At 61.2% G+C, this 49,226-nt stretch carries 50 protein-coding genes (1 of these 50 cut by a window edge); 34 read left to right on the top strand and 16 right to left on the bottom strand.

Features of this window, described 5'->3' with window-relative positions:
* The 3 genes from ACFVTG_RS13040 to ACFVTG_RS13050 all read left to right on the top strand — a co-directional run.
* Positions 1–881 carry the 3' portion of an EAL domain-containing protein gene (locus ACFVTG_RS13040; RefSeq protein ID WP_390280991.1) on the top strand. The gene continues 481 nt to the left of window position 1, outside the view, so only the last 881 of its 1,362 coding nucleotides appear in the window; the start codon falls outside the window, past its left edge; the stop codon is at positions 879–881.
* A gap of 437 nt (positions 882–1,318) precedes the next feature.
* Entirely contained in the window at positions 1,319–1,945 is a 627-nt protein-coding gene (locus ACFVTG_RS13045) for a hypothetical protein (RefSeq protein ID WP_390280993.1), read from the top strand.
* Positions 1,938–2,120 (top strand): hypothetical protein, encoded by a 183-nt coding sequence (locus ACFVTG_RS13050; protein WP_390280995.1) that lies wholly within the window; start codon positions 1,938–1,940, stop codon positions 2,118–2,120. The genes ACFVTG_RS13045 and ACFVTG_RS13050 overlap by 8 nt, the downstream gene beginning before the upstream one ends.
* Before the next feature lie 84 nt (positions 2,121–2,204).
* Here the strand turns inward: ACFVTG_RS13050 and ACFVTG_RS13055 are convergent, their stop codons facing one another.
* On the bottom strand, positions 2,205–3,110 hold the full coding sequence (locus ACFVTG_RS13055) for an MSMEG_6728 family protein (RefSeq protein ID WP_390280997.1): 906 nt from the start codon (positions 3,108–3,110) through the stop codon (positions 2,205–2,207).
* Positions 3,111–3,220: 110 nt separating this feature from the next.
* Between ACFVTG_RS13055 and ACFVTG_RS13060 the strand changes: the two genes are divergently transcribed.
* Together ACFVTG_RS13060 and ACFVTG_RS13065 are read left to right on the top strand one after the other, a co-directional pair.
* Positions 3,221–3,376 (top strand): hypothetical protein, encoded by a 156-nt coding sequence (locus tag ACFVTG_RS13060; RefSeq protein WP_390280999.1) that lies wholly within the window; start codon positions 3,221–3,223, stop codon positions 3,374–3,376.
* Between the two features lie 59 nt (positions 3,377–3,435).
* Positions 3,436–4,461 carry an adenosine deaminase gene (locus ACFVTG_RS13065; RefSeq protein WP_390281001.1) on the top strand — a complete coding sequence of 342 codons (1,026 nt, stop codon included), beginning with the start codon at positions 3,436–3,438 and terminating at the stop codon, positions 4,459–4,461.
* 46 nt (positions 4,462–4,507) lie between these two features.
* On the opposite strand, the gene ACFVTG_RS13070 is transcribed toward ACFVTG_RS13065, so the two are convergent.
* Entirely contained in the window at positions 4,508–4,930 is a 423-nt protein-coding gene (locus tag ACFVTG_RS13070) for a YybH family protein (RefSeq protein WP_390281003.1), read from the bottom strand.
* Positions 4,931–5,260: 330 nt separating this feature from the next.
* Between ACFVTG_RS13070 and ACFVTG_RS13075 the strand changes: the two genes are divergently transcribed.
* A complete protein-coding gene (locus ACFVTG_RS13075) occupies positions 5,261–6,085 on the top strand; it encodes a glycosidase (protein ID WP_390281005.1) in 825 nt (274 codons plus the stop codon).
* 139 nt (positions 6,086–6,224) lie between these two features.
* On the top strand, positions 6,225–6,578 hold the full coding sequence (locus ACFVTG_RS13080; RefSeq protein ID WP_390281007.1) for a GNAT family N-acetyltransferase: 354 nt from the start codon (positions 6,225–6,227) through the stop codon (positions 6,576–6,578).
* 28 nt (positions 6,579–6,606) lie between these two features.
* Here ACFVTG_RS13080 and ACFVTG_RS13085 read toward each other — a convergent pair whose 3' ends face one another.
* From ACFVTG_RS13085 to ACFVTG_RS13095, 3 genes are all read right to left on the bottom strand, one after another.
* Complete coding sequence (locus ACFVTG_RS13085; RefSeq protein ID WP_284751500.1) at positions 6,607–7,362, bottom strand: metalloregulator ArsR/SmtB family transcription factor; 756 nt, start codon at positions 7,360–7,362, stop codon at positions 6,607–6,609.
* Positions 7,363–7,428: 66 nt separating this feature from the next.
* Positions 7,429–9,066: a DUF222 domain-containing protein gene (locus tag ACFVTG_RS13090; protein WP_390281009.1), complete on the bottom strand. Its 1,638-nt coding sequence runs from the start codon at positions 9,064–9,066 to the stop codon at positions 7,429–7,431.
* Between the two features lie 92 nt (positions 9,067–9,158).
* On the bottom strand, positions 9,159–9,482 hold the full coding sequence (locus ACFVTG_RS13095) for a hypothetical protein (RefSeq protein ID WP_284756200.1): 324 nt from the start codon (positions 9,480–9,482) through the stop codon (positions 9,159–9,161).
* A gap of 134 nt (positions 9,483–9,616) precedes the next feature.
* Here ACFVTG_RS13095 and ACFVTG_RS13100 point away from each other — a divergent pair, with 134 nt between their 5' ends.
* Together ACFVTG_RS13100 and ACFVTG_RS13105 are read left to right on the top strand one after the other, a co-directional pair.
* Positions 9,617–9,955: a hypothetical protein gene (locus ACFVTG_RS13100; protein ID WP_390281011.1), complete on the top strand. Its 339-nt coding sequence runs from the start codon at positions 9,617–9,619 to the stop codon at positions 9,953–9,955.
* Positions 9,956–9,964: 9 nt separating this feature from the next.
* Complete coding sequence (locus tag ACFVTG_RS13105) at positions 9,965–10,468, top strand: DUF664 domain-containing protein (protein ID WP_390281013.1); 504 nt, start codon at positions 9,965–9,967, stop codon at positions 10,466–10,468.
* A 9-nt stretch (positions 10,469–10,477) separates the two neighbouring features.
* On the opposite strand, the gene ACFVTG_RS13110 is transcribed toward ACFVTG_RS13105, so the two are convergent.
* Positions 10,478–11,902 (bottom strand): MFS transporter, encoded by a 1,425-nt coding sequence (locus tag ACFVTG_RS13110; protein ID WP_390281015.1) that lies wholly within the window; start codon positions 11,900–11,902, stop codon positions 10,478–10,480.
* Between the two features lie 115 nt (positions 11,903–12,017).
* On the opposite strand from ACFVTG_RS13110, the gene ACFVTG_RS13115 reads away from it, so the two are divergent.
* The 12 genes from ACFVTG_RS13115 (at position 12,018) to ACFVTG_RS13170 (ending at position 24,744) form a co-directional block, all read left to right on the top strand.
* Positions 12,018–12,566 carry a TetR/AcrR family transcriptional regulator gene (locus ACFVTG_RS13115; protein ID WP_390281017.1) on the top strand — a complete coding sequence of 183 codons (549 nt, stop codon included), beginning with the start codon at positions 12,018–12,020 and terminating at the stop codon, positions 12,564–12,566.
* Between the two features lie 444 nt (positions 12,567–13,010).
* The gene (locus tag ACFVTG_RS13120) at positions 13,011–13,925 is read left to right on the top strand and encodes a hypothetical protein (RefSeq protein WP_390281019.1); all 915 of its coding nucleotides are present in this window, start codon (positions 13,011–13,013) and stop codon (positions 13,923–13,925) included.
* Positions 13,926–13,994: 69 nt separating this feature from the next.
* The gene (locus ACFVTG_RS13125) at positions 13,995–15,362 is read left to right on the top strand and encodes an MFS transporter (RefSeq protein ID WP_390281023.1); all 1,368 of its coding nucleotides are present in this window, start codon (positions 13,995–13,997) and stop codon (positions 15,360–15,362) included.
* A gap of 239 nt (positions 15,363–15,601) precedes the next feature.
* On the top strand, positions 15,602–18,163 hold the full coding sequence (locus ACFVTG_RS13130) for a LuxR C-terminal-related transcriptional regulator (RefSeq protein ID WP_390281025.1): 2,562 nt from the start codon (positions 15,602–15,604) through the stop codon (positions 18,161–18,163).
* A gap of 464 nt (positions 18,164–18,627) precedes the next feature.
* Positions 18,628–19,248, top strand: a complete 621-nt coding sequence (locus tag ACFVTG_RS13135) for a hypothetical protein (RefSeq protein WP_390281027.1) — start codon at positions 18,628–18,630, stop codon at positions 19,246–19,248.
* Between the two features lie 80 nt (positions 19,249–19,328).
* Positions 19,329–19,616 (top strand): hypothetical protein, encoded by a 288-nt coding sequence (locus tag ACFVTG_RS13140; RefSeq protein ID WP_390281029.1) that lies wholly within the window; start codon positions 19,329–19,331, stop codon positions 19,614–19,616.
* Positions 19,617–19,654: 38 nt separating this feature from the next.
* Positions 19,655–20,632, top strand: coding sequence for a glycosyltransferase family 87 protein (locus tag ACFVTG_RS13145; protein WP_390281031.1), 978 nt, complete (start codon positions 19,655–19,657; stop codon positions 20,630–20,632).
* Positions 20,633–20,860: 228 nt separating this feature from the next.
* Positions 20,861–21,301 (top strand): hypothetical protein, encoded by a 441-nt coding sequence (locus ACFVTG_RS13150; protein ID WP_390281033.1) that lies wholly within the window; start codon positions 20,861–20,863, stop codon positions 21,299–21,301.
* 48 nt (positions 21,302–21,349) lie between these two features.
* Positions 21,350–21,856: a hypothetical protein gene (locus ACFVTG_RS13155; RefSeq protein WP_390281035.1), complete on the top strand. Its 507-nt coding sequence runs from the start codon at positions 21,350–21,352 to the stop codon at positions 21,854–21,856.
* Positions 21,857–21,994: 138 nt separating this feature from the next.
* Positions 21,995–22,762: a DUF2182 domain-containing protein gene (locus ACFVTG_RS13160; RefSeq protein WP_390281037.1), complete on the top strand. Its 768-nt coding sequence runs from the start codon at positions 21,995–21,997 to the stop codon at positions 22,760–22,762.
* A gap of 59 nt (positions 22,763–22,821) precedes the next feature.
* Positions 22,822–23,235: an ester cyclase gene (locus ACFVTG_RS13165; RefSeq protein ID WP_284756219.1), complete on the top strand. Its 414-nt coding sequence runs from the start codon at positions 22,822–22,824 to the stop codon at positions 23,233–23,235.
* A 117-nt stretch (positions 23,236–23,352) separates the two neighbouring features.
* A complete protein-coding gene (locus ACFVTG_RS13170; RefSeq protein ID WP_390281039.1) occupies positions 23,353–24,744 on the top strand; it encodes a hypothetical protein in 1,392 nt (463 codons plus the stop codon).
* Between the two features lie 12 nt (positions 24,745–24,756).
* Here the strand turns inward: ACFVTG_RS13170 and ACFVTG_RS13175 are convergent, their stop codons facing one another.
* Positions 24,757–26,091, bottom strand: coding sequence for a DUF2254 domain-containing protein (locus ACFVTG_RS13175; RefSeq protein ID WP_390281041.1), 1,335 nt, complete (start codon positions 26,089–26,091; stop codon positions 24,757–24,759).
* A gap of 108 nt (positions 26,092–26,199) precedes the next feature.
* On the opposite strand from ACFVTG_RS13175, the gene ACFVTG_RS13180 reads away from it, so the two are divergent.
* Together ACFVTG_RS13180 and ACFVTG_RS13185 are read left to right on the top strand one after the other, a co-directional pair.
* On the top strand, positions 26,200–26,739 hold the full coding sequence (locus ACFVTG_RS13180; protein ID WP_390281043.1) for a flavodoxin domain-containing protein: 540 nt from the start codon (positions 26,200–26,202) through the stop codon (positions 26,737–26,739).
* Between the two features lie 103 nt (positions 26,740–26,842).
* Complete coding sequence (locus ACFVTG_RS13185) at positions 26,843–27,406, top strand: YceI family protein (RefSeq protein ID WP_390281045.1); 564 nt, start codon at positions 26,843–26,845, stop codon at positions 27,404–27,406.
* A gap of 37 nt (positions 27,407–27,443) precedes the next feature.
* Here the strand turns inward: ACFVTG_RS13185 and ACFVTG_RS13190 are convergent, their stop codons facing one another.
* Positions 27,444–28,112: a response regulator gene (locus tag ACFVTG_RS13190; RefSeq protein WP_390281047.1), complete on the bottom strand. Its 669-nt coding sequence runs from the start codon at positions 28,110–28,112 to the stop codon at positions 27,444–27,446.
* Between the two features lie 249 nt (positions 28,113–28,361).
* Between ACFVTG_RS13190 and ACFVTG_RS13195 the strand changes: the two genes are divergently transcribed.
* From ACFVTG_RS13195 to ACFVTG_RS13205, 3 genes are all read left to right on the top strand, one after another.
* Positions 28,362–29,219 carry an ABC transporter ATP-binding protein gene (locus ACFVTG_RS13195; RefSeq protein ID WP_390281049.1) on the top strand — a complete coding sequence of 286 codons (858 nt, stop codon included), beginning with the start codon at positions 28,362–28,364 and terminating at the stop codon, positions 29,217–29,219.
* A 26-nt stretch (positions 29,220–29,245) separates the two neighbouring features.
* The gene (locus ACFVTG_RS13200; RefSeq protein WP_284756230.1) at positions 29,246–30,100 is read left to right on the top strand and encodes an ABC transporter permease; all 855 of its coding nucleotides are present in this window, start codon (positions 29,246–29,248) and stop codon (positions 30,098–30,100) included.
* A 66-nt stretch (positions 30,101–30,166) separates the two neighbouring features.
* Complete coding sequence (locus ACFVTG_RS13205; protein ID WP_390281052.1) at positions 30,167–31,273, top strand: ABC transporter substrate-binding protein; 1,107 nt, start codon at positions 30,167–30,169, stop codon at positions 31,271–31,273.
* Between the two features lie 764 nt (positions 31,274–32,037).
* Here the strand turns inward: ACFVTG_RS13205 and ACFVTG_RS13210 are convergent.
* Together ACFVTG_RS13210 and ACFVTG_RS13215 are read right to left on the bottom strand one after the other, a co-directional pair.
* Positions 32,038–33,795, bottom strand: coding sequence for an AAA family ATPase (locus tag ACFVTG_RS13210; protein ID WP_390281054.1), 1,758 nt, complete (start codon positions 33,793–33,795; stop codon positions 32,038–32,040).
* Positions 33,796–34,056: 261 nt separating this feature from the next.
* The gene (locus ACFVTG_RS13215) at positions 34,057–35,031 is read right to left on the bottom strand and encodes an aldo/keto reductase (RefSeq protein ID WP_390281056.1); all 975 of its coding nucleotides are present in this window, start codon (positions 35,029–35,031) and stop codon (positions 34,057–34,059) included.
* 178 nt (positions 35,032–35,209) lie between these two features.
* On the opposite strand from ACFVTG_RS13215, the gene ACFVTG_RS13220 reads away from it, so the two are divergent.
* The 5 genes from ACFVTG_RS13220 to ACFVTG_RS13240 all read left to right on the top strand — a co-directional run bounded on the left by ACFVTG_RS13220 (position 35,210) and on the right by ACFVTG_RS13240 (position 39,845).
* Positions 35,210–35,779, top strand: a complete 570-nt coding sequence (locus ACFVTG_RS13220; RefSeq protein WP_390281058.1) for a hypothetical protein — start codon at positions 35,210–35,212, stop codon at positions 35,777–35,779.
* A 185-nt stretch (positions 35,780–35,964) separates the two neighbouring features.
* Positions 35,965–36,636, top strand: coding sequence for a DUF6308 family protein (locus ACFVTG_RS13225; RefSeq protein ID WP_390281060.1), 672 nt, complete (start codon positions 35,965–35,967; stop codon positions 36,634–36,636).
* Positions 36,637–36,638: 2 nt separating this feature from the next.
* A complete protein-coding gene (locus tag ACFVTG_RS13230) occupies positions 36,639–37,217 on the top strand; it encodes a hypothetical protein (protein ID WP_390281062.1) in 579 nt (192 codons plus the stop codon).
* A 315-nt stretch (positions 37,218–37,532) separates the two neighbouring features.
* The gene (locus tag ACFVTG_RS13235; protein WP_390281064.1) at positions 37,533–38,495 is read left to right on the top strand and encodes a 2-hydroxyacid dehydrogenase; all 963 of its coding nucleotides are present in this window, start codon (positions 37,533–37,535) and stop codon (positions 38,493–38,495) included.
* Between the two features lie 417 nt (positions 38,496–38,912).
* Positions 38,913–39,845 carry an HNH endonuclease gene (locus ACFVTG_RS13240; protein ID WP_390281066.1) on the top strand — a complete coding sequence of 311 codons (933 nt, stop codon included), beginning with the start codon at positions 38,913–38,915 and terminating at the stop codon, positions 39,843–39,845.
* Between the two features lie 214 nt (positions 39,846–40,059).
* Here ACFVTG_RS13240 and ACFVTG_RS13245 read toward each other — a convergent pair whose 3' ends face one another.
* Genes ACFVTG_RS13245 through ACFVTG_RS13255 form a run of 3 tightly spaced genes read right to left on the bottom strand, consistent with a single transcriptional unit; the run spans position 40,060 to position 42,253 of the window.
* Positions 40,060–40,581, bottom strand: a complete 522-nt coding sequence (locus ACFVTG_RS13245) for a HEPN domain-containing protein (RefSeq protein WP_390281090.1) — start codon at positions 40,579–40,581, stop codon at positions 40,060–40,062.
* A 16-nt stretch (positions 40,582–40,597) separates the two neighbouring features.
* Entirely contained in the window at positions 40,598–41,818 is a 1,221-nt protein-coding gene (locus ACFVTG_RS13250; protein ID WP_390281068.1) for a DUF262 domain-containing protein, read from the bottom strand.
* A 45-nt stretch (positions 41,819–41,863) separates the two neighbouring features.
* The gene (locus ACFVTG_RS13255) at positions 41,864–42,253 is read right to left on the bottom strand and encodes a hypothetical protein (protein WP_390281070.1); all 390 of its coding nucleotides are present in this window, start codon (positions 42,251–42,253) and stop codon (positions 41,864–41,866) included.
* 45 nt (positions 42,254–42,298) lie between these two features.
* Here ACFVTG_RS13255 and ACFVTG_RS13260 point away from each other — a divergent pair, with 45 nt between their 5' ends.
* Entirely contained in the window at positions 42,299–42,685 is a 387-nt protein-coding gene (locus tag ACFVTG_RS13260; RefSeq protein WP_390281072.1) for a hypothetical protein, read from the top strand.
* Between the two features lie 71 nt (positions 42,686–42,756).
* On the opposite strand, the gene ACFVTG_RS13265 is transcribed toward ACFVTG_RS13260, so the two are convergent.
* Positions 42,757–46,374, bottom strand: coding sequence for a galactose oxidase-like domain-containing protein (locus ACFVTG_RS13265; RefSeq protein ID WP_390281074.1), 3,618 nt, complete (start codon positions 46,372–46,374; stop codon positions 42,757–42,759).
* A 602-nt stretch (positions 46,375–46,976) separates the two neighbouring features.
* Here ACFVTG_RS13265 and ACFVTG_RS13270 point away from each other — a divergent pair.
* Both ACFVTG_RS13270 and ACFVTG_RS13275 read left to right on the top strand, forming a co-directional pair.
* Entirely contained in the window at positions 46,977–47,591 is a 615-nt protein-coding gene (locus ACFVTG_RS13270) for a hypothetical protein (protein ID WP_390281092.1), read from the top strand.
* On the top strand, positions 47,500–47,754 hold the full coding sequence (locus tag ACFVTG_RS13275; protein WP_390281076.1) for a DUF2599 domain-containing protein: 255 nt from the start codon (positions 47,500–47,502) through the stop codon (positions 47,752–47,754). Before ACFVTG_RS13270 ends, ACFVTG_RS13275 begins: the two co-directional genes overlap by 92 nt.
* A 597-nt stretch (positions 47,755–48,351) precedes the next feature.
* On the opposite strand, the gene ACFVTG_RS13280 is transcribed toward ACFVTG_RS13275, so the two are convergent.
* Both ACFVTG_RS13280 and ACFVTG_RS13285 read right to left on the bottom strand, forming a co-directional pair.
* A complete protein-coding gene (locus ACFVTG_RS13280) occupies positions 48,352–48,717 on the bottom strand; it encodes a hypothetical protein (protein WP_390281078.1) in 366 nt (121 codons plus the stop codon).
* A gap of 123 nt (positions 48,718–48,840) precedes the next feature.
* Positions 48,841–49,092: a hypothetical protein gene (locus ACFVTG_RS13285; RefSeq protein ID WP_390281080.1), complete on the bottom strand. Its 252-nt coding sequence runs from the start codon at positions 49,090–49,092 to the stop codon at positions 48,841–48,843.
* Positions 49,093–49,226 lie beyond the last annotated feature (134 nt).

Consider the following 49,226-nt stretch of genomic DNA (forward strand, 5'->3'; position numbering starts at 1 on the left):
GCGCCGTGTGCCGCCACAAGAACGGCAGCAGGGTCCTGGTCGAGGTGTCCGGAAGGTCACTTCTGGACGCCGCGGGCCGGCCTGCCGGCTTCGAAGGAACGAGCAGGGCCCTTGATCCCGGGACAGCGAACACGCTCGCTGCCGGAGAGATCAGGAGCCGGATCGAAGCGACGCTCGCTGGGCGTTCCTTGATGACGGCGTTCCAACCCATCCGCTCCCTGGAATCAGACTCGATCACTGGAGCCGAAGCCTTGACTCGGTTCCCGGGATCTCCGAGCATTTCCCCCGAGGTGATGTTCGCCGAGGCTACCGCCGTCGGACTGGATGTTGAGCTTGAGATTCTTGCCCTCGAGACCGCACTCGCGGCTGCGAAGGGGCTGCCACTCGCGCTGTCGGTTTCTGTGAATCTCTCACCACGGGCATGCCTTGACGCGAGGCTCTCCGATATTCTCGCGGACTCCGGAATATCGACGGGCCGGATCGTGCTCGAGGTGACAGAACGCCACCACGTTGTTGACTATGGCCCTCTCGCGGCGGCGCTTGCACCTTTGCGAAGCCGTGGATTGAGGATCGCCGTTGATGACGCAGGTGCTGGCTTTGCGTCCATGCGCCACGTCCTGCTCCTCAAGCCCGATGTGATCAAGCTGGACAGGGAGATCATCGCCGGCATCGACACGGACCCGGGCCAGCGGGCCTTGGGGGCGGCCATGGTCGGCTTCGCGAAGGAAATCGGCGCAACCCTGGTCGCCGAAGGGATCGAAACCGAAGCCGAGTTAACCGCAGTAGTCGAGCTCGGCATGACGGCCGGGCAGGGCTACCTTCTCGGGCGGCCCTCCGTGCGGCCGGAGGACTGGGCACACTGGGGTGGGGCGTTCAACTAGTCCCCACCGGCTCCCAGCCTTCGCAAGCTCAGGCAGGGTCCCTCGCCGGCGTGGGCCCTCGCGGTAGGTGTCGTTTTGAGGCCTGAGAACGACACCTACTGCGAGTTAGTTGCGTTAGGGATGGCCTGCGCTGGCACTCAATTTGCTGCCAACCAACACCTTGCCCGGGCGCTCGTCCGCCGAGGGACTAAGTAACCGGAACGACCAATGAACTATGGCAGCACTCCGGTCCCTCATATCAGGAACCACAGGCCGCCGTCTTCACCAAGGGCCTAACGGCCATCTTTGATGAAACTACTCATTCGTCCCAAGTAAGAACACTCATTTTGCCGCAGAACAACACTCAATTCGGCACTTTGAGTACCTAGTCGCAACTTTCCTCTAACAAATGCAAATTACGATGGTCACTCACTTGCTACAACTCAAAGGGGAGAGAAATGAGCATTGGGAAGAAAATTCGACGCGTCATTGCGGTTGTGGTGACAAGTGCCGCTCTGTTGCTCGGTGGAATGAATGGCGCAACGGCGGCAACTGTTCCAGCGCCACCGCAGCCAATAACAACGTCGCAGTTGCAAACACCTGAACAGATTCAAACCGCGATTTCTCAGGCGTTCGACGGTGATAGCAACGGTCTAGCTTTGCTCCTTGAAAGTCCTCAGGTCTCGGAGACGCAAGCAGCGCTAAAAATCCGGCTTGAAGCGCGAGACGGCTTTCCCCGTGGACACTTCCTGGCAAACAAAAAGGCACCCGGCGGCGCGGTTGCCCCTATGTCGACGGGACGGTATGACTATTACTGCACGGGCTATAACGGAGTCACCATAGGATGGAACGGCAAGCAGATCCTGGCCTGTCACGGATGGCTTGATACCTATATCTCGGGCCGCCACGTTGCACACTACAACCCGGATCTGATTCCCCGTGGCGGACCGGTGTCAATAGGATGTGCGTATGCAGGGTTTGGTGTAATCGTGTCTCTTATGGGACCGATAGGAGCAATCGGTTGGGCCGCCTACGGTGCGGGTGTCCTTTTCGCGGCGGGAGGGGTGGTCATTTCTTGTGGATAAGGTGAAAACGACGCCTTGGTCGGCCATCATCACGACCCAGTTGGTTGCAGCGCTTGGGCTGCTGGCGTTGCTCGTTCGATTCGACGCCCGCTGGTATGACTACATTTGGGTTGTCGCCTTGGTGGCCTACGAGATCTTGGTTATGCGGTCGCTCGTCCGTCGGCAGAACAAGTAGCCGCTACGACTTAAACGACGGCGGCGCCCTTGTTCCTTTACTCAGGAACTGGAGCGCCGCCGTCGTTCGCGACTAGCCGAGCCGCTACGGTGCCGGGATCGGGAAGAATGCCCGCGGATCCTGCAACAAGGCCGGGTTGTCGAAGTCCGTGCGGTCGATGATCTTGGTTACCTCGAAGTTGCGGCCGAAGCGGCCGTCTTCGAGGGTGATCGGCCGTCCGTGGATCTTGCCCAGGGCAAACTTGGCGCCGCCCTCGATGGGGACGAGGACAGGCGTGTTGCCGGGGAGCGTCCGGAAGGCCTCGTCCTGGCGCTGGCGGTTGCGTGTGGGCTTCTTCACCAGTTGCTTCGGGGCCTTGCGGGCGGTCTTGCCCGGCCGGCGGGACGTTTCCGAAGCGTAGACGAACTGGTAGCCGTCGCCGTCGCTGTTGGCCGCCTTGGCCTTGCCTGCTGCCGGCATCCCCACCTTGTCGATCTTTTCGGGTTCAACATCGCCCACCGGGGCGCGAAGAACCCAGATGAAGTCGTCGTAGGGGTCTTCGGGAATGAACTCGTGCCGAGGCTCGGGCCAAAGGTACTCAAGGTCCTTCGGGGTGTCCGGGAAGAGCTCGGCGTAGAAGCGGGGCTCCTTCTGGAGCAGCTTGGAGCGGTGGCTCAGGTGGAAATCGGCGTCGCCCAGCCAAGGCGGCATCGGAATCTTGGAGGCATAGTCCGGGTGGGCTGCCTGGGGTGCGAACTCGGTGATGCTGGCGCGGGTGTTGTCCGGATTGCCCCGGGCGACCCATTCGTCCACCATGGCCAGACCGTAGAGAGTGAGCGCGGGGACGTAGCCCATCCACATGCGGATAGCGGGGTGGGACGGCCGGCCGAACTCAGGGATCACCAGTGCGCGAAGGATCTGCAGTGCTTCGACACGCTGCTTGCCAAGCCTTGCGGTGTCCAAGACGGCAGCACTTTGCTTGAAATCGGGGAACGGGAGGAAGGTCTGCATCCTTTCAGTTTGGGGGCCGGACGGCGTAGATCCAAGTTGACGCGGTGTGGCCTTCCCCTCGCTCGTGTTAATGGCGCCCTCTGATTGACGTTGGCAGGGATACTTGTCCCATGGAAGCCCCCTCGGAAACCTATGCCGGGAATTGGCCGGCGCGTGCGGTTCTGGGGACAGTCGACCGCGCTCGCGGCGCGGTCATTGCCCGCCGCTGGCAGCACCATCCGGTATTCGGGTCCCTCCTGCGCAGAATCAACCGCTTTCTGCCCTGAACCCGCTTTGGCTGGGCGTTCAGATGGGGCGCGTTGAGTATTCGTCCTACTCTTGTCGGGTGGAAACTTTTGGCGAATCGACGACGACGGCGGCACCTCCAGTTGCCGAACTGCACCTACACATCGAGGGGACGCTTCAGCCCGAGCTGATTTTCGCGCTCGCGGAACGGAACGGGATTGAGCTTCCGTACGCGGATCTGGACGAGTTGCGTGCACGGTACGAGTTCACGGATCTGCAGTCGTTCCTGGATCTGTACTACGCCAACATGGCCGTGTTGCGCACCGAGCAGGATTTTGCGGACATGACCAGGGCTTATTTGGCGCGCGCGGCGGCCGGTGGCGTGCGGCACGTCGAGGTCATGATGGACCCGCAGGCGCACATCTCGCGTGGGGTGGCCCTGGAAACGTGCGTCAACGGTGTGGCGTCCGCACTCGCGACGTCGGTGGAGGAGTTCGGCGTCTCGACGCTCCTGATTGCCGCGTTCCTGAGGGACATGTCCGAGGAATCTGCGCTGGAGGTTTTGGATCAGCTTCTAGCCATGGGGGCGCCGATCGCCGGCATTGGCCTGGATTCGGCCGAGGTGGGCAATCCGCCGTCGAAGTTCGAACGACTGTACCGCCGCGCGGCCGAGGCCGGACTGCGGCGGATTGCGCACGCAGGCGAGGAAGGCCCTGCTTCCTATGTGTACGAGGCGCTCGATCTGCTTGGCGTCGAGAGGATCGATCACGGCATCCGCTGCATGGAAGATCCGGCCTTGGTGGAGCGGTTGGTGGCCGAGCAGGTTCCGCTGACAGTGTGCCCCCTGTCCAACGTCCGGCTGCGCGCGGTGGATACCCTGGCCGATCACCCTTTGCCTGCAATGCTGGCAGCCGGGCTGAACGTCAGCGTGAATTCTGACGATCCCGCGTACTTTGGCGGCTACGTGGACGACAACTTCGCGCAACTTGTCGCTGTGCACGGGTTGTCTGTTGGGGACCGGGCGCGCCTAGCCGCGAACTCGGTGCGTTCATCGTTCGCGGACGAGGCCCGGAAGGCTGAACTGTTGGCCGAGGTTTCGGAGTGGGAAAGGGCATCGGTCGGTTAGTCAGTCGCGGGCACGGCGTGGAAACGGGCGGCAGGAATCCCGGGTGTCATCTTGGTAGCACGGCGTCCGGAGGCTGAGGCGTGGTGATCGGGTCCGCGTGTCGATGCACGAGTGCCCAAGTGTCGCCTTCAGGGCGATAGATGCTCGTTACCCGCAGTTCAAAGGGCGATATTTCAGATCCCCCTCCGACCTTGGCCTGCCAGTGTTCCAAGTCCAGAAAGCAAGCAAGACCGGGAGTGACGTGCTTTGTGAGCGTATCAACGGCGGTGACGTGTCCATCTTCGAAGCGTGCTGCGGCTGAATCGAGGGCCACTGATACTTGATCCCAGCCAACTGCCGGAGGACCCCAAGGATTCGCAAGGGACACATCCTCGCTGTGGGAAAAAATGGCCTTGGCGGGTTCCGGATCGCCTTTGGCAAACTGATCTAGCGCTTGATGAAACTGGTCAATGACCTCGTCAAGCTGCATTTGTTCCACCTTCTGACTGATTGGCGCATCTGGAGTAGTAGGCGAATCTTAGCGGCTCCGCGCCCGGCCGTCACCGGTCCCTGAATCTTCCCAACGGGCGGAGCTCCAGCCGCACTGTCATCAGCGGGCACGTCATAACCCAGGGTTCAAGGGGCTATCGAGGGTACCCCAACAGCTAGTTACTGACCGGTAGCCGAGACCCTTCCATCACTTGTGGTTGTTTGGGCGTAATAGTGGGTCACGACACACGGTGTTTACCAAGAACAGTCGCCAGAATTTACAGAACATTGGCAGACTGCTGAAGGAATGTTCGCCGTTGAAGGAGACCCATTGGCCAAGTCCACCGTCGAAAAAAGCAGTGTCCGTCTCAAGACCGTCCTAGACGTCTTGGCAGAGGGAACGTGGTCCGAGCAGTCGTTGAATGCCGGCGAGATCCTGGCAGAGGCGATTGTCCGCGTCCCGCTGGATGCACGCGAGAGCGAACTGCTCAGCGGAGGCATTCCGCGCGGCCACAAGAACCTGACGACGGAGACCGCGAAACTGGTCAAGGCCGGCTGGCTGGTCAAGGGCCGTTCGGGCTGGACTATCACCGACGACGGCCTCCGTGCCACCGTCGCTTTCGCCAAGCCGGACGAGTTCGTCACCGCGCTGACTGAGGGCACCCCCGTCCCGGCAGACACTCCGCTTCCGACGGCCCCCGTCAAGAAGGCCGCAGCCAGGAAGCCCGCGGCCAAGAAGGCTCCCGCCGTGGAAAAGGCGCCTGTTGCCAAAGCTGCAGCAGCGAAGGCCCCGGCCGCCAAGGCAGCGCCTAAGAAAGCGGCCGCACCCAAAGCGACTGCCGCCGTCGAGAAGCTCGAGCAGCCGTCCGCCGTCGCGATCGCTGGTGACTTCAACACGATTCTCGGCGCGCCGGAGGACTGGGCTCCGCAGTACGACGAGGTGCAGATGAAGTTCAATTCCCGTCGCAAGGTGTGGACCCTTGCCGCCACGTTGCCTGCAGGTTTCTACACGTACAAGATCGCGCTGAACCGCTCGTGGGACGAGAACTACGGCGCGTTCGGCGCCCGTGATGGTGCCAACCACGAGCTGAACCACGACGGCGGCAAGGTCACCTTCACGTACGACCACGCCACGCGGGACATCGTCACGGCTTAGCTGTAACTCCAAAGTTTTCTCCAAGTCCAAATGTGGACTTGGAGAAAACTTGGGATTGCCCGACAAGGTTGCACCGGGAACAAAGCGCCCGGGTCCCGAGGTTAGGGTAGGTCAACAGAACCTAACCGAGGAGCTAGCGATGACCGATGCCACTTTCCGCCACAATGTTGACCGCGAGCGCTTTGAAGTGCTCGCCGATGGCCGCGTGATCGGTAAGGCCGCGTACAAATCGTACGACGACGGCGGGTCCCCGCAGCGGATCTTCTACCACACCGTGATCAACGAGGAGTTCGGCGGGCAAGGGCTGGCGGGCAGGCTCGCCGAAGTGGCCCTGAACGAGACCGTGAGTGAGGGGCTCGGGATCGTGCCGGTGTGCCCCTTCATCAAGAAGTTCCTCACCAAGCACCCGGAATACGTGGCGAACGCGGCTGCCCCGACCCTGGCGCACTTGGAGTACCTCAACGCTGCCCTCGTTCCGGCCGCCAGGGCCTAAAAGCGGCGGGTCGCGCCGCCGTCGAGCCTCACGAATACATCAATGAACCGGGAGTCGTCAGGACTTCGCCGGTCTCCAGCCAGGTCTTGAGGCCGGAGAGGATCATCGGCCAACCGCCGTAGATCTGGTCGTTGCCGCCCTCGCGCAAGTCGCTGTGGGTGACGGTCAGATGGCAAGAGTCGCCGACGGGTTCGATCTCCCAGGTGACGCGTGATGTGCCCTCGGCTTTGACGTCCTCGCCCCAGAGGGCGCGCATGGTCTGGACGAGCCGTCGCGGGGGATCGACCTCCACGTTTTCGCCTTCGCCGAGAACCATTCCGTTGGCCTTGGGATTGTGCATCTCGTAGTGCCCGCCCGGCGTCCAGTCGGCAGTGTGGGTGTTGCCGAACTGGTATTTGCTGCGGGTGTCGCTGTCCGTGATGGCATCCCAGAGCCGTTCCGGAGTGGTCTTGATGTAGATTTCGAAGATCTTTTCCACGGGACTTTCCAATCTGGTTTTGAGGTCGCTCAACGCAGCGGCCCATGGTTCTGCATATTTGCTCACCCAGCGGTCGTGGACGAGCCTGATGGGTACCGGATTCAGGTAATGGAGCTTTTCGCGACCGCGACGGCGGGTCACAACCAGCCCGGCTTCCTCAAGGATCTTGAGGTGCTTCATGATCCCGAAACGGGTCATGTCGAACCGTGCTTCAAGCGCGCTGAGCGTCTGCCCGTCCTCGCGGAAGAGCTCGTCGAGCAGATCCCTGCGGGTCGGGTCGGAGAGTGCCTTGAAGACGGCGTCCATGCATTCAGAATAGGTGACCATTTGGTCACATGTCAACGGATTCGGGCGGTCTGAAACTGGGCGGCTCTATGTTCGCGTGGGTCTGAAGTAGTGGTTGCGTCGGGGTGTTTGGCGGGGGTCGAGGTGGGGTGGTGGTTTGAACCATGCCGTGCCGGTTTCCATGGTGATGGTCCAGTGTTCTTTGTGGATGACGTGGTGGTGGTGGCTGCATAGCAGGGTGCCGTTGTCGGTGCTCGTGGTGCCGCCCTGTGACCAGTAGGTGATGTGGTGGGCTTCGCACCAGGGTGCGGGGATGGTGCAGTCGGGGAAGGTGCAGCCTTGGTCGCGGGCGATGATGGCTTTGCGGATGTGGGGCGGGAAGATCCTGGTGGTGCGGCCGATGTCCAGGACGCGGCTGTCGCTGCCGAGCAGGACGGGGATGATGTCCGCGTCGCAGGCGATCTTGCGGATGACCGAGGGGTGGATCGGGCCTTGGAAGGTGGAGGCGCCGGTGCCGGGGCGGGGGCTTGTGCCTGGGCGGGGGTTCGCGGCGGTGGGGGTTTCGCGGTCGATGCGCTTGAGCAGGTCTTGGTAGTCGATGGTGACCATGACCTGGGGGCGGAGTCCGCCGTTCGCCGGCAGCCCGCCGGTGGCCAGGGCGATGCTGCAGGCGCCGGTGAGTCCGTCGAGCAGCTTCTGTGCCCGGGAGCGGCGGTCCAGGGCGGGGTGGCCGGCGGGGTCGTCTGTGTGGTGCTGGAGGCGGGGGTTGGCGGCGGTGTTCATGGCGGTGGCGAGGGTTTCGAATTGTTCGGCGGTGGCGAAGATTTCCAGGTGGTGCAGGCCGCGGCGGGGTTTGCGGATGAATGCTCCTTGGCGGTGGCGGAGTTCTTCTTCGCCGGGTTCGGTTCCGTCCTGGTCTATGGCATCGACCCAGCGCTTGGCCATGCGGTTCACGAAATCGGGGTCGCTCTGCACGGCGGTGTGGGTGAGTGAGTGCTCCATCTGCAGGGTGGTTTCCTGATCGGCGAGGTGGCGTACCTGGTCCAGGGCCGTGCTGATGATGGTGGCCGATCGGGACGGCACGGCTGCGGTGGAAAGGGCCGCGGCGAGGACTTCGTGGCGTTCGGGTACGTCCTGTCCGGTGATCCCTGTCCGGGGGAGCACGCCGGAGGCCAGGGTGAGCCGGCGCCTGGCCTCGCCGATGCCGATCCGCAGCCTGGCGCGCAGGAATTCGGCCGCGTTCCGGTAACCGTCGTCCACCGCGCCTACTGAGGCTTCCGTGGGTTCGGTCCAGCCGGTCCGCCACCCCGGGGCCGCGGATGGCTGCCGTGCCGCCTGGGCTTCGCTGCGGGTCCGTTCCACGGCCTGGGCGGCGACGAGCTGCAAGAACTCCACCGTCCGGGAGATCTCTTCGACCTTGCCGGCGAAATCCGCGGCATCGGGGAAAGCGAACGAGCGGGCGTCGGAGAGAGCGGTTGCGCGCAGCGCATCCATCGCCGCCACCGCCAGGTCAAGGCCACCCGCGGGGGACGGTGCGGCGGCGGCCGGGTTTTGGAACTGGGAAGGGATCTGGAACTGGGAAGGGGTCTGGAGCTGGGAAGGGTTTTGATGCTGGGCGTGGCGGGCAGCGACGGGCTTCAGGCGGCGGGACAGGCGTCCCGGCGCCGCGATCCCGCCGTCGGGCAGGGCTGCCCGACGTGCCACGAGTTGACCGATGCCTTCCATGACTAAACCCTGTCACGGGGGTCTGACATTTAAGGCTCCCGCACAGCCCTTCGGCGTCGCGAAAAGCGAAACAAGGAAAACTGGTCCCAAAATCAGGTGCTGAGTTCCCAATGAATCCGGATCGCGTCAGCGATCGGGCCGGCGGTGACGTCTACCTGAAAGGCCACGGGCGCGGTACCTGTCGCTTCAATGACGGTGTCGTGGTAAACCCGGCCGCATGACGGACACAGGGTGTAGAGGTCCTCATCGTCGGGCCACGCGGCCAGTCCGGCAGGGACCGGCGACTCTGCTCCCGCGTAAACAGGGACGCCCTGCGAGTTGGCCTGAATCAATCCCTCTTTGCTGACCGTGTTTCCGCACAGGCAAGTGATCGTGGTGACATCATGACCGATGACATCAGCGAATTCAGTGTCCATTTGAGCTCCCCGGCGTCGGAAGAGACGTTCTGCTTGTAGTTTATGCCTGCCGATCCGCCGGATGTTTGACCCCGCGCGACTTAGCTGACGGTTTACCCGTTGTTACCCGACAGCCGGGGCGGGAAGATGTTCCCATGCTGCCTGAGGAGCGTTTCAACGTGCTGGTCGATGAATTCAGGGCCAGCCCCGGCGTGAGCGTGCCGGGAGAACCGGGGCAGCGCGGATTCGGTTCGAACGCGCTGAAAGTTCACGGCTCGATTTTTGCAATGATTTCCGGAGGAAGGCTCGTTGTGAAGCTGCCGCACCAGCGTGTTGAGACGCTGATCGGAACCGGAGTTGGTGCGCCGTTTGACGCCGGAAAGGGCCGTGCAATGAAGGAGTGGCTCACCGTCACTGCTGACGATGAGGAGACGTGGCTGGCCCTGGCACGTGAGGCCTTGGACTTCGTGGGGTCTCAGCGAAGAACACAGTGAAGGGAAGCGATGAAATCCAACGAACTGCTGCAGGATGCTTTTGGCCGGATCCGTGACGTAGTGGCCGCAACCCTGGAAGGGGTCGACGACGAGTCCCTGGTCCGTCGGCCCGCCGGCACCGGAAACTCGATTGCGTGGTTGATCTGGCACCTCAGCCGCGTGGAGGACGTCCAAGTCGCGTCCGCCGCCGGGATGAAGCAGGTCTGGACTTCGCAGGATTTCGCCGGCCGTTTCAAGCTGCCGCTGCCCGAACGCGACACTGGCTATGGCCACTCGAGCGATAAAGTCGACGCGGTTCAGGCCCCGCCGGAGCTACTGCTCGAATATTACGACGCCGTCCACCGGCAGACGATGGCGTTCGTGAAAACGCTCGACGACGAGGACCTTGATCGCATCGTCGACACCCGCTGGGACCCGCCGGTTACACTCGGCGTGCGGCTGGTCAGCACGATTGCCGATTGCCTTCAGCACGCGGGGCAGGCCGCCTACGCCAAAGGCCTAGGCGGCCGGTGAGCGTACCCCTCATGCCACGTTGCGAGATACCGCGTTCCGAGGTTTGAAGACCAACCCCAAGACGGCTGCCAGGGCGAGCGCGGAAAGGACGGTTGCCGACCAGAACCCGGCCCGCCCGCCGGTCAGGAAGTCGCCGGGGATCGCGAAGGCTGCGTAGATAGAAGCCACGATGGCCAGGCCGACGGCGCCGCCCAGTTGCTGCATTGTCTGGAAGAGTCCCGACGCGGACCCTGCGTGCTCGGGTTCGACATTGCGAAGCGCGAGCGTCGTCAGTGGCATGAACGTCATGCCGGCGGAGATTCCAGTGCCCAGAAGTGCAAGCAAAACAAGGGCGAACGGGGTGTCCGTCTTCAGTTGTGTGAGCGGCAAGAAGGCGACGACGCGAAGCGCGGTGCCAAAGATCACCAGCCGGACGGCCCCGAAGCGCTCAAGTAGCCGCGGGACGATCCGCGACATCGCGAAGATGCTTAGCGGCATCGGCAGGAACGCAAGCCCGGTCACCATCGGCGTGAGGTGCAGATCGTCTTCGAGGTACTGGACCATAAGGAAGAACATCGCCAGCATGCCACCGTAGGTTGCCGCCATCGCGGCCAGCGCCGCCAGTCGGCTCGGGCTGCGCAGCAGTTGCGGTCGGAGCAGCGGGTGCGCCACCCTCCGCTCGGTAACGGCGAGAACTGCGATCAGCGCTGCGCCGACAAGCAGGCCGCCGATCGTGCGCGGGCTGGACCAGCCGACGTCGCCCGCTTGGATGAGGCCCCACACGATGGCGACGGCGCCGCCCGTCGCGGTCACCGCTCCGAGGAGGTCGAAGCGTCCGGGCCGCCGGGGAGTTTCCGCGACGAGGCGCGGCACCGCAATGAGGACGACGACGCCGATCGGCACGTTGATGAAGAGGGTCCACCGCCAGCTGGTGGTATCGGTGAGGAGCCCGCCGAGGATGAGCCCGAGCGCGCCTCCCATGGAGGCAATGGCGGAGAACAGGGCGAGCGCCCGGTTCCGCGCGCCGTCGTCCTTCGCGCTGGTGGTGATGAGCGCGAGGACGCTCGGGGCGGCGAATGCGGCGCCTAGGCCCTGGAGTGCGCGCGCGATGACGAGGAGTAGGGGCGAGGTGGCCAGGCCACCAAGCAATGAGAAGAGCGTGAAGGCCGCGACGCCCACCAGGAAGGTGCGACGACGGCCGACGACGTCCCCGATCCGTCCGCCGAGCAGCAGGAGGCCGCCGAAAGCGACGGCGTAGCCGTTCAGGACCCAGCTGAGCTCGGCCCGGTCGAAGTGGAGGTCGGTGGCGATGTGGGGGAGCGCGACGTTCACGACGGTCGCGTCGAGGACAAGCATGAGTTGGGCCAGCATGACCAGCCAGAGGCCAATGCTGCCGGCGCGACGGCCGGATGTGATGATCCCGGCGGGTGCGCGTGTGGCGATTGTGGGTGTCATGGGAGGTGTCCTGTTCTAGCCGAGGGGGCTGACGTACACTAAGAGGAGAGTTGCTCCGTTTAGAACTATACGGAGACAGTCTCCGTTTTGCAATGGTGTATTGAAAGGTGTTTCTGTGCGCGCTGACGCCCAACGCAACCGCGACCGGATCGTGGAGGTTGCGCGTGCACTCTTCCGTGTCAAAGGCTTTGAAGCCGTCTCCATGGACGAAGTTGCCAAAGCGGCCGAGGTGGGACCCGGTACGCTCTACCGGCACTTCCCGACCAAAGAGTCGCTGTACGACGCGGTCCTCGAGGCGTGGGCAGAAAAGGTCCGCACCGCCGTCGACCGGGCACTGTCCCTCGACGCCCCGGCGCGGGAGCAGTTGTTGAGCTGGCTGACCGACTATGCGTCGATGCTGACAGAACACAAGGGTGCGGCCGCGCGGATCACCGCGGCGCTAGGCGACCCGGGTTCACCATTTGCGGCAAAGTGCCAGACCTACCTCGGCGCTAATCAGCGCGTGATCGAGGCGTTGGACTCCGCCTTGCGCCCTGGAGTCGATGCGATGCAGATCAGCCGGCTCGTCGGCGGTGTGGCCGCAGTGGTAGATAACAGCGAACTTCCGGCCGATGCGGCAGCATCCATGCTCGCGGTAGTCGCTGACGGACTTGTAGCTTCCTGACTGATTCAGAGCGCGCGTCCGGGGACGCTCCCCGATCCTCCTGCACTCTCGGAGCGCTTTGCCCTGTGTCAGGCGACCCTCGCTCACTTATGGCGCGTTTTTCGCGTTCGCTCGCTCACTATGACGACGGCGCACGGGTGCGCAGGAGCGTTTAGCACTGGCGGGCTACTTGCGCCGTGGCGCCATCCTCGCTGAACTTTCCCTGGCCTGCGTATGCCCTAAGTGCCTTGCCGCCGACCGCCGTCGTGCGCCCTCCGGGTGCAACACGGGCAACACTCGCAAATTCGTTAACTAATTCGAGTAGGGATCACTCAAGGCTGCCCAGAAGCCCGTCCGTAGGATCCGAAGTGAGCCGAAGATGGCTCACTGCCATTGCTTTTGGGATGCAATGTGCGGCAGCACCAACCCCCGGCAGGGCCCTGAACCATGCCAAGGACGCACATCATGAAGACTGCAAAACTCATGGCCGTCGCTTGCCTTTCGCTTGCTTGGATAGCCACAACATTCACCCCCGCGAATGCCGCACCCTTGGAGGCTTCGGGCATCGTCTTGGGCAGCGACATCTCCTGGCCCCAATGTGGTGGCTGGCTACCTTCCGGCCAGGCGTTCGGGATCGTCGGAGTGAACGACGGCCGGCCGGGCACCGCGAATCCCTGTCTCGCCGAACAGTTGGGCTGGGCCAACGGTTCGGCGGGCGGGACGAGCCAGCCGGCGTCCGCCGTGTATGTGAATACCGCCAATCCCGCGGGGTATGGCGGCTGGTGGCCGGCATCCGATGCGGAGGTGGGCGTGAGCGGTCGCAACCCATATGGGAGCTGCGACGGGACAGCTTCGGCGGCGTGCGCCTACCTCTACGGTTATGGAATGGCCTTCGACGACGTCAATCGTTACGGGATCAGCGACCCCGCCAAGCGCATGTGGTGGCTGGACGTGGAGACCGGGAACGCCTGGTCCTGGGACACTGTGGCCAACGCCGCGGTTATTGAAGGCATGGCCTCCTTTTTGCAGAGCATTGGCGCGGCGGTGGGCATCTACTCAACCTCGTACCAGTTCGGACTAATCGCCGGTCGGCTTCACCCCGACAGCAACCTGAACGGACTTAAGAGCTGGCTTGCCGGAGCAACGTCTCCGGAGTCCGCTGTGGAACTCTGCTCCGCCCCGCCACTGACAGCCGGCGGCGTGGTTGCGCTCACCCAATTCACCACCGACTTCGACTACAACTACTCCTGCATTCCGCCTGCGCCGCCGCCACCCCCGCCGCCAGCTCGGGTTGTGGCCCCGCCAAAGCCCCCGGTCCCGACGGTGACTGAATATGCCAACGGAAAGCGCAAGCCGGTACTGTCCATACCGCAGGGCTGACGGCTCCCCGCCGAGGTTCGTGACGCGTCGTTTCGTGACCTCAGGCAACGATGGACCAGACTTAGGGACGTGACCAACAAACCCCGCCCCGGCCTAGCGATCGCTGCACTGAGTCTCGGGACGGCGCTGAACCCGCTGAACTCGTCGATGATCGCCGTCGCGCTCGTGGTTCTTCGCCAGGACTTCGCGCTCGACGTCGCCACGGTCACCTGGGTGATCACGTCCTTCTATCTCGCCTCGGCGGCTGGCCAGCCGCTCATGGGCCGCCTGGCGGACCGCTTTGGTCCGCGGAGGTTGTTTACCTTCGGCATGGCAGTGGTCGCAATTTCATGCGTTCTGGCGCCGTTCTCGCCGAACTTTGCGCTGGTCTGCGTGGCCCGCGCGCTCATGGCGGTGGGGACCGCGACGGCGTACCCGTGCGCCGTCGTCATGGTCTCGACGCTCAGCCGGCAGGCGAACATCAGCTCCACCCGGCCTCTGGGGCGGATCCAGATGGCGAACACCTCGGCCGCTGCGGTGGGACCCGTCGTCGGCGGCCTCCTGGTGAGCCTGATCGGCTGGCAGGCGCTGTTCGCGATCAACGTGCCGATCTCGCTTCTGGCCCTGATCGTGGTGCAGCGTGTGGCGCCGCCCGACGTCGGACGCGAAAGCGGCAAGCTCTCCGCCCTCCTTCGCGATTCGGACATTCCGGGCATCCTGGCGTTCATCGCTTCGTTGACGCTGGCGATGATGGCGCTGCTCAACGTCATGCCGGCCTACCGCTGGTGGTTCATCGCCGTCGCTGTTGTATTGGCCGCGCTGTTTGCCTGGCGCGAGTTGCGTTTCAGTCCGCCGTTCCTGGACTTGCGGCTGCTCGGCCGGAACCGGCCGCTGCTGCTGTTGTACTTGGGTTTCGCGGTGTTCAGCGCGGTCTACTATTTTGCTTTCTTCGGGCTTCCGCAGTTGCTGCAGCAGGCGGGAAAGTACGACGCCGGGGTGGTCGGCCTGCTGATGCTTCCCCTTGCTGCCATGTCGGTTTTCATGACGCCGGTGACGGTGCGGTTCATTGAGCGGTTCGGCGTGCGGTCCGTGATGATCGCCGGCGTCGTGCTTTTGGCGCTGGCTTCCGGTGCGCTCGGGGTGCTGACGCTGTCCTTCTGGCCCCCGCTGGTGCTCGTGCTCACCGCGCTGATGGGTGTGCCGTATGGGGTGGTCAGCACGGCATCGAACCAGGGCTTGTATGTGTCCGCACGGCCCGAGGATAGGGGAGTGGCAGCCGGGATTTTCCAGACGTGCCGATACCTCGGGGCCATCACGGCGACGGTGCTCATTGGTGTGCTGTACGGTCCCGGGGTCAACCAGGCAAACTGGGGGCTCATGGTGTTGGTGATGCTGGGGCTGAGTGCGGTGGTGTTTGTGTTGGCCCTGGCTTGGCGGAAGCCGGGGGCAGTGGGTTAAGTCCCATCGCGCCGCTCCGAAACCCGCTGCGGCTCGACAGACCCCCTATACCTACTCCGACCCACCTTGACCACTCATTTTCAGTGCAATGCCCACTCAATTTCAGTGCAATGCACACTGAGTGATCATTTTCGCCCGTAGCGTTGGATAGATTGTCAGGCTAGGGCTCTGGGGCGCTCTCCGCAGATTTGGAAGGCCACTAGGCTCTCACATTTCAAAGCTGCGTTAGGAGTTGGGAATTGTTCGAAGAGGAAACCCGACGGGCACTTGACTACGTGTCTCGCGGCGTGAGCGTACGGATCGTCGGCGGCCCCGGAAGTGGAAAATCGACGGTCCTGCAGTCGATCGCCGCTGGCCTCGAAAAGGCCGGTGTCACGGTCTACAGCCTCTCGGGTTCGCGGCTCCTGAATGAGACCCCGTTCGCAGGGATTGGCGCACTCGGACTGGAAGGGCGCGGGCAAGAGAATGGGCCGCTAGGAGTCGCGAACGTGCTTGCCGAACGGTTGGCTCGGCGAGGCCGCCGGGCGCTCGTTGTTGACGATATCGATGAGCTCGACAAGGAATCAGCGGCAGTCATTGACATTGTTCAAGGGCGGACCCAACGGCCGCTTGTGATGACGATGGACGATGCCCCACTGTACTCAGGGGCCTCAGTGTTCATGCCTGCCCGATGGCCGGAGGCAACGATTCGACTCAGTCCTCTTCACTACGATCAAGTCAACAAACTGCTGGCCCAGACACTCGGGTCGCCGCCGGATGTGGATTTGACCACCGCCGTGCTCATGAAATCTGGAGGCAGCCCGGGACTCGTGGTCAGGATCGCCCAAAGCGCAGAGCTGAGCAAGCAACTTATCCTCCATGGTGGACAGTGGAGAATGGGTGGGCACACACTCTGGAACGAATATCTACAGAGCACCGTCCAGGAACTCCTTCACGGACTAAGCGCCGATGAACGGACGGCTTTGCATACCCTGTCCGTGGTGGGAGCCCGGCCGCTGGGGTCCCTGAAGCCAGTAGTTGAGGCAGATATCCTGGACAGGCTCGAAATGCGCGGGCTGGTTGCGCTCACCGAAGACAGCGGCGGAGCCATATGGGTAAGCGTTAGTCCGCACATTATTGTCGACCATTTCCGTGACCCTCACATGCGATCCTCCCGCAGGGTGCTGGCGGACCGGAGTAACCGGGAGATCGATTCCCATGACCCGCCGGTAAAGAGTTCCTCGCCTGAGCTTCTCGCCGAATTGATCGGAGACTTGCGGAGTGAAGCCGGCGGCGGCACGGCTGCGACGCAGCATTTCCAAGAACAACTACGGGAACTGGAGGAATCACAATTCAGCGTCTGGGGGTCCGAAAAGACCATGTCCAACGCAGCAGCGTTCCTCAAGTTCTATTGGGGCGGCCCGATCGACCCGTCACGCATCGAACAAGTCTTCAGCGAAACCGAGACGGCTGGCGCTGATTCCGGCGATCACTTCTTCTTCGCCATGACGCGGGCGCTGTGGGCCATCGTCAGCGGCGGGGAAGCATCCGCCGCGACGGGCATACTCCAGGCGATCGGCCAAGCTCACCCCGATTGGAGTGCAGAAGCCCAGGCGTTCGCACTCTACCTGCAGGCGTCTTTTGACCGAATGCCTTTGAACCTCGACGAAACCCTGGACAGGCTACGCAGCCGCCATCCCGAGAGTGGCGTTCTGCCAGTCATCCGGGGCATTCTGGAGCTCTACCGCTTCGACGCCCAGGCTGCCCTCCGGGCCCTTGATTCAGCAGATGGCTTCGACCTTGCCGCAGGCATGGAACCGTTCATCCGCGGACTCGCTCTCCATATTGCCGGCCACGGCGAAGAAGCAATGATCTTCTCCCTCAGTCAACGAGCCGCGGCACGGCGCCGCCTTGATCAGTTCGGCTTCGTCGCGAGTAGCTACGTTGCGGTACTGGCCATGACACAACAAGGACTCAGCAAGGAAGCTGACTATGTAATGACTGGCGTGTTCGCGCTCGGCCGGCCCGGCTTCCTCGTGAGCTTCCTCCATGACGCCTTGCTCAGAATCGCCGGCCTTCGCGTATTGGCCAGCTCCGGTAAGAATGTCCCCTCGCTGGGGATTCAGGCACGCAAAGACGCCGCCGACATCGGCCCCCTGCCTGGAACCGGAAAAGCAGTCTATGAGCTCGTTACCGGGAAATACGCCGATCCAGCCGAGTTTGATGAAAAGGCTGCCGACCTTCTGGAACAACAACTAGACCGGGGTTACATCACCGAAGCCGTGTATGCCTCATTGTTCATGCTGTCCCTCTACCCCGGACACAAGATCCTGGAGACCACGCAACGGCTACTGCAGGAAAACGGCGTGAACACCCATGCCCAGTTCCTTGCCATCGCCGGTGCCATTCGGGACCGCGACCACCAACTACTGAAGATTCTCCTGGACCAATACGAAGTGGACTTTGACCTTCCCGCGATCACCAGGCTCCTGAAAGGCGTGGTGAAGGGTCACCTCCTCAAACGCCACCGAGGTTTGGCCAAAACCTTTCATCAAATCATCTCAACTTTCGAAAACCGCTTCCCGCCAGAAGGGGTACTACTGACCCTCGACACGGGAGGGCATCCTCAGGGTCTGACTCCTCGGGAGAGGGAAATCGCCATCCTGGCAGGCAGCCAACGCACTCCCGAAATCGCTGCCCTCCTGGGGATCAGCCCACGGACCGTGGAAAACCACATCTCCAGAGCCCTTGCCAAGACCGGAACCACCACGCGCCAGTCCCTTTATGAGCACGCTCGAAACTCCCAAACAAGCGGTGGATAACTGGACGCCCGGCCGCAGATCCTCGGCTGCAATTCAGCTGGGAGTATGACTGCTCTTCGGCTGCGCCCGCCACGGTGAGTCCGGTCGCTCCCTGAGTTGGGGCTTGACGCACTCCCTATCTGGCAGTGTCAAGCGTTTTGCTATTAATGAGTGGTGAGTACTCGAAATTGAGTATGTAAGGACCTCAAATTGAGTGGTCACAAAGCCGGAATTGAGTAATATCGAAGCCTGCACGGATGGATCAATCCATTCTGGTTCTGACCATAAAATTAAAGTCCTCCGATCTGTTATTAAAATATCTTGACTAGTTTATCTGTCCTGAATACTTTCGTTGTGAAGCAATCTGCTTCGTCGGGGCGCCCCACCCATCATCACTCGCAGTTTGGCGCCCCAAGGTCGGCCAGTTTTTGGGTTGGGGGATTTTGATGGTTCACGTATCACGTTGGACGAGAGTTTTGCATCTGTTGACCGCACTCGTTGCGGCTGTGGCTGTTGTTTTTGGTTCGGTAGCTCCGGCTACTGCCAATGCTGCCGAGAACCGGACAGTGGTGGGTAGCGGTGAAGGGGCCGTTTTGCTGGAGCCGACGAAGGCGCAGAAGGCCGAGGCGATAAAACGGCTGGAGCAAGCCCGCCAGCTGGACCCTGCCGGTTTCGCGAACCGGCTGGAACTGATTCAGGGATCGAAGGAGCTCAGGGAGTATTTGTCTTCAGACAGCCGTTTCGATAGTGGATTGCAGCAGCAGTTCCTTGCGGCATCCATGCCTACGGACGTCCTGGAATCTCTGGTTTCACTCACGGATTCCGGATACCTGACCCTTGAATTGGCGGATGGTCCAAACAAAACTAAGGTTGCCAAGCTAATTAAGGCTGAGCCGAGCATGATCGGTGGCGGTAAGGGGTCAATGGGGATGAAGCCGATGTTTCCTCAGTGCCCGTCCGCGTGGGCTGCCCTATGGGCCTGGTGGGGCACAAACTCGGCTTTCTGCGGCGCGATGGGCTTCTTCGGCCCCATGGCCGCATTGGGATGCTCGGCAGCCGTGGCGATCGCCGGGTCCGTTATTGACTTCAACAGGGGATGTCGATGAACGCCGGGACTGATTCGACCGTACGCAATTATTGGCTCGCACTGTCAGCGTTGTTCGGGGTAACTGTCAGCGTAGTGTCAATGACAGACCCGCCATGGTCATTGATCATGGTCGCGGCCTTCATCCTCTTTGCTGTCCTGCAAGCCATTCACTACCGCCAGCTGGGCCGCGAAATCCAGGGGAAGCTGGCTACGGCCAATCCTGGAGCTGGAGTTGTCGCTGCCGTTTTCGGCGGCGCCGCGGTTCTCATCCACGGGACACCCATTGCCCTTTGGGCAGGGCCCGTTCTTGGCCTGGTGACGTTCGTAGGCATGTACCTGTTCCTTCACCGGTACGGGCGCTTCCACAAGGGCGCTACTTCGAATTAGCCGAAACCTTGAGCAGCGTTGTTCGGATGTGGCCAATAATGACAATTGTCCCGGTGCTGGGGATCGTCTTTGCCAACCTGTATCTGCTCAATCTCGGCGTCTACCCTCCGGTGGATTTCTTGGTTTATCGGTACGCTTCGGTAGCGTCTTGGCCCGGGGAAGATATTTATGCCCGCAACGTTTTTGGGGAACTTCTGCCGTCCGAGGGCCTGCCTTTCGTCTACACGCCTTTCGCAACTGCGCTCCTATCTATCACGAGTTTGTTTTCTACCCAGGTGTCCTTCATGCTGTGGACCACAGGCTGCGTGGCAACTTTGGCGTTCATCATTGGTATTTGCCTGCCGCAGTCTTTGCCCAGGCGACGGATGATATGGCTAGCGCTTCTCTTTCTGGGCTGTTGTGCCACGGTCGTCGCCCAGCACTTGGTGTGGGGGCAGATCAACTTGTTCCTCGCCGGACTCTGTCTCGCGGATTTCGTCCGTCACACCAATGGAAGGTTGTCCCGGTTTCTTCCGAAAGGGGTGCTGATAGGGATCGCCGCCGGTATCAAGCTGGACCCGGCCATCTTCATTCCATATCTCTTGATGACAAGACAATGGCGTATGGCCGGCTCTGCCATGGCGGGCTTTGCTGGGACGGTCATTATTGGTGGGATCATGTTTCCCGCCATATCAGTCACTTATTGGTTCTCAAGCGTGTGGCAGCTCAGCTCAAAGGTTGATCTGGGCACCCAGTTCGCCAGCGCTGGCAACAACTCCATACAGGGGGCGGCCGGAGCGATCGGGCATTGGGCGGTCTCGCCCTCCAAGGTCATTGTTATCGTTGTGGCCGTTCTCGGCTTGTTGGCTGCTGCGGAGATCTTCCGTGTGGGACATACGCTGGCGGCAGCTCTGACTGTCGGAATGACTGCGAACGCAACGATAGGGACGTTCTTCGCGCTAAGGAGCCGCACCTCGCCTCTCGCGGCAGCAATACTCTCCCAACGCCGCTTGGAAGGACGCCCAGCCAAGATCTAGAAATTCCGCCCTCCCTCAATAGCGGTGCCGGGCAATTCCGACGAGAGGTCAGTACATCTTATGGATAGAAATAGTGCACCAAGCAGAGGCCAGCTGTTACTTCCTGTCCGAGACGGAAGCTTGGTCGAGGTCCGCGGACGCCTGTTCACGGGGGCCGACGGGCATGCTTATGTGCGGCCGAGATTGCACCCTGATGAACCGAAGATCAGCTTGCGCGAGCAAGCTCAAATGGGCACAACAACAATCAGAATCAGGGTCACGGGCCTTGAAACTGGTGAGTCGGGGCTTGGCAACCTGGAGGGTTCCTGGAATACCATCCGAGGCGTTCTAAGCGGGATGAGGATCGAAGTAACTGCTGTGCTCGATACCCCTGCACAATGGCTCGACTCGTGGGAGGAAACGGACCCGAGATACGAAGAGGCGGAGGCTGATGCGCCGTCGGAGTGGTTCCTTAGTCCGGACCGCCAGAAGCTTCTGGAAGGAATCTTTGCCAGCTTTGATGAGCACAAGGACTTCTATCCTCTTATTTCATTGGGACTTAACGGCACCTACGAAGGCACCTTCCGCGCCACGTTGTACATGCTTGCGATCAACCAGAGCTTCGCATCGTGGGCAGGCAACTTCAGCGCCGACGACCTCCTAGTTCAATCATTCGTGAGGGCCTTGTAGCTGGGGGTTGTTGTGCGTTGGAGAAGCAATGCAGGCATAGTTACAGCGATGCTGATCTCCGGGGCCGCGTTGACTGCCTGCGACGGGGGTGTCCAACGTCATGCCGGCTCAATGCGAGTTACGGATCCGGTCCAGATTACCGAAGCGGCACCGCAAGACGGGGCGCTGGCGTCAGCGGCAAGCCTCATCACCAAAGAGCTAAGCGGCGACCCCAACTTCGGGTCAGTCGCCCTTGAACAGGGGAAGCTCGTCATCACGTGGCACGGCCCGGAGAACGCCCGCATCGCACTTTTGCGCGACCAACTCCCCGGCGTTGACATCTCGATCCGTTCAGCAGCGTGCGTTCCGGGAACTGTCATGGACCGGGCGGGAACCCTCTTAACAGAAGATGCAAGAGTCAGGGTCGTCGGGATGGCCAATGACGGATCCCATGTGGTGGTCACGGTTTCAGAGGGCGCAGACAATAGTGCCCTGGTTGCCGCCTATGAAGCGCGGCTCGGCTGCCCGGTCCGCCTCGAAACGGGGGACGTGGTCCCGGCCACGGGGAACCATTGACACCCTCATGAGGCCGGAATATCGTCGGCCGTATCGAGGTTGGTGGTCTCGTTCCAAGTGGTTTCGGCGCTGCCTTTGGGGGAGCTCCGCTAGTCGGTTGTGCTAGCGAGGAGAGTCCTCAATGTCTTGGGAATTGTCATGAGAGCCACGCGAGCCACAGCTTTCAGGATGGATCCACGCGAGGCCGGTTTGGTCGCGGTTCTGCTCGTCCTCGCGGCCGTGAGCTGGATCGTTTCTGCCGTGCAAACGTCCGGGATGGACATGGGGCGTTGGACAGATCCTGGACCGCTGGGCTTCTTCCTCACGACTTGGGTGGTGATGCTCGCGGCGATGATGTTTCCCTCGGTGGCGCCGATGGTGGTTGCCTACGCCCGGATCACCCACCACCGTCGGGAGACTGGGCGCTATGCCCCGGCAGGTTCCACCGCCGTATTCGTGGCTGGCTACTTGATCTCGTGGACGATCTTCGGCCTCGCCGCGTACGCGCTCTACGCACTAGTTGCGTCCCTCATCCCCGGTTTGTTTTCCTCCGATCCGGGCGGTCGCTACTTGGCAGCTGGAGTGATCTTCTTGGCGGCCGTGTACCAGCTCACGCCGGCCAAGAACGTCTCCCTGATGAAATGCCGGACGCCGATGGACTTCATCCTGCGGCGAATCCGCTACGGACGTTTTGGTGCGCTGCGTCTCGGGCTCGAGCACGGTGCTTGGTGCGTTGCCTGCTGCTGGGCGCTGATGGTGGCACTCTTCGCACTCGGCGTCATGAGCGTCGGCTGGATGGCTGTGGTCGGGGCGTTCATTGCCTTGGAGAAGATGCTCCCGTGGAGGCGGATCGCCAACCGATTGGTCGCCGTCGCGCTGGCCCTGATCGCGGTGGCTATCGCCGTTGCGCCGGGGATGGGGCCCTGAGTCGGGATGTAAATGCGGGGGAAAAAATGGGACGGTCTCATTCATGAAGGAGTCGGAAAATGGCTGGCAGTAAACTGATCGAGCGCTTTTACAAAGAGATCCTCGAGGGTGGGAATCTCGATCTCATTGATGAACTGGCTACGGATAACTTGATCGATCACGAGCAGGCTCTTCCGGGGCAACCGCCCGGCAAGGAGGGCGCCCGATTCTTCGTCAACGCCATCCGAGCGGCGTTCCCGGATATCAAGGTCAAGACGATCGAGCCGGCGCTGGCCGACGGAAACCTGGAGGCGTGCTACGTCGTTCTCACGGGCACGCACAGTGGGGAAATGGCAGGCGTTCCGGCGACGGGCAATAGCGTCGAGTTCGACAGCACCGACATCATCCGCGTCGAGGACGGCAAGGTTGCTGAGCATTGGGGAACCACGAACAACCTGAGCCTCATGCAGCAGATCGGCGTCGTACCCCAGTAGCGATTCCCCAATAGCGTCTCCCGCCCGCGCTCCTAGCAGCGGGCGGGAGGCATTCGGAGGTGAGCCGGGAAGTCTGGTCGGCAGGTCGATAAGTCTGTCATGGAACCGGAGATCCCCGTGAAAATTCCGAGCGGAACGTCCACCGGAGGTGGTCTGGGAAGAGGTCTGCGTTCCCGCCCCGCACTGCTGTTGGCGTTTGCCTTCGCGGTCATGGCCGATCCCGTCTCCTCGGTCGCTTACGCCATCGAGGCGGCTCTGCGCGCCCTGAACGGCGATTTGGCGTTGCTGGTCCCCACGATGGTCCTGGTGGTGGCCATCGTCGCCCTGGTCATCGTGAACTACCGGCAACTCGTGGCGCGCTACCCGAGAGGCGGCGGGGCGCCCGCCGCGGTGGGTGAGGCCTTCGGAGATGGCTGGTCCTTCGTCCCGATCGGCGCGCTGGTGGTGGATTTCCTGCTCACTATAGCGATCAGCGTCTCGGCGGGATCCTCGGCGGTGATCGCCTATTTCCCCGCCCTTGCTCCGTGGCGTTTGCTGCTCGCGCTGTGCCTGGTGGTCCTTGTCGGTGCCGCGACCTGGTTCGGACACCTGGGCAGGCTGGTCTTCGCGGCAATGACTGTGGCCTTCATTGTCGTTTCCGTCGTCGTCCTTCTCTACGGTCTGGGCGCAGCACCTCAAGCGGCCGGCACGATCGTCGGCGCTCCCGGGCATCCACCGGTCCTTGCCGTGCTGCTTGCGTTCCCGGTGGCCATGGCAATGGCCACCGGTGTGGAAGCGGCGACCTCGGCGGTTGCCCAGCTCGGTCAGCTCGACAATGACGGAAAGCGCCGTTTCGGGCAGCTCACTCTCTGGCTGACTCTCGCCATCGTTGGCACGATCACGCTTGGCCTTGCCCTCGAGGCCGCGCAGTTGCACGTCGGCATTCCGCCGAAAGACAGCACGCAGATTGCTGAACTTGCCCGCCTCGCTGCGCCTGCTCCGGTGTTCGCCGCCTTCCAGCTCGTCACTGCCCTGCTGCTGCTCTCGGCGGCTTCCTCGGGCTTCCAAGCTGGACCGGGCCTGCTCAAGGCTCTGGCGCGTCACATCAACCCCAACGGTGAGACCGTCGGTGTCCTTCCTCTCTCCCTGGGCCGTACCAACCACCATCACACGCCCTATTGGGGCGTCACGGTGTTCATCGTGCTGGCCGGTGCCGTGACAGCCGTCGCTGGCGGCGACGACCAGGAGCTTGTGCTGTTCTACGCCGTCGCGGTCTTCCTCAGCTTCCTCGGCGGCCTGGTTTCCATGGCACTCTTGGCCCGCAAGGACCGCCAACCGGGAGTCTTCATCCTCAACACTGTCGGAGCGCTCGTCGTGGCCTTCACCCTCGTTGCCAATCTCTCCCGCGGCTTCCCCATCGTCAGCCTCGCTGCCGCCCTCGCCGTCGCAAGCCTCCTGTACAGGGCCTGGACCAAAGCAGGACGCCCCCGTGGCATCCGCAACGTAGCCGCGGAAGCAGAAATCGAATGACGCACGCAAGCCCTAGTTGGCGGCGTCGCTCGCGCCGTCCGCGACGTCGAAGGCTTCGAGCAGCGCCGCGCCCTCAGCGAGGAGGGGTTCGCGATCCGCTGGCTGGGCCACGAGCCGGGTCACGTCGCTCATGAGGGTCTCCACGTATTGCCGCACGACGGCGTGGTGGGCCGCGTCGCCGAACCACACGAGCTCACCGCACACGCGCAACAGGGCCCTGACCACGCGAGGCTCGTTCGCTCCGTACCGTCGCACCTGTCCGAGGGCCAGATCCACGAGATAGGCGAAATCGCGGGCCGGGACATGCAGCCTGACGGTGCCTTGCGCGTCCGCCACGGCCTGCGGCCCGTGCTGCCGGAGTGAGAGGGCGGCGAGGATCGAGCCGAGATGGTCCACCGCCTGGTTCGCGGTGTAGGGGTCGTTGATGGCGGGCGAGAGCGCCTTGGACGCGACGTCGGCGAGTTGCCGGATCCCGAAGGCGACGTCCTGCTCGAGGGTCCGTTCGTAGCCGATCCGCACGCTCTGGGCGAGCGCCCGGCGCAGTTCAGTGCCGCCGTCGGGGGCAAGAGGACCCGCGCCGCCGCCGGCGGCCTCCCACACCCAGGCGAGCGGGGAACCTGCGACGACGTGCCGGCCGATCATGGGCACCATCCGGGCAGTGAGGCCCCGGTTCGCGAGCTCTTCGACGAACGACTCGGGATGGAAGGCTTGAACGTATCCCGACAGCGGTACAAGCAAGGCGGTAGCGCCGGGCGGCGGGTTTGGCATGCGGATTCCGGGATCACCCGGTACGAAGGACCGCTCGATCACTTTGAGCGTGGCCTTCTCGACGCCCTTCATGACTTGGTCCACCTGGATCGAATGCGACAGATGGTGGGCGAAGAAGACGAGCATGACCATGCTCACGAACAGCAGGAGCAGTGCGCCGCTCACCGCGAGGCGCGGGTAGTCCTGGGTGCGCTGTCCGGCGGCGATGCCGACCGTGTAGAGGCCCGCGGTGCTGTATGCGAACGTGGCCACAAACGCGCTGAGGGTTACCTGGTTGGGGATGTCGCGCAGGAAGTTCCGCAGCAGCCGCGGGCTGAACTGCGTCGACGCGAGCTGCAGCGCCACCACCGTAAGTCCTAGTACGACGGCGATGACCGTCACCATGGTGCTCGCGATCCCGATGAGCAGGTTCCGCGCGTCGTCGGATGTCCCTTGGAAGAGGAGGACGGCGAAGGGTGACGTGGCGTCGAGCTGAACGGCGGAAAGGCCCGCACCCGCGATGATTGCGAGGACGACGGCGCAGGTCGGCATCGCCCACAGGGCACTCGCCAGATACTCCCGAACGGCCTCACGCCTCACATGTGACACTCTCGACTGACGGTGCCCGCCAGTCAAGGGGAGGCTTGTTGAATATCCGGAGGACCTTGGACCCTATAGCGGCCGCACGGAGCGGGGACACACTGGCATATGGCCAACATCTACATTGCTTACGGGACCGTTGAAGGACAGACGGCCCAGATTGCTGAATATATTGCCGACGTCGCTCGTGGCCACGGCCACGAGGTGCAGACGGCGGACATCAAGAAGTCCGGGGATACCTTGCCCGACGGTTACGACGCCGTCCTGGTGGGGGCGTCCGTCCATGTGGGCAAGCACGAGGGCTATGTCGGGGACTTTGTCCGGAAAAACACCGCCGCGCTTGAGCGCCTTCCCTCCGCCTTCTTCTCGGTCAGCCTTGCCGCCCAAGGCGATGAAGTGAACGCCGAGGGTTATGTGGAGAAGTTCGAGGCTGAGACGGGGTGGCGTCCGGCTCAGGTGGGGCTCTTCAGCGGCGCCCTCCTCTACACCCATTACGGTTTCCTCAAACGCGCCATGATGAAGAAGATCGCCCGCGACAAGGGCAGCCTGGACACGGATACCTCGCGGGACTACGTCTACACCGAGTGGGACGGGGTGAGGCGGTTCACCGAGGACTTCCTGGCTCGATTGGCTACACACGTGGCTTAGGCAACGGCCGGATCGCACCAGAATCCTTGACTTCATGCCGAGGCTCAACAAGGGTGGAAGGGATCGATCCACGCGAAATTCTTTCGAATCAGGAGATCCAAAAATGACTCTTCCCCAAGGTTTGACCTCCGGCACCTGGTTGCTGGACATGTCCCACAGCGAGATCGGCTTCAGCGTCCGGCACGCCGGCATCAGCAAGGTCCGCGGCCGCTTCACGGAAGCGAGCGCCGAGGCCCGCGTCCGCGAGTCCCTGGCCGACGCGTCCCTCCACGCAACCGTCAAGACCGCGAGCTTCGACTCCGGCGACGCCAACCGTGACGGCCACGTCCGCGGCGCCGACTTCTTCGACGTCGAGAAGTTCCCGGAGATGACCTTCCGGGCCACCAGCGTAGAGGGCGACGGCGAGGACTACACCCTCACGGGCGACCTCACCATCCGGGGGATCACCAAGCCGGTGGAGCTCGAAGTTGAGTTCACGGGCGTCGCGGTTGATCCTTTCGGCGCGACCCGCGCCGGGTTCTCGGCCGAAACCGAGATCAGCCGGAAGGACTTCGGACTGACGTGGAACGCAGCCTTGGAGACCGGCGGTTTCCTGGTGAGCGACAAGGTGAAGATCAACCTCGAGGCTGCCCTCGTGAAGCAGGCCGAGCCCGCCGCGGCCGAGTAGTCAGCACCAAGTAGTCACAAGGTAGCCGGCCGTCCGCTCAACTCACCGTATAGGAGTTGAGCGGGCGGCCGGTGCCGCCATACGTGAGGTCCAAAACGAGAAGGCCCTTGCCTTCCAGTGCGCTGAGGTAACGCTGAGCCGTCGGGCGGCTGACGCCGAGTTGCCCGGCGATCTCAGCGGCGCTGACGGGACCCCCGGCGGCGCGGACGGCGTCGAGCGCTTTTTGCATGGTGGGCTGCAGGCGAGGCGCCGGGGCCGCGGGCCTGACCCCGGCCGAGCGCGCGTTGTAGAGGCTATCAATGGTTGCCTGGTCGGCAGTTGAAGCGGAATCCAGCTCCTGCCGCCAGTTCCGATACGCCTCCAACTGCGTGCGGAGCCGGTCAAAGCTGAAGGGCTTGACCATGTAGTAGACCGCGCCACTGGTCATCGCTGATTTGACGGTGGCCAGGTCCTGGGCCGCGGTAATGACGATGCAGTCGACGTCGGTTCCGGCCGCCTGCAGGGATCGCAGCATCGAGATCCCGTCCTCGTCCGGTAGGTGTACATCCAGCAAGAGCAGGTCCGGGTTGAGGCGCACGATTGCCTCCCGCGCGGCTGCGGCGCTGTACACCTGACCCACGCATTCGAAACCGTCAACCCTGGCCACGCGGGCAGCGTGGATTCCGGCGACCCGGAAATCGTCGTCAACCACCAACGTCCTAATCAAGGTTTGGGCTCCTTTCCCGGGCATTTCCTTAGTAGTTGAAGCGACAGCAGAAAACGCACAAAACGTGCACTTTTGCGGCTAAGGCGCACAACTTACTGAAGACTTCTGGGCCTGATGATCGCTTCCTAAGCTTTACATAGTTTCAGTGATCCACATCACGAATTCGTCGGACTCCCAAGGAAGGGATCCGGGTGGCATCGCAAGCTGCCGCTGGATAAACGAACTCAAAGACAGAGAGGTCTTAGCGTTATGAATGCTATCCACCCCAACCGGCCACCCGGGGCCTTCGAGAGGGCCGAGGTCGCCGCGGGCATCGACATTGTCGGGTTGACCAAGCGTTACCTCACGCCCAAGCACGAGACATTCACTGCTATCCGCGATGTGACTCTTAGGGTCGAGCCGGGTGAGTTCTGCGCGATCGTGGGACCGACGGGCTGCGGCAAGTCCACCACGCTGGCCCAGGTTTCCGGACTCGAGCGGCCAAGCGCCGGCTCGGTAAGCGTCCACGACCAGATCGTCGACGGCATCACCGAGGGTGTCAGCTACATGTTCCAAGCGGACGCTCTTTTCCCCTGGAAGACCGTTCTCGGAAACGTCTTGATCGGCCCGGTGTTGCTCGGGACGCCCAAGAAGGAAGCCACCTTGCTCGCAAGGGACTGGCTGCGCCGCGTGGGCCTGGCCGGCTTCGAGGACCGCTATCCGCACCAGTTGTCCGGTGGCATGCGCAAGCGCGTCGCCATGGCGGCGGCGCTGATCAACAACCCGCGGATCCTGTTGATGGATGAGCCTTTCGGCGCCCTCGACGTGCAGACCAAGGCCATCATGCAGAACGAGCTGCTGCAGCTCTGGGAGGAACTGCGCCCCTCGGTCCTGTTCATCACGCACGACCTCGACGAGGCAGTGGCGCTCGCCGACAAGGTGGTCATCATGACCAGCAGCCCGGGCACCATCAAGGATGTCTTCCACATCGACCTGCCCAGGCCGCGCGGAGATGTCCAGAAGATCCGGCACGAGGAGCGGTTCCTGGAGCTGCAGGGCCAGATCTGGGAGTCCTTGAAGGACGAAGTCACCCGTGCCTACAAGCAATCGGCGGGTGCAGCAGCATGACAACCACAATCAACAGAGGTGCTCCCGTGCAAGAGCAAGCACAAGTGCAAGCGAGTGAGCTTAAAGTTTCCGCCCGGCGTGCCATGAACCGCCGCACCACGTGGGTTTGGGCCGGCCGTGCCATCCTCGCGGTCATCGTGATCGGTGGCTGGCAGTGGTTCACCACGGCTGGCTGGGTGGACAAGTTCTTCTTCGGCCAGCCGTCCGAAATCTGGAACAGCCTGGTGGATCTCTTCACCAAGGGCACGGCATTCGGCACCATCTGGGAGAACCTCTGGGTCACCATGCAGGAAGCCATCTACGGCTTCGCGCTCGGAACGCTCGTCGGCGTCGTGCTCGGAATCCTGCTCGGCTCGAACAAGTACCTGTCCGAAGTGGTCGGCCCGTACATCCGGATCGTGAACTCGATCCCCAGAATCGTGCTCGGCTCCATCTTCATCGTGGCGTTCGGCCTCGGCGTCTTCCCGAAGGTGCTGCTCGCAGCGGTACTGGTCTTCTTCGTCGTCTTCTTCAACGCCTTCCAGGGTGTCCGCGAAGTGGACCAGAACCTGGTCGGAAACGTGCGGGTCTTGGGTGCATCGCCGCTTCAGGTCGCGATCCACGTGACAATTCCCTCGGCAATGACCTGGATCATCGCCAGCTTGCACACGGCGTTCGGCTTCGCGATCATCGGCGCCCTTGTTGCTGAAGTGCTCGGCGCCCAGCAGGGAATCGGCCTCATCATCAGCCAGGCTCAGGGGACCTTCGATCCCAATACGGTCTTCGCCTGCATGGTGATCATCGCCGTCATCACGCTCGGCGCGGAATACCTCATCGCCCTGCTGGAGCGCACGCTGCTCAAGTGGCGGCCGCCGAACCGTTCCGAAGCACAGACGATCTGACGCTCGCCGTCTTCCATTCAACTTACCCAACGCTCGAATCCTCTAAATAGAAGGAAAAGCACAACCATGATGAAGAACAAGATCTACGCCGTCGGCGCTGCCGGAGTGATCGCCCTGAGCCTCGCAGCTTGTGGCACCAGCACCGCAAGTAGCACCAGCTCCTCAAGCGGCAGCGCTGCAGCGGACACCGCCTCGATGCCCACCGTGAAGCTCATGGTCGGCGGTATCGACAAGCAGATCTACTTGCCGTACCAGCTCGCAGAGCAGCTCGGCTACTACCAGAAGTACGGCGTCAAGGTGGAGCTTTCCACCGAGTCCCAGGGCGGCGTCGGCGCCGAAGACGCAATGGCATCCGGGCAGGTGGACATGGCCGGTGCGTGGTACGTCCACACGGTCGACTTCCAGTCCAAGGGCAAGAACGTCATCAACCTCGTGCAGCTCTCGGGCGCCCCGGGAGAACGCATCATGTGCAGCCCCAAGGCGAACGTGAAAACGGGCGCTGACCTCAAGGGCAAGACCGTCGGCGTCACCGACCTCGGCTCGGGAACAGATGAGCTCACGCAGTTCGTCGCCGCGAAGGCCGGCCTCGCGAAGAGTGACTACCACACGATCGCCGTCGGCGCCGGAGCAACCGCAATCGCGGCCATCCAGCGCGGGTCCGCTGACTGCGTCATGACCACCCAGCCGACCGTGGGCGCACTTGAGAACAAGAACCTCGCCGTTCCGGCAATCGACCTCGCCACCGCCGACGGCGCCAAGGCAGCACTTGGCGGCACCCTGCCGTCGGCCGGCCTTCTCGCCCAGTCGGACTGGGTCAAGACCCACGAAGACGCAGCCCAGAAGGTTGTCAACGCCCTCGTCGACACGATGCACTGGATCAGCACCCACTCCGCGCAGGACATCGCCGACAAGCTGCCCCAGTCCTACGTCCAGAACAGCACCATCTCCAAGGACCAGTACGTCTCCGCGCTGAACCAGGACAAGGGTCAGTTCCTCCCGGACGGCATCATGCCTGCAGGTGGCCCCAAGACGATCTTCGATGAGGAGAAGACCATCGGCGTTGACACCTCCAAGGTCAACATCGCCGACACGTTCAACCAGAAGTATGCCCAGGCCGCACTCAAGCTCGAGGGCTACACCGCCACCACCACCCCCGCCGGCAACGACGGCTAATCTCACCCCTCTATAACTAGCCCCCTGACAATCGGCCTGCGTGGTAATCCACGCAGGCCGATTGTTTTGGTTCTTGCTCCTTTGGGGACTCTTGGACTAGTTCGACGGCGGTGGCGTCCCGTCGAGCTACGTCCCGGCCGCTAGAGCCGCCGGGTACTGCTTCGATCCCTCATTTGCCATTCGTCGGATCTGAAGAACTTCTTTAGCTCCGATCCTGCATTCTCCGAGATACGTACGTCGTCATCGGTCACGTCAAACAGGGGAAGGTAGCCTTTTTGTTCCGCTAATTCGTTCGCTATTACGACTACCGACTTGTCCTCCGTGGACACGGATTCGCCCTTGATTATGCGCCCCGCAATGTGCTCGCACCCGGAAATCTGCAGTATGACCATAAGGTCAAAATTCCTTAGCTCATGCTCATTCCAGATGCTCTTGAGTTGAAGAGGCCCGGTGGTGCTCCTGTCCCCGGCTCTGCTTTCATGGCTCGTCACAGGACCACCGCTTGGAACCGAAGTGATTTCCTTACGAGGCGCATGTTCATCTCCATCGGGAAGGCGGGCATTCCAAAACAGGACGATCGGTCTGTTTAAACTAAGGCGCAGGGTTCTCAGGGGTCAACCTTCGGTGACGCGTGCATGTTGTCTCAGCGTCCGGCCTGCCCGAACTGGAAGAGGCGAACCTGCTCTTCGGACGCGCACTCGACCTCATTTTCGTCGCCTCGCGGGAACTTCTCCTTTCGGCTGCCTGCTCCGCGAGGTTCTTACTCACAGGTCGTTTGCCGCCTTGATGGCGTTCGCAAGTGTGTCGACATGTGGCCAAAGGTCCCCGTACCAGGTGTTTTCGCCTTGACTACGTTCGGCCATGCCCCGTGCCACGGTGATCTTGCTTGGTTTTGTTTTGAAATTGGCGAATGTGCGCGCCAATGGTGACGTGTGTCGGTCGGTGGGAACTTGGTACGTTTTATCTGGATATTCCGATTCGATGACAGCTTGCAGCGCCTCGGGTAGGGCGTAATTTTCGAGCGTGTAACCGTCGGTGACCCACGCGACCGCGTCGATTTCCTTGATCTCGTCAAGGATTCGAAGCTTGGTGTCGTTCAAGCGGTCGTTTGCGTCTTTACGGTCGGAGTCGATAACGACGGCTAGGTTCTGATTGATCCTGAGCAGGGCAATGAACTCTTTGGTTGCTTTGTCATCGACAGCCAAATGGTTCAGAAGTGCCCCGCCGTAGAACATGATGGAATAGTGAGCTCCCTCAATAAGATCCGGGTGCTTCACGTTGAACCAGTGGTTAATGTAAATCCGGTCGGAAGGACCTTCTACCCAGATCAAGTAGTTGGATTGAACGAGGTCTGAAGCCCTGTTGCCTAGGTCAGAAACGGCATGAGCGAGAGTAGCGGCAGACGCGACTGGCCGGACAGCACTGAAGTCTCCGTCAGTTGTGACGTGTGAGATAGAAGCAATTTCTGCATTCAGTAAGGCAGCGGAATGCGTGGAAATCAGGTATCGGTTGTTCGTTTTGTGGTGCAGATACGAGATCAGTTTCCGTTGAAGCGCTGGGTGGAGGTGTATTTCCGGTTCTTCGATGCAGATCAGGGTGTCCTGGATGATCGTGGCGATGGCCGCGAGCATGATCACTTCGTGGATGCCCGTTCCAAGAGAATCAAGGCCCATCGCCTCGCCCCGGCCCATGATCACGTGGAGGGTGTCCTGAGCCATAGGGATTTCTAGTTCGGCTTTGGGGTCATCAACAACGTCACGGACGAAGTTTTGCAGTGCATTGAACTTGGCTTGGTCCTGGGCGCGTGTGGTAATCGGAGGCCTTGCCAGCTGAGCTAGGTGTGGTATCAGTCCCCGGCCGTTCCGAAGGGCTGTACTTGGCCCCTCGGGATCCGCGGTCGCCGTCAATTCCCGGATCGCATCCACCCATTCGGTCTGAGGGATGAATTTCCAAGGCTTCGCCGCGTTAAAGATAGCGTTCAAATTTGTCTGGGGATCTGAAGTTGATCGGTTGAGCATGTGGCCACTCAACCTTTCGAGGTCGTTGGTCGACGCTCCGGAGATTCGTCTCGTTGCGTCGGTGAATTGACGGAGACTTGGAACCATCGACAGGGTGGTTGCCTCGGCGACTGGCTGTAACTCGAAGTCAAGCCATACCATCCCGTCGATGCCTCGGGTGTAGGCCTCGGTTTCAAAGTACCGAGTAAGAGGATTGTTGGGCAGACCTAGCTGGAAGGACTCTCTGACTGGTTCCGTCATCCTTAACCCAAGGGAAACAATTCGCTCTCCGTCCGACGGAATTGGTGTGTCTTCCCGCCTTGGAAACAACTCAGCGGCCTGCCTCGAGATATCTGAGCGAAGCTTTGGCAGAAAATCATGCATGGTCCGCAGGATGTTGGACTTACCAACATTGTTGCGCCCGACAACTAAATGGACTTTTTCCATAGGTCCAACGATCACAGGTTCCGTATTACCGAAACTCCTGTAGCCCTTGATTCCAAAGCCTGCCCAGCTATCCAGCAAGTTTCCCCCTACAACCGAGCTTCTTGTGCGTGATCGCATCGGAAAAGATCGTACAGGGCTCGGTAGCCGTTCAACAGCGAAGGAATCCTTGCCAGGCGGTCGAACTCTTGACCACCGTCACACGAAACCGCAATCAGCCAGATGAGCAAAGGCCGTCACCACGCATTACGTGGTGGCCGCCTTGCCTTAGCCCCTGTTCGGCTGCGGCGGTGCGAACCGCTGGAGTGGGGCTCGGAAGCGCTGATACATGGGCGTCTCGACCTAAGTGTCGATGCTCGCCATATTGGGGTAGCGGGATCCCGCAGCGGACCCAGCCGGGGCCAGTTCGTCCAGGCGCTTCAGGTCTTCTTCGGAGAGCACGACGGCGGTGGCCCCAAGGTTCTCTGCCAGTCGTTCGCGCTTCTTGGTGCCCGGGATCGGGACGATGTGTTCGCCCTGTGCCAACAGCCACGCGAGGGCCAGCTGCCCTGGTGTGCATTTTTTCTGGTCGGCAAGTTCCTTCGCCCGGTCCACCAGCTCCAGGTTGCGCTTGAAGTTCTCGCCTTGGAACCTAGGGGAGTGCCGCCGGTAGTCGTTCTCGGCGAAGTCCGCCTCACTGCGCAGCTGCCCGGTCAGGAAGCCGCGGCCCAACGGGCTGTAGGGAACGAATCCGATGCCCAGTTGGGCAAGCACCGGAAAGACCTTCGTTTCGGGCTCCCGCTCCCAGAGGGAGTATTCGGTCTGCAACGCGGTGATGGGATGCACGGCATGGGCGCGGCGGATGGTGTCCGGCGCGGCCTCGGACAGGCCCAGATGCCGGACCTTCCCGGCCTGGACCAGTTCGGCCATGGCGCCCACGGTGTCTTCGATGGGGACGGTCTTGTCCACCCGGTGCTGGTAGTACAGGTCGATGTGGTCCACGCCGAGGCGTTGCAGGCTCGCGTCGCAGGCGGAGCGAACGTATTCGGGCCTGCCGTTTACGCGCAGGAAGGAGCCGTCCTCGCGGCGTTCGTTTCCGAATTTCGTGGCCAGAACGACGTCGTCACGGCGGCCGGCGAAGGCCTTGCCGATGAGCTTTTCGTTGGTGAAGGGCCCGTACATGTCGGCAGTGTCCAACAGGCTACCGCCGGCGTCGAGGAAGGCGTTGATGGTGGCGAGGGACTCGCGGTCGTCCCCTTCGCCGTAAAACTCACTCATGCCCATGCAGCCGAGGCCGAGGGCAGAAACGGTCAATGAACCAAGCGTGCGGTTTTCCATGGGTTCTCTCCTGTAGGTGGCAGAACGTGCTGGACGGCAGGACGGTGCTCAGAGAGGGGTACGGGTAGGGCCACTATAGGCACGTACCTCTAGAGCGGACAACAGAAGCGTGGGTGCCCCGACAACCTTCTGTCCAAGCATCATGTGACAAGCGACCATTTGATTCCACTTGTAGTCTGTGCCCAACTTCTACGAAAGGCTGGGCATGGGCGGTTGGGTGGACGTCGCACAAATTATTAGTGCCTTGGCAACGGCGCTTGCATTGTTCTTCGTGGCCAGGGCCACACGCCATTCGAGGCAGACGGTGGAGGAATCGCAGCGGATGCGGAGGCTGGAGACTGAGCGTGACGATAGGGCAATCGTTGCTGCGGAACGTCATCAGGCGTCACGAGTCGCGTGCTGGCCAGTAAAAGGCGAAATTGACGGCAAAATTCAATGGGGGATTGAGCTGGTCAATTCAGGTGATGCGCCGGTTTTCAGTCTTTCGGTCGAACGAGCACAAGGCGCTGCACGGAACGGCACTCCGATCCCGGAAATTCGAGCATCGGCAAAAATCCTTCCGCCGGGCCGATATTTTTTCAGCGAGCTCAAGAGGTGGCCGATTTATGTCGAGAGGCAACGGGTGTTGGAGCCTGTGCCGGGCAACTCTGGCTACATGCCGGCCATCGAGTTCATGGACAGCGACGGACGATTCTGGGTTCGAGGTGTTGACGGCAAGCTTAAACAGACGACGGCGACGCCCAGCTAACCATGAAAGCGGCACCAGTCTCCCGGGTCAATGGAGCATCCTGTTCGTCGCGCCCAAAGCCCGATGCATTGGTTGGAACCATTTGTCACTTGATGTCCCAAACGAGAATGTGAGACTGCCCGCGGTAGATTGCTCTCAGGTTCGTTGCTGGCCGTATGGCCGTGGCGCAGGACGAAGGGGCACAGATGACCGTCGCTGAAGCATTCAAGGCAATCTCGGACGACGAGGCGCGTTCGCATTTGGAGCGCTATTTCGGACTCGGCGAGTGGACGGGCAATGAGTATGCTGGGTCGCATTTCGATTCCTTCGGCGTCAATGGGAAGGTCGCGTTCACCTCAGATGATCTGATCTCCGTCTCTTGTCTTTCGGTGCATGTTCCGGCACCTGCAGCACTGGGGATCCTTGGTCATTGCTCAGCAGAAATCACAGCCCTTCTGGAAAGGATTCCAAACGACGTAGCGCTTCAAGATATCCCGCTCGATGAACACGACACGTACTTTGGAGAAGACAGCCCTTGTTTGCTCCTTTGGCGACTTTTGCGGGCGCAGGATGCACAGCGCTGGGGAGTCGGTGCCACAACTGCAAGCAAGCTCATAGCCCGGAAACGCCCAGCCCTCGTCCCGATCTACGATTCCGTCGTTGCCAGGGTGACGGGCTTCAAAGACTCGACTGGTACGTGGAGAGCTTGGCATGAGGCATTCGCAACTGATCTCGAATTGCTTGGACGGTTGGAGGCCTTGCGCTCGACCATTGGGCGGGATGACCTATCCCTCCTGCGAATCCTCGATATCGTGCTTTGGATGCACGGTAGCCAAGGCGCCGAGATCCTTGAAAACGTCGAACAGGAGGTCGGTTAGCCATGTCGGTTGGCGACTCGCAGGCGGCGTTTAGGGCTGCTGCGGCCTTGGACGGCATCCAACTTGAACCGGCGAAGGCGCCTTGGATCAATCAACGTGGACACTTCGGGCTCCCGGAGCGAGCGGTCATTGCAGCAGCACCATTGGATGACATTTTTGCGGATCTGGGCGGTCAAACAGATGTGTACAAATCAAAAAGGACAACTGCTCTGCAAGGCGACTTCTATCACGAGCACTCAAGGACCTTTATCGAAATCGACGAAATCCAACATTTCACAACCTTTCGTCTTCGGACGCTCGAGCGGTATCCGGGGAGCATCCCCCTCGGATTTCACCTTGAGGAGTATTTAGCATTGTGCAGACAACACGCTCCTCGGGCCGACAAGTACAGGGTCACCAAGGAAGCCGTTGGCTTCGGCCCGAAAGGGCGGCAACGCCAGCGCGCGTATTACGACGCACTTCGCGATCTCGTCGTTCCGTGTATGGGACATCCACCCCTCATCCGGATCCCAATTCTCGACGGCGATGGCGCCGCTGGCTACGCAGCGAACCGTGATTTGGTCCGATCAGCGCTTGGCTAGGCGGGAGACCCCGGGCGCGGGATGAAGCCCGGTGTCGAAACTTCACCCTCGTCCTGAGTTGGCGGCCTTTCCCGGAACCGGTCTGTCGCTCTTCTGAGTTGAGACTGTAACCGGGGACGAGCGGCAGTCGTTGGGTCACGGTGCTGGCACTTTGGCGCGCGACCCCACGCACGAACAGTTTGGGCATGTCACTCAGTAAATTGGTGTTGGAACAGGACATGCCGTCCGGGTAATTCGACCGGCAAAAGGGAATAGGAATAGGGAAATGGGCGAAACCTCGTTGCGTGCTGCGAACGTCAATCTGATGGTGGGGCGGTGACGGCCCGGCTGCGCGTCTGCCTGCCCGATCAGAAACTCCTGGACGCGATGGAACCTTCCGCCGACGTCGAGTTCGTGGCGTGGGACCTGACTGGTCCCGCCCCGGCGGACCAATTCGACCTGCTGGTACCGCCTTACATGGGCCGGCCAGACGCGCTCACGGCGTTGGATGGCGTGACGGTCCGGCTCGTGCAGAGCCAGTCGATTGGGTACGACGGCGTCGCTGACGTCTTGCCCTCGGGTTGCGTTTTCGCCAACGCGGCAGGAGTCCATGAGACGTCGACTGCGGAACTCGCCTTGGGCATGATGATCGCCAGCCAGCGCGGGGTTCCGGACTTTGTGCGTAACCAGGCGTCCGGCACCTGGGCCAACGGCCAGCGCCCCAGCTTAGCGGACCGCCGCGTTCTCCTGGTCGGCTACGGGGGAGTGGGCAAGGCCATTGAAGCCCGGCTGCTGCCGTTCGAAACGCACGTGACGCGGATGGCAAGCCGAGAACGGGACGATGAACAGGGCCAGATCCTCAGCATCGATGCCCTGTATGAGCAGTTGCCGCTGCACGAGATCGTGGTGGTCAGCGTTCCTCTGTCCGAGCAAACCCGTGGGCTGGTGGACGCTCGGTTCCTCGCCGCCATGCCGGACGGCGCGTTGTTGGTGAACGTTGCGCGGGGCCCGGTAGTGGACACGGAGGCGCTGCTTCGGGAGACGTCTTCGGGACGGCTACGTGCTGCTTTGGATGTGACCGACCCGGAACCGTTGCCGGCCGGCCATCCCTTGTGGACTGTCCCTGGTGTGCTGATCACGCCCCATGTGGGCGGCGCAAGCTCAGCCATGTTCCCACGGATGGTTCGCCTGATTCAGAAGCAGATTTCGTTGCTGCTGGCTGGTCAGGTGCCGGTGAACGTGGTGCTGGGTATGGAGTCAGTGGGCGAGTCGCGGGTTGAGCGTACCGGAGGAGCGTAGGTATTCGGGCCTGCCGTTGACGCCCATGAAGGAACCGACCTCGCGGCGTTCGTCGCCGAACTTCGTGGCCAGTACGACCTCGGAGCGACGGGCGGCGCCTACCAGACGCTGCCCACTGTGTCCGTTCCGCCCTCCGTTCGGGATACTTCATCTACGCGAAAGGCGAGGAACGCCCGGAAATTCACGAAATTATTGGTTACAATGTCCGCATCCACTGCCATACCGTCGAACTTGACCACACCCGGATTCGCTCTTTCGGCAGATGGGCGGGATTGCGCTCAAGATCCATCAAGATGCCGAATCACCTGCCTCCAGGATCTCCGGCACCCCGCAGTACGGGAAGCCCGGACCGCCGTGTTTGCGTCGGGGCAGCTTGGCAGAAGCCAAGGCGATCTCTTGACGGGCTATCCTGGGCAGATGGCCGCAAACGGGGGAACCGATAAAGAAAATTTCGACGCGAAGCTGCGGCGCGAGGCGATGGCATGGCTGACCGTACGCACCAATGATGGCGAAGAGTGGCTCACCCGAGAGGACATCCAAGATTTCACTCTGGATGGGGAGCCAAGAAGACTTCAGGCTACTCAGACGGGGATTTGGAAACCGCGTGATCTTCGGGCTGCACTTTCGATCCAAACCGTTTACAGGGCCCCGGGCAGGGAACGCCCGTACAACGATGAAGTGGGGCAGGACGGACTCCTTCGTTACGCATGGCGAGGAGATGATCCAGAGCACCCGGACAATCGCGCATTACGATCCGCTATGGACCAACAGCTACCTCTTATCTGGTTCTTTGGTGTCGGGATGGGGCCTGCAGCTTTTCAACCAGTCTTCCCTGTCTATCTTCTTTGGGAAGAGCCTGAACGCAAGCAATTTGTCATCGATCCAAACGTCGGCAGAGGCCTTGTCACCAAGGAGAGTCCGATCGAGGAGCACCTCCGTCGTTATCTCACCGTGGAAACCAAACGGCGCTTGCATCAACCTGTATTTCGCTCGACTGTACTTCGCGCCTACAAGACCCGGTGTGCAGTGTGCGCGTTGGCCCACCGCGAATTGCTCGATGCCGCGCATATCGTTCCCGACTCCACAGAACTGGGTATTGCTTCTGTCGTAAACGGTATGGCGCTATGTAAGATCCACCACGCTGCTTTTGACGCACACATTCTGGGAATTCGTCCAGACTTCATAGTGGAGGTTCGAGACGACATCTTGACTGAAGTCGATGGCCCAATGTTGACGTACGGGATCCAAGCCAGGCACGGTCAACGTCTCATGGAGCTTCCTCAAAACCGTCGCGAGTACCCAAGCCAGGAATTACTTGAGCACGCATATGAGGCTTTCAGGAGTGCCTGAAGGCTTGTTTCGGAAGTTCACATTGCACCCATTGCGCTACCGGCGTCTGGACATGCAGCGTGACTAGCGCCTGAGTCTGGCCAGCTTGGTTCAGACCGCTGTTACTAAGGTAGCCCTGATCCCAAGAAATTCTTTCGTCTATCCTTCCGGGCTGCCGGAGGTATTGATCGCTCCATAGTCCCAGTTGTGCTCTTTGCCTGAGTAGCTCCCAGGCTTAAGCAGAGGAAATGGGCTCAACTCGGATTACTTTTGGGATCACTGCGACAAAGCGTTCGGCAGAGTCTGCCTGCTGCTCAACGTCCTCCACCGTCAGGTCGAGGGGGAAAGACGCGAAGTCCCGATGCATTAATTCGTTCCGCGTCCTGCCCAGGGTCAAGAAGTCCTTTACTGAGGTAGCAAGCCACTCATGAGATTCAAGCTGACTTTTGAAGTTTAACGCGCACTCCTCTCCAAACAATTTCATGAAATACGTGGCTGTGTTCTCCTTCCACGCGAACAAAGTGTGGTACTGACGTGAAAGAGCCTTGTTCACGACGAAAAGTGTAGCTGAATCGTAAGTAGTGACCTCCTTATAAAAGTCCTCAATGTGCCTTGTGATCTCAGCTTCGAATCTACTTGCCGTAGCCACAACAAGAATTTTGGGTAGATCAGTCTGGTAGACGTTGAGCAGCGACCACTCCTTGGCAGCCTGAAGCTGCTGCCTAATCTCGACGCGCTCGCGAAAGAAAGGTGACATCGACACCGGCAGGATCCTACCAAGCTCCAAACAAATGTTGGCGAGCTAGTTTGATCCTTTCGCCGACATTCTTAGTGTCTGTTGTCTTGTCTGAGGTAGCCGAAACAAAACCTGGGTCCTCCATCAGTGTGCGGAGGGTCACCTCGTTCAAGACGCTGCCTCCTCCTCCCTGCCAGTAGGCCGCGTAGATCGCCTCGAAAACAGGAACACTGAAACGTCCAGAAATCAGGAATACGGACCGATCAACCTTCGATACGTCCGCGATGAAGCCTTCAAAAAACCTTGCCCGCGAATCGACATCGGTTCTGTCGTACTTACGCGTTCGGTCCGCATATCTATTAAGGAAGCGCACCATGGAAGGCTTGTAAGATCCCGAATCGTCCGCCATCGCAAGAGCTCGAAGAATGATCTCGATGTCTTTGAGTTTCGGATCCGGCGTTGCGGCGCCAATGAGCCTCCGCCAGTTCTCCGACAAGTTCAGGTCGATAATCCGCTCCATGAGCGCCGAGTCGGCGAGACTCATACGAATCTCCTGCGGTGTCAGGTTCACACCTGTGGTGTTTAGCCTATTGAAGATTTCGTACACGGCACCGCGACCCTCCGGGTTCACCTGCTTTATGATGACATTCCGCAGGGTGCGCATACCTAGCTGGATTTGTTTATCGCCAAGGGTTTCGTACTTCGCACCATGGAGAGGATTCATGGGGCTTCCATCGGGCGTGGGCAGTGCAAGCTTGAACGGTTCAAAGAGTTCGTCGTTCTGGAGGACGCTATTTGGAATCGCCCCCTGTATTCCCCAAAAATCACGCAGTCGCGGCTTCGCTGCTTTGCGTGGAAATCTTCCAACCATGAAGAAGTAGATCGACATCAACCGCTGTTGACCGTCGATGATCTGAAACGAGTTTCGCGCCTCCTCGTAGAGGAACACTTGCGGTACAGGGAGCCCGAGGATCAAGGATTCGATGAGTTTCGATGCCCGAGGCCGGTCCCAAACGAAGTTCCTTTGATACTTCGGGACCTTGACGGCGCCTGTCTCCAGGAAGTTCTGGATAGTCAGCACATTGAAATCGTTTGGCGTCGAGACCAGGTCGTACTCCGTAATCGGTACGTTCTCCGCCTCATCAGTCTCGGGGTCGAATACATCCAGTTCGAAGGGGTCGATTTCGAACGAGACAAGCGGAGATTGTTGTTCAGACAATGAAGATCCCTTGAAAGGCGTCGTATCCAGATAGCTCATAGTAGCTATTGGCGCACGTATTGGTAGCCACTACGGAGGACGAGTTCAGTGTTTTTTGCAGACTTCCGGTGCACCGGGGACAGTGGCGGCGACCCACAGCTTGATGACTTGCTGTACAAGTATGTTGGTGTTGATCTGCCACAAGCCCGCGCTGTTCCGGATCAGCAGATTCAACAGTGTGATGGGAGCCTGGTCAGGCAGGAGGCCGCCTAGGCGTCGGCCGAAGGGGGTCAGAAGCGTCACCGCAAGTGCGAATTCGAGTGCCAAGACGGACCATGTTAGAAACCTCACCGTGGCTTCGTTTTCGAGGAGTCGTGCAAGTGGGACTCCGACGGGATCGGAGAGGCCGAACACGCCCAAGGCGGTGTAATAGAGGTTGTTCCCCGTTGCCCACTCGGTCTGCGCGGTCTTTTCGATGCAAGACTGCAAATACACGATTGATACCTGAATTTTGACGCCGACCTCGTATCCTGCGTCTTCATGGGAACCGTCATCCAGTCCGGCGGCTGCACCGGCGTCGTCGTAGCCACCGGGGCCCGCGCCGAATTCGGCCGTATCGCGCTGGGCCTGGGGGAACGGCAGCCCCAGACCGAATTCCAGCTGGGGCTGAAGCGGTTCTCGTTCCTGCTTTTGCAGGTGGCTATCGGGCTCACCACGCTGATCTTCATCGCGAACCTGCTGCTGCAGCGCCCGCTCATCGAGTCGCTGCTGTTCTCCTTGGCAATCGCCGTCGGCATCACGCCGCAGCTGCTGCCCGCCGTCGTAAGCACCAGCCTCGCTACCCGCCGCGCCGCGCGCTTCAGCACGCCGGTGGTCGCGGTTGTGCCCGGGCGACCTGTGCGCAGAGGACGCAAGGTGACGGTCTAGGTTCGGGTGAACCACGCTTCTACAACTACCGAGACCTGCCACTCCAACGCTCCTCGGCAAATCTCGGGACCCTACGGTGCTGCGAGGATTTCGATGAGCGCCAGGTCCCAGCGATCAGTGGTGGGGGCGGTGTCGTTGATGGTGACCACGGTGCCGCTCGTGGTTGTTGGTGCCGTTTGGCGCTGCAGCCAATAGGTATCGCCCGCCGGGGGGAGGTATTGGTCAACAAGGGTCTGGGCCGGCCCGACGGTTCGGGCCAGCGGAGCGTTCCAGTCAGTTCCAACTCCCCAAACCCATGATCCGGCGCGGGTGGTGGTGAGGCTGGCGCTCGGGGCTCCGCTGGCGGCGCTGCCTCCGGCTGTAGCGCCTTGGGCGGTGTCGGCATTGTTGAACGCCACGACCGTCATCGCTGACTGCCACGCGCCCGAGTTTTGGGTTGCCGTAATGGTGGCGTTGGTGAGCGGGCCGGGAGCCACAGCCTGCCATATTTCGGCCGTGCCGGCCTGGGCATTGGTTCGCTGGCGGAGCGTCCAGGACAGGCCGGCGCCGCTGACTGATCGTATGGATGCGGTCCCTCCGCTGCTGGGACCGTCAGAGCTGATGAAGGCAAGTATTAGCTGGTTGCTTCCGGTGGTTGTGAGACCGGCGACGCTGACTGTGGCGGCGTTGGTGCCCTGATGGGCGGTCACGAGCTTGTCGACGGTGATGGTCCGCGCGCCAGACGCTGTGGCCGTGGCGGTGTTCGAGGGAGGACTGACATTGCCGGCCGCATCCTGCGCCGTGACGGTGTAGCTGTAGGTGGTGCCGGCGATGACTGTTCCGTCGACGAACGAGGTGCTTGTGGCGGTGCCAATGGGTGCCCCGTTGCGGGAAATGTTGTAGCGGGTGACGCCGACGTTGTCGGTGCTGGCGTTCCAGGCCAAGGAGATTTGGCCGGAACCGGCAACAGCGGTGAGGTTTGCGGGCGCGGTTGGCGCGGTCGTATCGGCCGACACCACGGCTTGGGATTCATTCGAGGATGGGCTCAGATTCGATGCGCCGTCTTCTGCTTTCACCCGGTAATAGTAGGTACCCACAGCCAGGCCCGCGTCATGGTAAGTGGTGGTTGATCCGTTCACCTGCGCGATTTGGTTTGCAGGCCCGGGCGTGAAGCCGGACGTCGTCGAGCGGTAGATGTCATATTTGGCGACGCCGACGTTGTCGGTCGATGCGGTCCAGCTCAAGTCCACCTGCCCGACGCTGCCCACAGCTGACAGGTTGGAGGGGGCGGTGGGGGCGATTGTGTCCTCGAACGGAGCGGGGAAGCGGACCATGGATGCCACCGAGGGCACACCGTTGCCGTCGATGATGGAAAGCATGTAATAGCCCGGCGGGGCGTAGTTGCCATTTGACGGCATCTGAACGTTCAATCCGCCGGAAGCTTGGGAGAAGGGCAGCGATAACGCGCGGGTGTTTTGATCGAAGGAGTGGGTCACCGAACCGGTGCGAATAAGGGAGACAGACCGGATATCCGCTGCGTTCGGAGTCTGGACAAAGGTACTGGCGTTGTATTGGACGGTGGCCGGAACTGAACCCATCGTCGGTCGGGCACCCTTGAACAGGTACGACGGCGAGTAGATCTGATAGCTCTTTTGGTCCGTCACGCCCGTGTCACCGCCGCTGCCCGAGACGAAGACCCGGCCGTCGGGCAGGAGCAGTGCCGTGGAGTGGTAGAGGCGTGGCGCCGTCAACGCTGCCACAGTGGTCCACGTGCCCGTCGCAGGATTCCAGATCTCGGCTGGCTTGACGGCATTGGCGTCGTCGTGGCCGGACCTGTCGGTGCCGCCTCCCGTGGCCAGGACCGTACCATCGGGCAGGTTGGTCAGGTTTACGAAGCTGCGGGGATACTGCATTGACGCGGTCGGCTGCCACGTCGGGTTCGGAGTGTTCATGTCAAGGGTGAATGCAGTGTTTGATGACAAGCCCGAGAATCCACCATCCGAGGAAGACCCGGCCTTCATGAATTTGCCGGGGGCGTAGTTGGTGATGGACGCGCCATCAATCACGCGGCTATCAATGGTGCTCCACTGTTGTGTCGCGACGTTCAGGGCGAGCGTCGACGTCGCCTGCTCAGAGGCGCCGGCCTGAAGCACACGCCCGTCCGGGAGTTGGTACATGAAGGGGTAGTACGGGATGTTCTTGCTGGCCGTGGCCAGGTCGCTCCAGGCGTTCTGCTGACTGTCATAGATCTCAGGAATTTGGACGATGTCTGTGGAACTGGTGTTCGCCCCCGAGGTCACCAGTACCCGGCCATCGCCCAAGGTAGTGCCCGTGGGGTACCACCGGGGGTAGTGCATGGGCGTAAGCACCTGCCAAGCCTCGGTGCCCGGATTGAAAGCGTCGACATTTCGAATACCCAGTCCGCCGCTGGTAGCTGTTCCACCGACGACCAGGATCCGCCCGTCGGGAAGTACCGCCTGCCCGGAGCAGAACAGGTCGGCGGCAGCGTTCGGCACCTGGATGTAGCTGCCCGTGACAGGGTCCAGGAGATACTGCTGGCCTCCCTGCGTGAAGTCACCCTGGTACGTCAGGACCTTGCCGGTATTGGTCAAGGCCGCGTGGATGGAAACCTCGGGCCAGGCCTGGACGGGTCCCCAGGAGCCGACGACGGCGGGGTCGCCGCCGGAGTTGCTCACCGTTACAGTCACTGGACTCGCGGTCGCGGTGTTGCCGGCAGCGTCCCGGGCGACGGCCGAGAGTGTGTGGCTGCCGTTGGCGACGGCGGTGGTGTCCCACTGAACCGAGTAGGGCGACGCCGTGGCCTCTGCCGATAGATTGGTGCCGTCGAGCGTGAACTGGACCCCGACAACACCCTGATTGTCGCTGGCGCTCGCAGTGACGGCTATCGTGCCGGTGACGGTGGAACCATTGGCCGGGCTCGTGAGACTGACGGTGGGAGGCATAGTGTCCGACGTTCCCGCGGGCAGGATCTCGACTGTCGACAGATTCCACATGTCGGTGGTAGGAGCAGTGTCATTGATCGTTACGGACTGTGGCGCTGGAGATGTGCCGGCGGAGGACTGACGTTGTGTCCAGAATGTATCACCGCTGCTGGCAAGAAACTCATCGACCTTGGTCTGGCCGGTCCCGACGGTGCGGGTCGTGGCCGTGCTCCAGTCATTGCCGACACCCCAGACCCAGGAGCCGGTGCGGGTCGTCGTGAGTGTGGCGGAGGGAGCCCCGGTGGCTCCGCTCGCCCCCGCGACCGCTCCGTCGGTGGTGGTGTCCGCACCAGTGAAAGTGGCGACTGTTATCGAAGCCTGGTACGAACCGGTGTGCGTGGCCGTCACAGCCGCGTTGGTGAGGATGCCGCTCGCCGCGGCCTGCCAGACCTCAGCCGTGCCGTACTGAACGTTGGTCCGCTTACGCAGGCGCCAGGTGAGCCCGCCTCCGGTGACCGAAGTGAACTGCTGGGACCCGGTGGCTGCGGGGCCATCCGCGGTGACGAATGCAAGCAGTAGTTCCCCTGATTGGCTGGTGGTGAAAGTTGGTGAAACGACGGTCGTAGAAGAGGACGACTGGTGCGTGCTGACTACTTTGTCGGTCGCCAAACCGCCGGCGGCGCTGGCTGGTAGAGAGAACAGGGGCACGAAACCGAGGGCGGCAACTGTAGCGATCGAGACTAAGCGCGCAAACACGTTCCGCCGCATGATTTCCCCTGGTTTTCTCGCAGTGAACATTCGGCACGGAACCCTGACCGCCGCGTTACTTAGGTGTGCGGCCCGGAAGCTCCGGTCGGAATCACCCCACAGGAGACCGAGCGTAGCCGGTCCGAAGCCGCGACATCACGAGTGGTAACCACCTGTTAGGGCTTCTGACGCACTCTTAAGCATTTCCCGTCGGCCAGAGCAAGAGTCGCCGACTTCGCCCAGTACTTACTGACCGACCGGCCTAGTCGGCGCTACTTCTTTCTTGTCGGGGACCAAGGAACTCCTTGTTTGACCTGACTTGGAGCGGTGACGATGCTAGCTGCAGCGGGACGGCAGCCGTCTACGTGTTTCGGTCTTGAACACGTAGACGCTCCTTTTGTGACACGTAGATGGAGCCTTTATTACACGTAGACTGGCCGTTTTTGCACGTATTTTTCGTTGTCTCACCACTTAGATGGCAAATCCAGACATAGCCTTTTTACGGCGAACTGGGCGGCCCTTGCGTCTCCCAATTGCCGGAATGAAGTGATTGCTACAGCAAGCTCGCACCTGAAGGGGCGCGAACCGGACATTCCCGCCGCACAACAAAATCTGGGGGAAACGTGAAAATTAGTTCAGTATCCTTAGTTTTTTCGATCACAGCCGCTGCAATACTTTCTCTGTCAACTATTTCTCCCAGCGTGGCGGCCGAGAGCGTGCCACCGATAAGTCCGGCAATCCGCGCCATCGAAAATTCGGCACCGGGATTCATTCCGACGGCCAACGTGCGAGGATCTGCAGATTTGAACACCTCGCAGGCCAGGGCCCGAGCCGGGAACGTCTCGAACGAGCTTCCCACGAATTCTGGTGATCCCGTGGCAGTCCAGGGTTCAAGTGGGACCGTGATTAGGTTGGGGCTTCCCTTCAATGAAAAGGCCGTTGAGGGCAAGAAACAGTCGAACGGGACAGTCGTTTTTGATAATGAGAACGGAACGAGTTCCGTGCTGGTGCCTAAGGAAGGAAGGAGCGTTGCCGCGGTGACCGTCCTTTCCAACTCCTCCTCACCCAGTCGTTTCAACTACAATCTCACGGTTCCATCCGACGGCAGCGCAACCTTGAATAACCGAGGTGCCGTCGAAATCTTCGATGCCAAGGGCGCTTTCTCCGGCGCAATTGCCCCCGCCTGGGCAAAGGACTCCAAAGGCACGGTCGTGGCGACTCATTACAAAGACCCGTAACCGGGTGAACCAGGCGACCCTCCATCAGCAATGGCTCTGCCATGCCTTGGGAAAGTTCGTGATCTTCTTCGAGCCGCCACCCAACAATACTTGGGATCTGGAGGGTTGGCGCCGAGTTGTGGCCAACCCACTCGACTTCATCTGGTACCGGTGCAATTGGTAGCACGTAAAGTAAGGACGAAATGAGTAACCGAACAGCCCCCATCATCATAGGTGCCCTTGGTCTTGTAGTCTTTTCAGTCGTAACAGTGATCTGGACAGTGCGGACATTTGAGATTGACGCTGCCAATCTGACAGAGGCCACCCCACCACTGCAGGCGGCCCTCTGGCTGGGGAGCATCCTCGTGGTTGCGGGATCTATTACTTGGCTCATTGTGCTCAGAAGACGGGGACCTAAGGAGTAGCAGCCACTCGATCATTTCATCGACCAGCGCGGGTTCGCGGCTTTCGCTCGCGGAGGAGCGACGGCGGATTTGCCACTTTGCCAGTCGATAGCCCTAAATAGAACGGCTCTGAGCGGCTTTTCTTAACCGGTGACGGTGAATCGCCGGGACACCAAGAAAGATGTACCCAAACGCTATCGCCGGGTATCCGGTCCATAGCGGTCCAAGCAACTTGCGAAGCGGGCTAATGAAAATCATGGCCAGGCCTAAGAGCGCTATTGCGAGCGTCAGCAAGCCGCTCCAACCGTGAAGCATCACGTGTCGGGCTTGTTCTGCGGTTATCATTTCGCGGCTCCTATTTCTTTGGATGCAGTTGTTCACCTTGTTGTCATGTGATCTCGAATTGCTGACGTGACGTCCTCAGGACGGGCGGTTGAGACGATCCATCGGCGGTTGTTCGTTTCCAAAGCGATCGACGGCCCTCCCACCAGCAAGCCCCGGGTGTTCTTGCCCATGACCCGGAGGCCATATCCGTCAGAGAGAGATGTATCCGGGGCCGTGGTTACGGCCAAAACGTCTGAGATCGACACCTCGATTGAATAGAACGGCTTGCAGCTTAGGACGATTTTCTCGTCAGCTATCGCGATGGAGACGGTCATCCGAACCATCGTCCAGCTCAACGTGACTATGCCCGCAGTGATGAGAAGCCCGGGCAATAGGATGCCTGAGACCAGTGCAGACACGGTTAGGACAATGACTGAAGCGCCGACTATTCTCCAGATCAAGCCTTTGGAACTACCTGCCAACCTGGCTTCTGATACCACCATGTCTTTCCCCCAATTCCGGGTCTTGCTAGACCTGCCGCTCTACGATCTTCTGGAGGGACTTCCGAGCCGCCGCTGGCGCGCTTGTGAGTAGATAATCCAGGCAACTGAGCCTGCTAACGGCAACGCAAAAATCGCGACGGCAATTGCTACTTTGGCTGGAGCGGGAATCCATTTTGATGCGATGAGCGATGCAAGCGCGACGACTACCAAGACTAAATAGACGATGCCCGCAGCAGGTGTAGCCCAGCTGTCGCTGACGTCTGGGTTATCCGGATCAGTTGGGCTGAGCACGACCGACCTTCCTCGTTTGCTTCTTATAGACAAACCACGTTGCGGTCGTCAAGTTTTTGAGACAGTTTCGTTGTTTGTTTTGGTTAGGCGGCCAGGGGTTCCTGGACGCTGGTGTGGTGGTTTGCGTGGGCGGT

The sequence above is a fragment of the Arthrobacter sp. NPDC058127 genome (assembly GCF_042884555.1).
GTDB lineage: Bacteria > Actinomycetota > Actinomycetes > Actinomycetales > Micrococcaceae > Arthrobacter.

Bases quoted from the DNA above. Each gene is read 5' to 3' on its own strand.
- ACFVTG_RS13045 (WP_390280993.1), top strand. From the start codon at position 1,319: ATGAGCATTGGGAAGAAAATTCGACGCGTCATTGCGGTTGTGGTGACA.
- ACFVTG_RS13055 (WP_390280997.1), bottom strand. From the start codon at position 3,110: ATGCAGACCTTCCTCCCGTTCCCCGATTTCAAGCAAAGTGCTGCCGTC.
- ACFVTG_RS13060 (WP_390280999.1), top strand. From the start codon at position 3,221: ATGGAAGCCCCCTCGGAAACCTATGCCGGGAATTGGCCGGCGCGTGCG.
- ACFVTG_RS13070 (WP_390281003.1), bottom strand. From the start codon at position 4,930: ATGCAGCTTGACGAGGTCATTGACCAGTTTCATCAAGCGCTAGATCAG.
- ACFVTG_RS13080 (WP_390281007.1), top strand. From the start codon at position 6,225: ATGACCGATGCCACTTTCCGCCACAATGTTGACCGCGAGCGCTTTGAA.
- ACFVTG_RS13085 (WP_284751500.1), bottom strand. From the start codon at position 7,362: ATGGACGCCGTCTTCAAGGCACTCTCCGACCCGACCCGCAGGGATCTG.
- ACFVTG_RS13090 (WP_390281009.1), bottom strand. From the start codon at position 9,066: ATGGAAGGCATCGGTCAACTCGTGGCACGTCGGGCAGCCCTGCCCGAC.
- ACFVTG_RS13095 (WP_284756200.1), bottom strand. From the start codon at position 9,482: ATGGACACTGAATTCGCTGATGTCATCGGTCATGATGTCACCACGATC.
- ACFVTG_RS13100 (WP_390281011.1), top strand. From the start codon at position 9,617: ATGCTGCCTGAGGAGCGTTTCAACGTGCTGGTCGATGAATTCAGGGCC.
- ACFVTG_RS13105 (WP_390281013.1), top strand. From the start codon at position 9,965: ATGAAATCCAACGAACTGCTGCAGGATGCTTTTGGCCGGATCCGTGAC.
- ACFVTG_RS13110 (WP_390281015.1), bottom strand. From the start codon at position 11,902: ATGACACCCACAATCGCCACACGCGCACCCGCCGGGATCATCACATCC.
- ACFVTG_RS13120 (WP_390281019.1), top strand. From the start codon at position 13,011: ATGAAGACTGCAAAACTCATGGCCGTCGCTTGCCTTTCGCTTGCTTGG.
- ACFVTG_RS13140 (WP_390281029.1), top strand. From the start codon at position 19,329: ATGACAGACCCGCCATGGTCATTGATCATGGTCGCGGCCTTCATCCTC.
- ACFVTG_RS13145 (WP_390281031.1), top strand. From the start codon at position 19,655: ATGACAATTGTCCCGGTGCTGGGGATCGTCTTTGCCAACCTGTATCTG.
- ACFVTG_RS13150 (WP_390281033.1), top strand. From the start codon at position 20,861: ATGGGCACAACAACAATCAGAATCAGGGTCACGGGCCTTGAAACTGGT.
- ACFVTG_RS13155 (WP_390281035.1), top strand. From the start codon at position 21,350: ATGCTGATCTCCGGGGCCGCGTTGACTGCCTGCGACGGGGGTGTCCAA.
- ACFVTG_RS13160 (WP_390281037.1), top strand. From the start codon at position 21,995: ATGAGAGCCACGCGAGCCACAGCTTTCAGGATGGATCCACGCGAGGCC.
- ACFVTG_RS13165 (WP_284756219.1), top strand. From the start codon at position 22,822: ATGGCTGGCAGTAAACTGATCGAGCGCTTTTACAAAGAGATCCTCGAG.
- ACFVTG_RS13180 (WP_390281043.1), top strand. From the start codon at position 26,200: ATGGCCAACATCTACATTGCTTACGGGACCGTTGAAGGACAGACGGCC.
- ACFVTG_RS13185 (WP_390281045.1), top strand. From the start codon at position 26,843: ATGACTCTTCCCCAAGGTTTGACCTCCGGCACCTGGTTGCTGGACATG.
- ACFVTG_RS13195 (WP_390281049.1), top strand. From the start codon at position 28,362: ATGAATGCTATCCACCCCAACCGGCCACCCGGGGCCTTCGAGAGGGCC.
- ACFVTG_RS13205 (WP_390281052.1), top strand. From the start codon at position 30,167: ATGATGAAGAACAAGATCTACGCCGTCGGCGCTGCCGGAGTGATCGCC.
- ACFVTG_RS13215 (WP_390281056.1), bottom strand. From the start codon at position 35,031: ATGGAAAACCGCACGCTTGGTTCATTGACCGTTTCTGCCCTCGGCCTC.
- ACFVTG_RS13225 (WP_390281060.1), top strand. From the start codon at position 35,965: ATGACCGTCGCTGAAGCATTCAAGGCAATCTCGGACGACGAGGCGCGT.
- ACFVTG_RS13230 (WP_390281062.1), top strand. From the start codon at position 36,639: ATGTCGGTTGGCGACTCGCAGGCGGCGTTTAGGGCTGCTGCGGCCTTG.
- ACFVTG_RS13240 (WP_390281066.1), top strand. From the start codon at position 38,913: ATGGCCGCAAACGGGGGAACCGATAAAGAAAATTTCGACGCGAAGCTG.
- ACFVTG_RS13245 (WP_390281090.1), bottom strand. From the start codon at position 40,581: ATGTCACCTTTCTTTCGCGAGCGCGTCGAGATTAGGCAGCAGCTTCAG.
- ACFVTG_RS13250 (WP_390281068.1), bottom strand. From the start codon at position 41,818: ATGAGCTATCTGGATACGACGCCTTTCAAGGGATCTTCATTGTCTGAA.
- ACFVTG_RS13260 (WP_390281072.1), top strand. From the start codon at position 42,299: ATGGGAACCGTCATCCAGTCCGGCGGCTGCACCGGCGTCGTCGTAGCC.
- ACFVTG_RS13265 (WP_390281074.1), bottom strand. From the start codon at position 46,374: ATGCGGCGGAACGTGTTTGCGCGCTTAGTCTCGATCGCTACAGTTGCC.
- ACFVTG_RS13275 (WP_390281076.1), top strand. From the start codon at position 47,500: ATGCCAAGGGCGCTTTCTCCGGCGCAATTGCCCCCGCCTGGGCAAAGG.